Annotated in this window: 46 protein-coding genes and 1 pseudogene (1 of these 47 only partly in view); 25 read left to right on the plus strand and 22 right to left on the minus strand. The window is 69.6% G+C overall.

Annotated elements, in window-relative coordinates:
* Positions 1 to 841: the 3' portion of a hypothetical protein gene (locus tag KBX63_RS23790; RefSeq protein WP_210914386.1), read on the plus strand. It extends 188 nt beyond the left edge of the window; only the last 841 of its 1,029 coding nucleotides appear in the window; the start codon falls outside the window, past its left edge; the stop codon is at positions 839 to 841.
* Between the two features lie 414 nt (positions 842 to 1,255).
* Here the strand turns inward: KBX63_RS23790 and KBX63_RS23795 are convergent.
* The 4 genes and pseudogenes from KBX63_RS23795 to KBX63_RS23810 all read right to left on the minus strand — a co-directional run bounded on the left by KBX63_RS23795 (position 1,256) and on the right by KBX63_RS23810 (position 5,624).
* Positions 1,256 to 2,489, minus strand: a pseudogene (locus KBX63_RS23795) (IS3 family transposase).
* Between the two features lie 363 nt (positions 2,490 to 2,852).
* Positions 2,853 to 3,428 (minus strand): NTP transferase domain-containing protein, encoded by a 576-nt coding sequence (locus KBX63_RS23800; protein WP_210914569.1) that lies wholly within the window; start codon positions 3,426 to 3,428, stop codon positions 2,853 to 2,855.
* Positions 3,429 to 3,997: 569 nt separating this feature from the next.
* Entirely contained in the window at positions 3,998 to 4,657 is a 660-nt protein-coding gene (locus KBX63_RS23805; RefSeq protein ID WP_210914390.1) for an isochorismatase family protein, read from the minus strand.
* Positions 4,658 to 4,661: 4 nt separating this feature from the next.
* A complete protein-coding gene (locus KBX63_RS23810) occupies positions 4,662 to 5,624 on the minus strand; it encodes an ABC transporter substrate-binding protein (RefSeq protein WP_210914392.1) in 963 nt (320 codons plus the stop codon).
* Positions 5,625 to 5,905: 281 nt separating this feature from the next.
* Between KBX63_RS23810 and KBX63_RS23815 the strand changes: the two genes are divergently transcribed.
* The 7 genes from KBX63_RS23815 to KBX63_RS23845 all read left to right on the plus strand — a co-directional run bounded on the left by KBX63_RS23815 (position 5,906) and on the right by KBX63_RS23845 (position 13,494).
* Positions 5,906 to 6,655, plus strand: a complete 750-nt coding sequence (locus tag KBX63_RS23815) for an isochorismatase family protein (RefSeq protein ID WP_210914397.1) — start codon at positions 5,906 to 5,908, stop codon at positions 6,653 to 6,655.
* A gap of 331 nt (positions 6,656 to 6,986) precedes the next feature.
* Positions 6,987 to 7,637: a CoxG family protein gene (locus KBX63_RS23820; RefSeq protein WP_210914398.1), complete on the plus strand. Its 651-nt coding sequence runs from the start codon at positions 6,987 to 6,989 to the stop codon at positions 7,635 to 7,637.
* Entirely contained in the window at positions 7,634 to 8,467 is an 834-nt protein-coding gene (locus KBX63_RS23825) for a xanthine dehydrogenase family protein subunit M (RefSeq protein WP_210914403.1), read from the plus strand. Before KBX63_RS23820 ends, KBX63_RS23825 begins: the two co-directional genes overlap by 4 nt.
* Positions 8,464 to 10,800: a xanthine dehydrogenase family protein molybdopterin-binding subunit gene (locus KBX63_RS23830; protein WP_210914408.1), complete on the plus strand. Its 2,337-nt coding sequence runs from the start codon at positions 8,464 to 8,466 to the stop codon at positions 10,798 to 10,800. The genes KBX63_RS23825 and KBX63_RS23830 overlap by 4 nt, the downstream gene beginning before the upstream one ends.
* Positions 10,797 to 11,258 carry a (2Fe-2S)-binding protein gene (locus KBX63_RS23835; RefSeq protein WP_210914416.1) on the plus strand — a complete coding sequence of 154 codons (462 nt, stop codon included), beginning with the start codon at positions 10,797 to 10,799 and terminating at the stop codon, positions 11,256 to 11,258. The genes KBX63_RS23830 and KBX63_RS23835 overlap by 4 nt, the downstream gene beginning before the upstream one ends.
* The gene (locus tag KBX63_RS23840) at positions 11,255 to 12,052 is read left to right on the plus strand and encodes an alpha/beta fold hydrolase (protein WP_210914417.1); all 798 of its coding nucleotides are present in this window, start codon (positions 11,255 to 11,257) and stop codon (positions 12,050 to 12,052) included. The genes KBX63_RS23835 and KBX63_RS23840 overlap by 4 nt, the downstream gene beginning before the upstream one ends.
* A complete protein-coding gene (locus KBX63_RS23845; protein ID WP_210914426.1) occupies positions 12,049 to 13,494 on the plus strand; it encodes a UbiD family decarboxylase in 1,446 nt (481 codons plus the stop codon). The genes KBX63_RS23840 and KBX63_RS23845 overlap by 4 nt, the downstream gene beginning before the upstream one ends.
* Positions 13,495 to 13,554: 60 nt before the next feature.
* On the opposite strand, the gene KBX63_RS23850 is transcribed toward KBX63_RS23845, so the two are convergent.
* Positions 13,555 to 14,766, minus strand: coding sequence for an MFS transporter (locus tag KBX63_RS23850; RefSeq protein ID WP_210914430.1), 1,212 nt, complete (start codon positions 14,764 to 14,766; stop codon positions 13,555 to 13,557).
* Complete coding sequence (locus tag KBX63_RS23855) at positions 14,763 to 15,572, minus strand: IclR family transcriptional regulator (protein WP_210914435.1); 810 nt, start codon at positions 15,570 to 15,572, stop codon at positions 14,763 to 14,765. Before KBX63_RS23855 ends, KBX63_RS23850 begins: the two co-directional genes overlap by 4 nt.
* A 267-nt stretch (positions 15,573 to 15,839) precedes the next feature.
* Here KBX63_RS23855 and KBX63_RS23860 point away from each other — a divergent pair, with 267 nt between their 5' ends.
* The 3 genes from KBX63_RS23860 to KBX63_RS23870 are packed head-to-tail and all read left to right on the plus strand — an operon-like array spanning position 15,840 to position 18,240.
* A complete protein-coding gene (locus tag KBX63_RS23860; protein WP_210914437.1) occupies positions 15,840 to 16,634 on the plus strand; it encodes an ABC transporter ATP-binding protein in 795 nt (264 codons plus the stop codon).
* The gene (locus tag KBX63_RS35440) at positions 16,631 to 17,410 is read left to right on the plus strand and encodes an ABC transporter permease (RefSeq protein WP_210914438.1); all 780 of its coding nucleotides are present in this window, start codon (positions 16,631 to 16,633) and stop codon (positions 17,408 to 17,410) included. Before KBX63_RS23860 ends, KBX63_RS35440 begins: the two co-directional genes overlap by 4 nt.
* The gene (locus KBX63_RS23870) at positions 17,410 to 18,240 is read left to right on the plus strand and encodes an ABC transporter permease (RefSeq protein ID WP_210914439.1); all 831 of its coding nucleotides are present in this window, start codon (positions 17,410 to 17,412) and stop codon (positions 18,238 to 18,240) included. Before KBX63_RS35440 ends, KBX63_RS23870 begins: the two co-directional genes overlap by 1 nt.
* 113 nt (positions 18,241 to 18,353) lie before the next feature.
* Here the strand turns inward: KBX63_RS23870 and KBX63_RS23875 are convergent, their stop codons facing one another.
* Genes KBX63_RS23875 through KBX63_RS23910 form a run of 8 tightly spaced genes read right to left on the minus strand, consistent with a single transcriptional unit; the run spans position 18,354 to position 25,936 of the window.
* Complete coding sequence (locus KBX63_RS23875) at positions 18,354 to 19,796, minus strand: pyruvate carboxylase subunit B (protein WP_210914442.1); 1,443 nt, start codon at positions 19,794 to 19,796, stop codon at positions 18,354 to 18,356.
* Positions 19,793 to 21,151, minus strand: a complete 1,359-nt coding sequence (locus tag KBX63_RS23880; protein ID WP_210914444.1) for an acetyl/propionyl/methylcrotonyl-CoA carboxylase subunit alpha — start codon at positions 21,149 to 21,151, stop codon at positions 19,793 to 19,795. Before KBX63_RS23880 ends, KBX63_RS23875 begins: the two co-directional genes overlap by 4 nt.
* A gap of 5 nt (positions 21,152 to 21,156) precedes the next feature.
* On the minus strand, positions 21,157 to 21,687 hold the full coding sequence (locus KBX63_RS23885) for a biotin/lipoyl-containing protein (protein ID WP_247662983.1): 531 nt from the start codon (positions 21,685 to 21,687) through the stop codon (positions 21,157 to 21,159).
* Between the two features lies 1 nt (position 21,688).
* The gene (locus KBX63_RS23890; RefSeq protein WP_210914452.1) at positions 21,689 to 22,360 is read right to left on the minus strand and encodes a 3-oxoacid CoA-transferase subunit B; all 672 of its coding nucleotides are present in this window, start codon (positions 22,358 to 22,360) and stop codon (positions 21,689 to 21,691) included.
* Position 22,361: 1 nt separating this feature from the next.
* Positions 22,362 to 23,051 carry a CoA transferase subunit A gene (locus KBX63_RS23895; protein WP_210914456.1) on the minus strand — a complete coding sequence of 230 codons (690 nt, stop codon included), beginning with the start codon at positions 23,049 to 23,051 and terminating at the stop codon, positions 22,362 to 22,364.
* Positions 23,048 to 23,869 (minus strand): amidohydrolase family protein, encoded by an 822-nt coding sequence (locus KBX63_RS23900; protein ID WP_210914457.1) that lies wholly within the window; start codon positions 23,867 to 23,869, stop codon positions 23,048 to 23,050. The genes KBX63_RS23895 and KBX63_RS23900 overlap by 4 nt, the downstream gene beginning before the upstream one ends.
* A gap of 19 nt (positions 23,870 to 23,888) precedes the next feature.
* On the minus strand, positions 23,889 to 25,043 hold the full coding sequence (locus KBX63_RS23905; RefSeq protein ID WP_210914460.1) for an amidase: 1,155 nt from the start codon (positions 25,041 to 25,043) through the stop codon (positions 23,889 to 23,891).
* Positions 25,044 to 25,090: 47 nt separating this feature from the next.
* Complete coding sequence (locus tag KBX63_RS23910; protein ID WP_210914464.1) at positions 25,091 to 25,936, minus strand: ABC transporter substrate-binding protein; 846 nt, start codon at positions 25,934 to 25,936, stop codon at positions 25,091 to 25,093.
* A 229-nt stretch (positions 25,937 to 26,165) separates the two neighbouring features.
* Here KBX63_RS23910 and KBX63_RS23915 point away from each other — a divergent pair, with 229 nt between their 5' ends.
* A complete protein-coding gene (locus KBX63_RS23915) occupies positions 26,166 to 27,374 on the plus strand; it encodes an XdhC family protein (protein WP_210914466.1) in 1,209 nt (402 codons plus the stop codon).
* An 842-nt stretch (positions 27,375 to 28,216) separates the two neighbouring features.
* On the opposite strand, the gene KBX63_RS23920 is transcribed toward KBX63_RS23915, so the two are convergent.
* The 4 genes from KBX63_RS23920 to KBX63_RS23935 all read right to left on the minus strand — a co-directional run bounded on the left by KBX63_RS23920 (position 28,217) and on the right by KBX63_RS23935 (position 36,144).
* Positions 28,217 to 31,354, minus strand: a complete 3,138-nt coding sequence (locus KBX63_RS23920; RefSeq protein ID WP_210914469.1) for a hypothetical protein — start codon at positions 31,352 to 31,354, stop codon at positions 28,217 to 28,219.
* The gene (locus tag KBX63_RS23925; RefSeq protein ID WP_210914470.1) at positions 31,351 to 32,172 is read right to left on the minus strand and encodes a triacylglycerol lipase; all 822 of its coding nucleotides are present in this window, start codon (positions 32,170 to 32,172) and stop codon (positions 31,351 to 31,353) included. Before KBX63_RS23925 ends, KBX63_RS23920 begins: the two co-directional genes overlap by 4 nt.
* 168 nt (positions 32,173 to 32,340) lie before the next feature.
* A complete protein-coding gene (locus KBX63_RS23930) occupies positions 32,341 to 35,382 on the minus strand; it encodes a tetratricopeptide repeat protein (protein WP_210914474.1) in 3,042 nt (1,013 codons plus the stop codon).
* 549 nt (positions 35,383 to 35,931) lie between these two features.
* Positions 35,932 to 36,144, minus strand: a complete 213-nt coding sequence (locus tag KBX63_RS23935; protein WP_210914477.1) for a hypothetical protein — start codon at positions 36,142 to 36,144, stop codon at positions 35,932 to 35,934.
* Between the two features lie 13 nt (positions 36,145 to 36,157).
* Here KBX63_RS23935 and KBX63_RS23940 point away from each other — a divergent pair, with 13 nt between their 5' ends.
* The 4 genes from KBX63_RS23940 (at position 36,158) to KBX63_RS23955 (ending at position 38,827) form a co-directional block, all read left to right on the plus strand.
* Entirely contained in the window at positions 36,158 to 36,451 is a 294-nt protein-coding gene (locus KBX63_RS23940) for a hypothetical protein (RefSeq protein WP_210914480.1), read from the plus strand.
* Positions 36,452 to 37,144: 693 nt separating this feature from the next.
* Complete coding sequence (locus KBX63_RS23945) at positions 37,145 to 38,170, plus strand: DUF4041 domain-containing protein (RefSeq protein ID WP_307871809.1); 1,026 nt, start codon at positions 37,145 to 37,147, stop codon at positions 38,168 to 38,170.
* Between the two features lie 41 nt (positions 38,171 to 38,211).
* Positions 38,212 to 38,574 (plus strand): hypothetical protein, encoded by a 363-nt coding sequence (locus KBX63_RS23950; RefSeq protein ID WP_210914481.1) that lies wholly within the window; start codon positions 38,212 to 38,214, stop codon positions 38,572 to 38,574.
* The gene (locus KBX63_RS23955; protein ID WP_210914482.1) at positions 38,561 to 38,827 is read left to right on the plus strand and encodes a hypothetical protein; all 267 of its coding nucleotides are present in this window, start codon (positions 38,561 to 38,563) and stop codon (positions 38,825 to 38,827) included. Before KBX63_RS23950 ends, KBX63_RS23955 begins: the two co-directional genes overlap by 14 nt.
* 213 nt (positions 38,828 to 39,040) lie before the next feature.
* On the opposite strand, the gene KBX63_RS23960 is transcribed toward KBX63_RS23955, so the two are convergent.
* Entirely contained in the window at positions 39,041 to 40,666 is a 1,626-nt protein-coding gene (locus tag KBX63_RS23960) for a hypothetical protein (protein WP_210914484.1), read from the minus strand.
* A 953-nt stretch (positions 40,667 to 41,619) separates the two neighbouring features.
* Here KBX63_RS23960 and KBX63_RS23965 point away from each other — a divergent pair.
* The 7 genes from KBX63_RS23965 to pglX all read left to right on the plus strand — a co-directional run bounded on the left by KBX63_RS23965 (position 41,620) and on the right by pglX (position 53,946).
* Positions 41,620 to 42,621 carry a hypothetical protein gene (locus tag KBX63_RS23965; protein ID WP_210914486.1) on the plus strand — a complete coding sequence of 334 codons (1,002 nt, stop codon included), beginning with the start codon at positions 41,620 to 41,622 and terminating at the stop codon, positions 42,619 to 42,621.
* Positions 42,618 to 43,175, plus strand: coding sequence for a hypothetical protein (locus tag KBX63_RS23970; RefSeq protein ID WP_210914487.1), 558 nt, complete (start codon positions 42,618 to 42,620; stop codon positions 43,173 to 43,175). The genes KBX63_RS23965 and KBX63_RS23970 overlap by 4 nt, the downstream gene beginning before the upstream one ends.
* Positions 43,106 to 43,699, plus strand: coding sequence for a hypothetical protein (locus KBX63_RS23975; protein WP_210914489.1), 594 nt, complete (start codon positions 43,106 to 43,108; stop codon positions 43,697 to 43,699). The genes KBX63_RS23970 and KBX63_RS23975 overlap by 70 nt, the downstream gene beginning before the upstream one ends.
* A gap of 383 nt (positions 43,700 to 44,082) precedes the next feature.
* On the plus strand, positions 44,083 to 48,213 hold the full coding sequence (pglW, locus tag KBX63_RS23980; RefSeq protein ID WP_210914493.1) for a BREX system serine/threonine kinase PglW: 4,131 nt from the start codon (positions 44,083 to 44,085) through the stop codon (positions 48,211 to 48,213).
* Between the two features lie 80 nt (positions 48,214 to 48,293).
* On the plus strand, positions 48,294 to 48,713 hold the full coding sequence (locus KBX63_RS36800) for a hypothetical protein (RefSeq protein WP_374102258.1): 420 nt from the start codon (positions 48,294 to 48,296) through the stop codon (positions 48,711 to 48,713).
* On the plus strand, positions 48,596 to 50,449 hold the full coding sequence (locus KBX63_RS36805) for a prolyl oligopeptidase family protein (RefSeq protein WP_374102259.1): 1,854 nt from the start codon (positions 48,596 to 48,598) through the stop codon (positions 50,447 to 50,449). Before KBX63_RS36800 ends, KBX63_RS36805 begins: the two co-directional genes overlap by 118 nt.
* Positions 50,446 to 53,946, plus strand: coding sequence for a BREX-2 system adenine-specific DNA-methyltransferase PglX (gene pglX / locus KBX63_RS23990; RefSeq protein WP_210914499.1), 3,501 nt, complete (start codon positions 50,446 to 50,448; stop codon positions 53,944 to 53,946). The genes KBX63_RS36805 and pglX overlap by 4 nt, the downstream gene beginning before the upstream one ends.
* A gap of 497 nt (positions 53,947 to 54,443) precedes the next feature.
* Here the strand turns inward: pglX and KBX63_RS23995 are convergent, their stop codons facing one another.
* Together KBX63_RS23995 and KBX63_RS24000 are read right to left on the minus strand one after the other, a co-directional pair.
* On the minus strand, positions 54,444 to 54,644 hold the full coding sequence (locus KBX63_RS23995; protein ID WP_210914503.1) for a DUF397 domain-containing protein: 201 nt from the start codon (positions 54,642 to 54,644) through the stop codon (positions 54,444 to 54,446).
* Positions 54,637 to 55,515: a helix-turn-helix transcriptional regulator gene (locus tag KBX63_RS24000; RefSeq protein WP_210914574.1), complete on the minus strand. Its 879-nt coding sequence runs from the start codon at positions 55,513 to 55,515 to the stop codon at positions 54,637 to 54,639. The genes KBX63_RS23995 and KBX63_RS24000 overlap by 8 nt, the downstream gene beginning before the upstream one ends.
* Positions 55,516 to 55,882: 367 nt before the next feature.
* Between KBX63_RS24000 and KBX63_RS24005 the strand changes: the two genes are divergently transcribed.
* Together KBX63_RS24005 and KBX63_RS24010 are read left to right on the plus strand one after the other, a co-directional pair.
* Complete coding sequence (locus KBX63_RS24005) at positions 55,883 to 56,197, plus strand: DivIVA domain-containing protein (protein WP_210914504.1); 315 nt, start codon at positions 55,883 to 55,885, stop codon at positions 56,195 to 56,197.
* Positions 56,194 to 56,448 (plus strand): hypothetical protein, encoded by a 255-nt coding sequence (locus KBX63_RS24010; RefSeq protein WP_210914507.1) that lies wholly within the window; start codon positions 56,194 to 56,196, stop codon positions 56,446 to 56,448. The genes KBX63_RS24005 and KBX63_RS24010 overlap by 4 nt, the downstream gene beginning before the upstream one ends.
* Positions 56,449 to 56,456: 8 nt before the next feature.
* On the opposite strand, the gene KBX63_RS24015 is transcribed toward KBX63_RS24010, so the two are convergent.
* Positions 56,457 to 57,443 (minus strand): hypothetical protein, encoded by a 987-nt coding sequence (locus tag KBX63_RS24015; protein WP_247662963.1) that lies wholly within the window; start codon positions 57,441 to 57,443, stop codon positions 56,457 to 56,459.
* Positions 57,444 to 57,671 lie beyond the last annotated feature (228 nt).

Genomic DNA, 57,671 nt, shown 5'->3' on the forward strand with positions numbered 1-57,671 from the left:
TCATTTGCCGCCGGGCACGGTCATCGACCGGCGGATGCTGGTCGTGAACAAGTCCCCAAAGCGGCTGCGCGTGGAGATCTACCCGGGCGCCGCAACGCTCGACAAGGGAGAGTTCCACTACGGGGCCGGGCGCGCGGCGAATGAGTTGACGTCCTGGATCTCGGTAGACCGCAGCCAGGTGGACCTGGAGCCCGGCGGTGAGGCAAAGGTCAAGGTGACCATCACGGTCCCGCCGAACGCCTCGGCTGGCGAACGTTACGCCGTAATCTGGGCCTCGGTCCACTCAAGCCCGAATCCCACCGCCAACGTCGACAAAATCAACCGCGTCGGCATCCGGGCCTATCTCGACATCGGCCCAGGTGGCGAGCCTCGGTCCGACTTCAGTATCGGGAAGGTGCTCCCGGCGCGCGACAAGCAGGGCCAGCCCTCGGTCGCCGTTGACGTACACAACACGGGCGGCCGGGCCCTGGACATGACCGGCTCGGTAAGCCTCTCCGACGGGCCCGCCGGGATGCGCGCCGGCCCGTTCGAGGTGGCACGGGGGACTACTCTGGCGCCCGGCGAGCCCGGCTCGGTCTCCGTGGCGTTTCCCAAGGAACTGCCGAACGGTCCGTGGAAGATCGAGGTGAACCTCGAAAGTGGGATGGTGAAGCACACCGCAACCGGAAAGATCAGCTTTCCGGACCCCGGTCAGGTGGGCAAGCCCAGCATCGTGTTCGCCCGCCTGGGCGTGCCCTGGACGACGGCGGGCGCGTCGATGGGGGTGGGCCTGGTTATCATCGTCGGGCTCGCCCTGGTAGCCCGACACTCCCGCAAGAAGACGGCAACGCTGTCGGAGTGAACGGGGCTCCGGCCGCTCCGCACCGCCACCTGCGGCAAACCGCCCCTCACCTGCGTTCCAGGTGGCTGAGCGGCTCGCTCGGAAGGGCCGGCAAGTAGTCCCCGATGACTCTGTCGTGACGCCCACCCAAGCGATGGGTCGTCAGTCGGCAACCGACTCGTCGGCATCCTCCACGGCTGCCTCAAAACCACCACCCACTACAACCAGACAACCGCCTGGTCACACCGCACACAACCCGCCGCAGCTTGACACCTCAGCTCCTGGGGTGCCTGACAGCCCTGCGGCACACCTTCCCGCAGGCCCGATTTGACGGCCTCACTCGACGTCAGCGGGCGACCACCCCCGATTTTCACGCACGGCCCGTCATTGGTCAGCGATGGGGAGTGTCAAGCCCCGGGTTTGATGGAGAGTTGGTTAGCTGGTTTTCAGGGGTGCGGTGAGCGGGTGGGTCATCGCGTGTAGTGCCTCGTGTTCGGCGGGTGGGACGTGTCCGAGCTCGCCGTGCAGCCGGCGGTTGTTGTACCAGTCGATGTACTCGACGGTGGCCATCTCCAGGTCGTCGAGCCCGCGCCACGGGCCTCGGTTGCGGACGAGTTCGGCCTTGTACAGGGAGTTGAACGCCTCGGCCATCGCGTTGTCGTACGAGTCGCCCTTGGAACCGACCGAGGCGACGGCGCCGGCCTCGGCCAGCCGCTGGCTGTAGCGAATCGCTCGACCTGGACTCCCCTGTCCGAGTGATGGACCAGTCCGCCCAGGTCAGCGCCTTGATTCTCGCGGCGCCAGATCGCCATCTTCAACGCGTCGAGTGCCAGATCCGTGTAGAGCGACGTCGACACCTGCCAGCCGACGATCATGCGTGAGTACACGTCGAGGATGAACGCGGCGTACACCCAGCCCACACTCGTGCGCACGTAGGTCAGGTCAGCGACCCACAGCTGATTCGGGCCGGCCGCCGTGAAGTCCCGTTTGACCAGGTCAGCGGGTCGGCTGGTCTCGGCAGCCGGCCGGGTCGTGCGCGGCGACTTGTCACGCAGCAGCCCGCGCAGCCCGGACTCGCGCATCAGCCGCTCGACCGTGCACCGAGCCACCGGCACCCCTTGGCGGTGCAGCTCGTGCCAGACCTTGCGGGCGCCGTAGACGCCGTAGTTGGCCGCGTGGATCCGCTCGATCACCGCGGTCAGCTCCTCATCCCGCCGTGAGCGGGCGCTGGCGGGGCGGGTCTTGGCGGCGTAGTAGGTCGACGGTGCGATCTGCGCTGGCGTATCTTCGAGCGCCTGCAGGACCGGCTGGACACCGTGTTCGGCCTTCTGGGAGTCGACGAAGTCGACCTTCATCGCGACGGACGGTCCAGCTCCGCCGCGAAGAAACTCGCCGCGGACTTCAGGATCTGGTTGGCCCGCCGCAGCTCACGCACTTCCCGTTCCAGTGCGGCGAGGCGTTCGGCGTCGCTGCTGGTGGTGCCCGGACGGTCACCGGCGTCGGTCTCGGCCTTCTTCACCCAGGTGCGCAACGCCTCGGGATGGACTCCGAGCTGGCCCGCGATCCGGCGGATCGCTCCGACCGCGCTGGCCGGATCCCGCCGGGCCTCGACCGCCAACCGGGTCGCACGCTCACGCAACTCATCGTTGTACTTCTTCGGTGCGGGCATCGCTGATGTTCCTCCCAGGTTTCGATGTCTCCATCAAACCCGGTGCGGAACAGAGCGTTGCCCTCTGTGTCAGCCTTGGGGAAGCCAGGTTAGCCTGCTGAAACTTTGACCCGTGAGGGCGTGCAAGGAGAATCATCTCCGTGACATCGGACCATCCGGACCTGACCCTGACGTGGTGGCCAAGCCCCGGTCCAGGACGTACACCGATGCCCGACGTTGAGTTGCCAGGGACACCCGGTCCGCCGGCATCCCTACTGCCGCCGAGGGTTGTTGGGTCCCGCCATCAGGCGGGCCACTGCACGTCAAGCCATGCTGTCGCCGGTCACCATCCGGGCGGGGCGAACGCGGCGGGCGGATGTGCGGTCAGGGTTCGCGGGTGTCCGCAGGTATGTCGATGTCGCCATCGTCGGCCACGTCGAGGCACGGCACGACCTGCACCTCGGCTGCGTGCCGCCGTAGGTACGGGCGCGCACCGACGTCGCCGACGGCCGTTTGGGCGATGCCAGGCCAGTGCGAGCGGCCGAGCAGCACGGGGTGACCTCGCCGCTCGTCATAGCCAGCCATGGCGAGCGCCTCCGCGTCGGCGAGCGAGCCGACGCGTCGGACCGCGGCCGCCGTCACGCCCGGCATGTCGACGAGCATGACGACCGCGGCGCTCGCATCGGTTGCGGTGAGTGCCGCAAACCCGGCCCGCAATGACGAGCCCATGCCGATCTCCCAGTCGGGGTTGTCCACGGCAACCGCTCCGCCCAGGTCGGCGACCGCCCGGATGTCGGCCGCCGCCGCCCCGAGCACCACCACCACTGGCGTACAGCCTGCCGCGACGGCTACCCCGATCGCCCTTTCGACCAGCAGCCGGCCCTGGTGGCGAACCAGCGCCTTGGGCATGCCAAAACGGCGGCCGGCCCCCGCCGCGAGGACCAACCCGGCGACGCGCATTGGCATACCGACAACGCTATCGCCACGGCCACTGCTTTCGCTAGGTAGCCTCGGGTGGCTGAGCCGCGCCATAGTGGGGTATCGCCGCACGTCGCCGAAGCACTCCTAACTGCCCTCTGACTGCGCAGGCGGCGAGGAAGCTTGTCATGGACCTCGAGGACGCCCCAGTTGCCGGGTGCGGTTCGTGTGGGACCGGGACGGAAGTTCCGGGCATGCACGTCGTTTTGAGCGGCGTCGGATGCCGCGAATGAAGTCGGTCATGGAACGGTGGGTGCAGCCGTGTCGGCGCGAACTGCTGGACCGCAGCTTGATCTGGAACCGGCGGCACCTGCTCCACGCCCTGCGCGAGTTCGAACAGTTCTACAACGGGCACCGCCTGCACCAGGGCATTTGCGACCGCGCGCGCTTTACCCGTTGCCTCCGCCGGTCGCCGATCCGGACAGGTTGGCTCGCCGCGATATACGAAGACGCCAACGCCTCGGCGGCATCCTCAACGAGTACCGGCATGCCGCGTGTAATGCATGGACGAGGTCTTCGGCAAGAGGCAGCGGCGCTGGTCCTTCCCCCTGCTAGGTACGGGACGGTTGCCCGCTCCGGAGTTCCAGTGACTTGATGATTTGCCCGGAGGGGGCCACGTCGGCGTACTTGGTCCGCATGTCGAAGAGGTTGGCCAGGTGTGGGGCCTCGTCCCGGTCGGCACAGCAGTCCTCTGCCACGACGACGCGGTAGCCGTACTGCATCCCGTCGACGACGGTCGCCCGTACGCAGCCGCTGGTGGTGCAGCCGGTGACGATCAGCGAGTCGACGCGCGCGGCCGCCAGCATCGAGTGCAGGGACGTGCCGAAGAACGCGGACGCGTACTGCTTGAGGATGACGACCTCGGCATCCGACGGGGCCACCCGCGGGTCGACCTGCACGGCTGGCGTGTTCCGCCGGAGGGCATCCAGCCGGGGATACTTGAGCGGCCACACCCCGGCGTCGGCGAGGTCCGGCCGGTAGCCCACCACCGTGTACCAGACCGGCACGTCCGCGGTCCGTGCCGCGGCAAGAAGCTCTACGGTGGCCTCGATCGCCGCGGACATGTCACCGCCGATGGGGCTGGCCGGATCGGTGAAGCCGAGCTGGAAATCCACTACGAGCAGCGCCGGACGCTCGCCCAGTCCGATCTCCTGCCCGAGGTCCTGGCTCGCGTAGAGGGCCTCGGCCCTCGTGTAGTCGAGGTGCATCATCGGCTCACTTTGCCTGGTACGCCAGCTTGCTTACGTCCACGTCGCCGTTGAACAGGCCCAGCTCTTTCATCGCGTCCAGCCACCGCTTGACGTCGTCGGGGCGCACGGACGGGTCGTAGAGCGGCAGCTCGAACGACTTGGCGACTTCCTGCGGCAGCTTCGTGTACTTCTGCAGGACCTGGCGCGCCTCCGCGTCGTGCTCATTGATGTACGTGGTGGCGTCCTGGAGGCACCTCTGGTACGCCTGCACGGCGCTGGAGTGCGACTCGGCCCACTCGCGGTTGGCGCCCCACCAGATCACGCTGATCTCGTCGCCGAGAGACGAGAACGGGGTGCCGATGTTCCGGCCGCCCTTCGCCTTGATGGCCGCGTTGAACGGCCGTACGGTCTCCACCGCGTCGACCCGTCCGGCCGCCAGCTGGTCGGCCTGGCTCGGGCCGTCCACCTGGACGATCTGAACGGAGCTCGGGTCGACGCCCGCTTGCTTGAGCAGCCGCAGGGTGGCGTAGTGCAGGGTGCCGACCTCGGTGAGCACTCCGATCTTCTTGCCGGCGAGGTCGCTCACGTTGCGGATCGGGGACTTGTCCTGCACGAACAGGTAGCTGTTCGCGTTGTCCTTCGTGTCGGTCGAGGAGCCGGCGATCTCCGTGACGGGGATGCCCTGCGCGGTCGCGGTGATGGCCTGGACCGGCGTGGTGAAGATGATGTCGAAGTTCTTGCCGACGGCCGGCGGCAGCGTGCCGACGTTCTCGATCTTGGTGAAGTTAATCTTCAGGTTCTGCTTGTCGCACAGGTTCTTCTCGACCGCGACCCACAGCGGCAGAGCGCTGCTGTTCGAATTGCTGGCAACCCGCAGCGTGGTCTTGCTCCCGCTGCTGCCGGAGCCGCCGTCGGTCGATCCTCCGCAACCCGCGGCCATAAGGGTGAACGCGGCCGTCCCCGCCAAGAACCAGCTCTTCGATCGCACGGGCCCCTCTTTCGATCGTGTGCGGCGGACGCCTCGGGTGGAGGGGTGCCGGTCGCTAATTGACCTCTCTGCGAGGCATGGTGTCCATTTCGCAGGACAGTAGCCACCTCCATGGCGGCCGTCAACGCGTCACGCCGGTCGAGTGTCTGGACCTTGACTGCCGCCGGTGGATCGCCCTATTGTCCCGCTGACAAAACATCCTGTCCTCGTCGCGAGTCAACTATCGCGCCGTGCGGCGCGTGGTCTTTCGTGGACGCGTGGGTGAGACGAAGGGGCTTCGCATGCGCCCGTGGGATCGCTTCCTGACCGACAGTGACCGGGACATCTTCGACCGCTCGGGCTTCGGCGGCTCGGTCGGCTTCGGCGCCCGCCCGGTTCTTCTCGTCGTCGACATCAACTACAACTTCTGCGGTGAGTACCGGCTGCCACTGCGGGAGTCGGTCGACCGCTGGCCCAGCAGTTGCGGGCCGCAGGCGTGGGATGCTGTGGAGCGGACGAAGACCCTGCTCGCGGCGGCGCGCGCGGCGGCCGTGCCGGTCTTTTTCAGTAGCGGCTTCCGCGAGGGGTCGACCTTCTTCGACCGGGGCCGCTGGAACGACAAGAGTCCGCGGTCCCGCGAGCAACAGGCCAATCCGCGCGGCAACGACATCGTCGACGCCTTGGCCCCGCTGTCGCACGAGATCGTGGTGCGCAAGGGGCGGCCCAGCGCCTTCTTCGGCACGATGCTCGCCTCGTACCTCGTGGACCTCGGGGCCGACACGCTGGTCGTTTGCGGTACCACCACGAGCGGGTGCGTACGGGCGACGGTCACCGACGCCTTCTCGCTCAACTACCGGGTGGTCGTGGTCGAGGAGTGCACGTTCGACCGCGGCGAGGCGTCGCACGCGATGTCGCTGTTCGACCTGCACCAGAAGTACGCGGACGTGCGGTCGCTCGCCGACACGGCGGCTCACTTCGCCGGGCTCCCGCGCGACCTGTACGCGAACACGTTGCTCGGCGGCGAGATGGCCGCCGGGTCCGACCGCAACTGAGTGGGCTTAGCGCCCGGCGGAGGACGCCCGGGCCGCCCGCGCCGCCTGGGTCTCCTCAGCGGTCTCCGGCGGTTCTGGCGTCGGTGAGGCCGGGATGTCGCTGCTCGAGTGCTCCTCGACCGATCGGACACCGCCAGGTCCGGCTCTGGGTGGTTGGAATTCATGGCTTTTTAGTACCCGGCTGGCGGCCGTCCGCTCACTGCGTACGGGTGAGTCGGCGCAGTGCCTTCCAGCGGCCTTGACGGATCCGTCGATGAAACCTAGTGTCCTGTCTACAGGACACCACGTCTCGCTTGGCGGTCTACTAATGAAAATCGGTTCAACTTTCACCGTGCCCGTGGACAGCGAACGGGTCTTCGAACTCTTCCTGGACCAGGCCACGATGGCGGCCTGTATCCCAGGCTGCGAAGAGCTGGTACGGGTCGACGAGCGGCACTACTCCGGGCGCCTGGTCAACGAGATCGCGCACGTGCGCTTCAACGCCTCCTTCTCGGCGGAGATCGTCGAGCTCGACCCGCCGCGCGAGGTCCGGGCCGTGCTCAAGGGCGAGGACCGCCGGCTGGGCAGCTCCCTCAGGCTCGACGCCGTCCTCGGCGTGCTTCCCAACGGCAACGGCTCCGAGGTCAGCTACCGCATGGAGATGGCGCTCTGGGGCAAGCTCGGCCGGATGGGCGAGTCCATCTTCCGGCGGCGCACCGCGGAGGTGGAGAAGCAGTTCGTCGAGAAGTTCACCCAGATCTGCACCGGCGTCCCGATCGACGAGGTCAGGGCCGGCGGTATGGCGAAGGCGGCACCGTCCACCGGCGCCGCTCCAGCCGCCGCCTCGGCCGCCGAGGCCGGTGGTGTCGCGCAGCCGGTGGCCGTGGTGGAGACGCCGCTCGCCAAGCAGCAGGTGCCGGTGAAGAAGCCCGCGCTGGTCGGTGCGGTACTGGCGTTCGTGGCCTGGCTGCTCGGCCGGCGCAGCACGAGGAGTGGCAAATGAAGCCGCCACTGCACCAGCCGACCTCGGTGGCCGAGGCGTGCGAGCTTCTCGACACCCTCGAGGAGACGATGGTCTACGGCGGCGGTACGGCGATCCAGATCCTCATCAAGCAGGGGGTGCTGTTCGCCGGCAACCTCGTCGACCTCTCCCGGGTTCCCGGACTCGCCGAGATCGAGGAGACGGCCGAGGGCCTTCGGGTGGGGCCGATGACCACGCTCCGGCGGATGGAGACCAGCGAGGTCGTCCGTCGCCGGGTGCCGCTGGCCGCGCAGACCTACGGCCACGTCGCCAACCCGCGGGTCCGCAACACCGCGAGCGTCGGCGGCAACATCGCCCACGGCGACTACCGGCTCGACCCACCGACGGCGCTGCTCGTGCTCGGCGCCCGCGTCGAGCTGACCTCGGTCCGCGGTACCCGTGCCGTGCCCATCCGCGACTTCTTCGTCGACTTTCAGGTCACCGCTGTGGAGCCGGGGGAGCTGATCACCGCGCTGCACATCCCGGCTGCTCCGGCCGGGAACTCGTCGACCTTCGTGAAGATGAGCAGCCTAGGCGAGAATGACTGGCCCGCCGCGTCCGTGGCCGCCCAGGTGGACGTGGAGCGACGGACGCTCCGGCTGGGGCTCGGCGCGCTGGCCCACGTGCCCCGGTACGTCGAGGTCCCGCTCGACGGTCGCGGCGTCGACGCGGCGGTCGCCGCGGCCACGGCCGCCGTCGAGCCGGAGCTCGACCCGATTCCCGACGTCCGCGGCAGCGCCGACTACAAGCGGAAGCTCGGCCTGGTCGCAACCGAGGACGCCGTCCGGCGCGCATGGGAGGAAGCCCGATGACGCAGACGACCCCCGAGCCCGGCGTCGACACGGGCGTCGGCTCCCGCCGGTCCCGCGTCGGCGCCGCCGGCAAGGTCCGTGGCCAGCTCCGGCACGTCGCCGACCGGCCGCACGGCGGCTGCGCGCACGTCGCGGTGCACCGGAGCACCCGCCCGCATGCCCGGATCACGAGCGTGGACGTCTCCGAGGCCGCCGCCCTCGACGGCGTCGAGGCCGTGGTCACCGGCGCCGCCCTGTACAAGGTCCTCGGTGACCGGATGTTCACCGGTCCGGCATTCTCCGACCAGCCGCCCCTCGCCGTCGACCGGGTCCGCTACGTCGGCGAGCCGGTCGTCGCGGTCCTGGCCCGTGACGTCGCCACGGCCCGCGAGGCCGCAGAGCTCGTGTACGTCGAATACGAGGACCTCGAGCCGATCTACGACGTCGCGGACGCCCTCGCGGAGCGGGCCTTCGTGCACGACGCGCTGCGGCCGTCGGTCGTCTTCGGAGACCTGCGGCACCTGTCGGGCAAAACCGAGACCAACATCGCCTACGAGTACAACCTGAAGCTCGGCGACCCGGAGAGCGCCGCGACCCAGGGCACCTCGGTCGGCTTCGAGTTCTGGGCGCCGCCGGTGCACCACGTGGCGATCGAACTGCCGGCGACCATCGGCTGGGTGGACGCCGACCGGCTCGAGTTGTACTCGACGACGCAGACGCCGTCCTACGTGCGCCAGTCGGTGGCCGACATGCTCGGCCTGCCGCTCAGTCACGTGCGCATCCGTGTGGCGCCGCTCGGTGGCAGCTTCGGGGCCAAGATGTACGACCGGCTCGAACCCCTCATCGCGGCGCTGGCCTGGCTCTACCGACGCGAGGTGCGGATGGTCGCCTCCCGCGAGGAGGCCTTCCTGCTGACCACCCGCCACGGGGCCGGCGTCATCAGCAGCATGTCGGCGGACGCGGACGGCAACCTCACCTCGGCTACTGCCGACGTCCGCTACGACACCGGCGCGTACGCCGACGTCGGCCCGCGCATCACCGCGAAGTCGGGGATGATCGCCGCCGGCCCCTACAAGATCCCGAACGTCGCCATCCGGTCCCGGTGCATCTACACCAACAAGCCGTCGGCCGGACCGTTTCGCGGCTTCGGCGTCCCCCAGGTCACCTGGTCGCACGAGACGCTGATCGACGAGCTCGCCCGCGCGCGCGGTGAGGACCCGGCCGCGTTCCGGCGCCGCAACCTGCTGCGCGAGGGCGACGAGAGCTACATGGGCACCGTCATGCACAGCGCCGACTTCGTCGGCTGCCTGGACGCGGTGACCGAGGCGATCGGCTGGGACACGCCGCTCGACCGTGGCTCGGGGCGCTGGCGGCGCGGGCGCGGTGTCGCAGTCGGCATCAAGGCCGTTCTCACGCCCACCGTCGCCAACGCCGTGCTGCAGCTGAACCAGGACGGGTCGGCCACCCTGATGATCAGTACGGTCGACATGGGCCAGGGCAGCGACACGATCATGCCGCAGATCGTGGCCGAGGTGCTGAGCATGGACGCGGAGCGGATCCGGGTCGTCGCAGTCGACACCGACGTCACGCCATACGACACCATCACCGCCGGCAGCCGCTCGACCTACCACACCGGCAACGCGGTGCGGGGTGTCGCCGAGCGGATGCGCGAGCGCCTGCTCGACCTCGCCGCCAAGCGTGCGGGCGGCTCCAGCAAGGACCTGAAGCTGACCGCCGACGGTGTGCTCAACACGGCGAGCGGCGAGGTCTACCGCGTCTCCGAACTCATCCACGAGCACTTCGGAGCGCGGGGAGCGACGATGACCGAGGAGTTCAACTACACGACCAGCTGGCAGCCGTACGACAAGGAGACCGGTCGGTCGGCGAAGGCGACCGAGCACTGGTTCGCCGGCGCCGTCGCCGTGCAGTTGCTGGTGGACCGCTGGACCGGACGGGCACGCGTCGAGCACCTCGCCGTGGCCGGTGACGTCGGGCGCGCCATCAACCCGGCCCTTGTGGAGCAACAGCTCGCCGGATCGGCGATCATGGGCCTTGGCCACGCGCTCTTCGACGAGCTGGTCTTCGACCAGGGCCAGATGCTGAACGGGACGCTGCTGGACTACCAGCTCCCGTCGGTCAAGGACCTGCCCGGCAAGCTCACCCCCATCATCATCGAGAGTCCGCACGCCAGCGGGCCGTTCGGGGCGAAGGGCGTCGGCGAGACCGGGATCATCCCGATCGCGCCGGCCGTCGCCAACGCGGTGCGGGACGCCGTGGGGGTCCGCATCACCCGCCTGCCGCTCTCCCCGGAGCGGGTGCTGCAGGCGATGGACGAGGCAGGAGTCGAGAAGTGAAGCTCATCCAGCTGACGGTCAACGGTCGCCGGTACGACCTACCCGTCGACGACGACGAACTCCTGCTCGACGTTCTGCGCGACAAGATCGGCGCCTACAGCGTCCGCGAGGGCTGCGGCGTCGGCGCGTGCGGCGCCTGCACCGTCCTCGTCGGCGGTATCAGCGTGAGCAGCTGCCTGGCGCGGGCGGTGCGGTACGACGGGGCCGAGCTGACGACCGCGGACGGGCTGCCGGAGGACGACGCGGTGGTGACCGCGTTCGTCGAGTCGCGGGCCATGCAATGCGGGTACTGCATCCCCGGGTTCGTCCTCATGGCGCACGAGTTGCTGGCGGAGAACCCGCAGCCGGACCGCGAGCAGATCGTCGCCCACCTGGAGGGCAACATCTGCCGGTGCGGCACGTACCAGGAGATCTGCCGGGCCGTGGAGGTCGCGGCGGAACGGAGGGAGCGGGCATGAAGGTCGAGACCGAGCGTGGCACGTTCGAGGTGCATCGGACCGGAGATACCGGGCCGGTGGTCCTGCTGCTGCACCCGTTGGCGCTGTCGGGTCGGTTCTGGAACCCGATCGCGGCCGTCCTGAGCGAGCGGGCGCAGGTGTTCGCACTCGACGCCCGCGGGCACGGCGCCACGGCCTGGGACGGCAAGCCGCTCACCATCCACGACATGGCCGAGGACGCCGCGGCGGTGCTGTGGAGGCTGACCGGAGGCGCGCCGGCCCGGTTGGGCGGCATGTCCATGGGCGGCTGCACTGCGATCGCCCTCGCCGAGCGCCACCCCGAGCTGGTCGACCGGCTATTGCTGGCGGACACCACCGCCTGCTACGGCCCCGACCGGGAGGCCAACTGGGCCGAGCGGGCGAGGAACGTGGAAAGCAAGCCCCGGCAGGAGCTGATTGACTTCCAGGTCACTCGCTGGTTCAGTGATGCCTTCCGGGAGAAGAACCCGGACGAAGTGCAGCGGCTCGTAGACATCTTCCTGGCTACCGACTCCGCCGCCCACGCCGCCGCGTCCCGGGCGATGGGCGGCTTCGACGGCACCGCCGAGCTGGGGCGGATCACCGCGGAGACGCTCGTCGTCGTCGGCGAGGGGGACTACGCCACGCCGCCGGATATGGCCGCGGTGCTCGCCGACAGGATCCCGCGGACGGCGCTGGAGGTGCTCCCCGGGGCGCGCCACATGTCGCTGCTCGAGCGCCCGGACTGCTGGCGTACCCTGGCCGCGCACCTGATGGACGGGAGCCTTCCGCGATGACCGACGAACCGCTACTCAGCCTGCGTACGTTCATCGAGGACGTGGAGCGGATCGGCGAGCTGCGGCATGTCCACGGTGCACACTGGGACCTTGAGCTCGGCGGCATCGCCGAGCTGAGCTACCGCCGGCCGAAGCCGCAGGCGCTGCTCTTCGACGACATCGTCGACTACCCGTCCGGCCACCGGCTGCTGGTCGGCAGCACGGGCACGTCGAGGCGCTTCGGCCGTACCCTGCGGCTGGGTGACGACCTCGACGACGTCGGCCTGGTCGAGGCGTTGCGGGGCAAGCCGTCGAAGTGGGCGGCGACCGCTCGCGACTTCCCGGTGGAGGTGGTGGAGCGGGCGCCGTTCCACGACAACGTGCTGGAGGGGGACGACGCCAACCTGCTGGCGTTTCCCGTACCGCGGTGGCACGGCCACGACGGCGGCCGGTTCATCGGTACCGGCTGCCTGGTGGTGACCAGCGACCCGGAGACCGGCATCCACAATGGTGGGTGCTACCGGATGCAGGTCCAGGACGACGGTCGGGCCACGACGATCGCCGCCGTACCGGGTAAACACGGGGCGCAGAACATCGAGCGGTGGTTCGCCCGAGAGGGCCGGGCCCCGGTCACCGTCAGCTTCGGTCACGACCCCCTCCTGCTCGCGCTCGGCGGCACCGAGGTGCCCGGCGGCATCTCCGAACTGGAGTACGCCGGCGCGGTGCTCGGCCAGCGGGTCCCCGTCGTCCTCGGGGAGGAGGCCGGACTGCCTATCCCGGCCGGCGCCGAGATCGTGATCGAGGGCTGGCTCACGCCCGAGGAGAGCCGGGTGGAGGGCCCGTTCGGCGAGTGGACCGGCTACTACGCCGGCTCGCCGCGCCCGACGCCGAACCTGCGGGTGAACCGGATCTACTACCGGGACAACCCGATCCTGCTCGGTGCCCCGCCCGGCAAGCCCCCGCACGACTACAGCTACATGCGCACCGTGATGAAGTCCGCGATGATCCAGGACGAGCTGGTCTCCATGGGAGTACCGGGCGTGAAGTCGGCCTGGGCGCACGAGGCCGGCGGCGGCCGGCTGTTCATCGCCGTGGCCATCGAGCAGCGCTACGCCGGCCATGCCCGGCAGGTGGGTTACCTGGCGGCGCAGTGCCCGGCGGCGGCCTACATGAACCGCTACGTCGTGGTCGTGGACGACGACATCGACGTCACCGACCTCGGCGAGGTGGTCTGGGCGATGTCCACCCGGAGCGATCCGGCGACCGACATCGAGATCATGAACAAGACCTGGGGCAGCAAGCTCGACCCCATGCTGGAGCCGGACCAGACGCCGTACAACAGCCGTGCGGTCATCGACGCCTGCCGCCCCTGGCACCGGCTGAAGTCGTTCCCGCGCGTCGCGGAGAGCGACCCGGCCTACCTGCGCGAGGTGCAGCAGCGCTGGGGGCAGTTCCTCGACTGACTACCCCATCCCCCGCCGGCCGCCACACCACCTGGTCTGGCGGCCGGCGCGCATCAGGGGTCAGCCGGACGGGGTCGAGGCCACGTGCCGGGACCGGCCGATGGTCGCCACCACGCTGAGCGGTACGCCGATGGCCGCCGGCAGGACGAACAGCAGCGGGTTCGCCGGACCCGCCAGCAGGAGGCCGCCGACGTAGGTGCCGGCGGCGTTGCCGATGAAGAGCATGGCCGCGAACGCGGACACCACCAGCGCCCGCGACTCCGGCGCCACGTCGGTGGCCCACGCCTGCAGGCTCGTGTGCATCAGCGCCCACGCGGCGCCGAGCAGCGCGCAGGCCACGAAGGCGGCGACCGCGCTGCGGCTGATCGCAAGCAGGGTGAACGCCGCAATCAGGCAGGCGCCGCCGGCGCCGATGATCGCCCCTGGGGAGCGCCGTCGCGCCAGCCGCTTCACGCCGGCCGCGCTGGCCACCACGCCGATGCCGTAGACCGCGACCACCAGCCCCGACATCGACGGGCTCGCCCCCTGGGTCTGCAGCACGGTTGGCACGAAGACGAGGAAGCCCAGCACGGTGAAGCCTTCCAGCCAGGACATGCTCAGTACCACCAGCGCGCCGCGGTTGCGGGCGAGCACGGGGAGCCGGCCGAACAGCGGCTGACGGGGGCCGCGCCGAGGCTCGGGCAGCCGCGAGAGCAGCATCGCCAGAACGCCGGCCACCACGGCCGTGACGGCGAACGCGCTGCGCCAACCGAGGTGTTCGGCGACGACGGCGGCGGCGACGGTGCCGATCGTGAGGCCCAGGGCGGTGCCGGTGGCGAGGTCGGCGAGGGCAGGCTGACGGCGGTGCATCGGGAGCGTGTCACCGATGTAGATCAGGGCTCCGGGGACGGCCGCGGCGAAGGTGGCGCCGGCGATCGTCCGGGCCGCCAGCAGGGCGGGCAGTCCGGGCGCCACGACGGAGAACGCCCCGGACAGGCAGGCGAGGGCGAGCGCCAGGCGCATGGTCCGCACCCGCCCCAGGCGTTCGGAGACCATCGCCCAGACCAGCTGCATGATCCCGTACGCGAAGAAGTAGGAGGTCGCGACGAGTGCGACGGCGTCAACGGACCGGTGCAGGTCCCGCGCGATCAGCAGAATGATCGGGGCGATCGAGGCCCGGTCCAGCGCGCTGGTGAACGAGGTCAGCTGCAGCAGTCGCAGGTTCCCCCGGCTGACAGGCTCGCTCGCCACGACGCCCGGCGCCAGGTGGTACCGCGTCGACGTCCGTCTCACGCGGGGGTCGTCTCGAGGTCGTCCTCCACGTCGTCCGCCAGGGCGGGCCGCGTGCCGCCGATCCGCTGCATGAGGCGCTCGGTGCCGTCGCGCAGCCGGGTGCCGAACTCCCCGACCGTGTTCTCGTTCAGCTCGCTGGAGAAGGCGAGGGTGGTGATCACGAGGTTGACCCGCCCACGCCCGTCGAACACGGGGGTGGCCACCGCTCCCTGGGCGAGGTCGTACTCGCGGAGGCTCTGGCTGTAGCCGATCCGTCGGACCCTGGCGAAGACCTTCTTCAGCTCGTCGAGGTCGGTCACCGTATGCTCGGTGAACTTCTGCAGCGAGTGCCGCCGCACCCGCCCCTCGAACCGGTCAAACGGCGCCCACGCCTCGAAGGCCTCCATGATCGCAGGTGCGGAGAACGGGAACCGATCCCCGATGCCGACGGTGACCCGGACACCGGTCCGGCGTTCACCCTTGGCGGTGACGATGTAGCCGCCGGAGCCGTCACGCTCCGCGGCGAAGACGACGAGTCCCAGCTCACGGCTCAGTTCGTTGAGGACGTCCTGGACGACCACCGCGCTGAGCGTCGTGTTGACCCCGGTCAGCGAGAGCAGTCGCGGTCCGAGGGTCCATCCGGCACGGTCGCCCATGTTGGCCGCCCAGCCCATGGACTGGAGGGTGCCGAGGATGTTGTAGCACGTGCTCCGGTTGAGCTCCAGTTCGCTGACGAGCCGGCCGGGGGAGACCGCGGCCGGCCACTCGGCCGCCAGCAACTCCAGGATGCGGACCGACGATGCGACCGCAGGTACCTCGCTGGGCATGCGACCTCCTGACGTGGGTTCGAAGCCCGTAGCCCATTCCAGGGGAGAGGAACTTTTGTCCCCTATAGCAGACGAGGCATCTGTACCGAGAGTAAGAACTTTGTGGCGTGGCTGCAACGGGTTGACTGCGGCATGACCCGTCTCTAGTCTCCTAGGTGAGACGTGAGGTATACCATACAGGTCAATCGGACCCGCGCTGATCACTGTTTAGGGCCGTTGCGGCGCACGTCAGAGCTTAGACCGGACCGAGGGAGGGCCATGGCCGCGATGTCGACAGTTCAGAAGAGCGGCGTCGCCGCACTGGAGTGCCAGGACCTGCGGGTGACCCTGGTCGGAGCCGCGGGGGCGGTGGACATCCTCCAGGGCGTGGACCTGGCCGTCCAGTCTGGCGAGTTCGTGTCGATCCTCGGCGCCTCCGGCTCCGGGAAGACAACACTGCTGCGGGTGCTCGGCGGCCTCCAGGGCATCGCGGGGGGCGAGGTCAGGTGCAACGGCACCGCGGTGTCCGGTCCGCCGGACGGCGTGGTCACGGTGTTCCAGGACTACTCCAACTCCCTCCTGCCATGGCGCAGCGTCCGCCGCAACGTGGCGCTGGGCATCGAGTCGAGCTGCTCCAAGCAGGAGTGCCGGGAGCGGGTGGAGGCAGCCCTGGCCATGGTGAACCTCCAGGCGAGCGCCGACGAGTACCCCTGGCGGCTGTCCGGCGGTATGCAGCAGCGGGTCCAGATCGCTCGGGCGCTGGCGATGCGCCCCTCGGTGCTGCTCATGGACGAGCCGTTCGGCGCGCTCGACGCCATGACCAAAGCGTCCCTTCAGGACCAGTTACAGAGAGTCCAGGAGGTGACCGACACCACGGTCGTCTTCGTGACCCACGACGTCGAGGAAGCGGTGTACCTCAGCGACCGGGTGGTAGTGCTCGCGGGCAAGCCGGCCTCGGTCGGGCTGTCGCTCGACGTGGACCTGGGCCGTCCGCGCGACCAGATCACCACCAAGGAACGGCCGGACTACCTCCAGCTGCGCCACCAGGTGTACGCCGCGCTCGGGCACGAGCTCCCGCGGTGACGCGCGCGCTCCTGCGCCGGGTCAACGTCCTCGGCCTGCTCACCCTCCTCGGCTTCTTCGTACTTTGGGAGCTGCTCGTCCGTACGGGCATCCTGCGCTTCGAGTACCTCCCGGCCCCCAGCGGAGTGCTGACGGCCGGCGCGGATCTGGTCAGCAGCGGTGAGCTACCGACCAACCTCGGGCACACCCTGGAGGCCACCGTCGCCGGCTGGCTGCTCGCCACCGTCGTCGGCGTCCTGCTCGGCACGCTGATAGCGCTGGTACGCCCGGTATGGGTGTACTCGATGGCCAGCATCGACGCGCTCCGCTCGCTGCCGATCGTCGCCTTCGTACCCGTCGCGGTGCTCCTGCTCGGCTTCACGATGCAGATGGAGATCGTCGTCGCCTTCTACGCCGCACTGTGGCCGGTGCTGCTCAACACCCTCGCCGGGCTGCGCGCGGTGCACCCGCGGCTGATCGAGGTGGGGCGGGTGCTGCGGGTCGACGGGGTACGCGAGTTGTGGAAGCTCCGGTTGCCGGCCGCCACGCCGTACATCGTCACCGGCATGCGGCTGGGCCTGGCCGTCTCCCTGGTGCTGATCCTCGTCGCGGAGATGGTCGGTAACCCGTCCGGGGTCGGCTTCGCCCTCATCTCCGCGTCCCAGTCGCTCCAGCCGGAAGTGATGTTTGCCTACATCGTCACCGTCAGCCTGTCGGGCATCGTGCTCAACGCCCTGCTCGTCGGGCTGGTCACCATCGTCTTTCCTGGACAGATGGCCGCCGCAGGGGAGAAGTGATGAGCGCCGACGCGGCCACCACACCGCTCACGCCCAAGGAGTCCGCCGGTACCACGGCTGCGCGAGCCAAGCGCCGCCGGAGCGGCGCCACGATACGCGGCCTGCTGCCGCTGGTTCTGGGGCTCGTGCTCTGGCAGGTGCTGGCGCCCGCGCAGTCGCCGTACTTCCCGGCGCCCATTGAGTGGGGCCGCGCCCTGTTGCCACTGGTCAAGGACGGTTCGCTGCTGACGGCCATCGGCTGGTCCTTCCTCACCTTCGTCCTGGGCCTGCTGCTGGCAACCGTGGTGGGGACGGCCATCGGCGCCCTCATCGGCGCCAACCGCACCGCCGACCGCGCCCTCGGGCCGACCCTGGAGAGCCTGCGGGTGCTCCCCGCAGCCGCGCTCGTACCGCTCGCGACCCTGGTCCTCGGCTACTCGATGCAGATGAAGCTCCTCGTCGTCGTCCTACCGGCGATCTGGCCCATCCTGCTGAGCGTGCGTACCGCGCGCCGGTCGTTGAGCCCCGTGCTCATGGACATGTCGCGCACCCTCGGGCTCGGCCGGGGCGAGCGGGTACGCAAGATCCTCATTCCCGCGCTCACGCCCTCGATGCTGCTCGGCATCCGGATCGCCGCGCCGCTCGCGCTGATCATCACGCTCCTCGTCGAGATCGTGACGCGGATCAACGGGCTTGGCGGGTTGCTCGGGTTCGCCCAGGCGAGCTTCCTCTCCGCCCAGGTCTACGGGCTACTGGTGATCGCCGGTGCCCTCGGCTTCCTCGTCAACTGGGCGGTGACCCACGCCGAGCACGCCGTCTCGATGCGGATGACCGGCCGGGCGGCGGACTGACGCTGTTGTTGATCTCGGACACTCGGCGGTGCCATGGCGGGCCCGCCAAGTGTCCGAGATCGCGGAAAAGGGGGCGGGGACCGATCGGTCCCCGCCCCCTTTTCCGCGTCGGATCAGCGCGGCACGGTCAGGCGGACGTGCTTCACGCCGGGGATCTTGCCCGCCTCGCGGACCAGCTGAGCGATCGACCCCGCGTCGGCCATGGAGAGGTTGTTACCCGCCCTCTTCCGCTGCGAGGCCCGCATCTCCTCCAGTACCTCGGGCATGAACAGGGTCGCCAGGAGCAGGTCCTCGTCGGTGTGGAAGGGGCCGTGCTGCTTGCGTACCCGCTCGAGGATCGGCTCGGCCAGCTCGCTGGGCCGCCCGGTCACCGCATCCTCGCCCCGCGCGACCCGGTCGAGCAGGTTCTGGTCGACCGGCGCCGGGGTGCGGCCCCAGTAGCCGAGGAGGTAGTTGCGGATCTCGTCCGGGACCACCTCGTAGCGGCCGTGCACCACGTTGAGCAGCGCCTGGGTACCGATGAACTGGGAGAACGGGGTCTGCACGTTCGGGTACCCGAACTCGGCGCGGACGCGCGGCATCTCCTCCATCACCGCCGCGAGCCGGTCGCTCATGCCCACCTGGACGAGCTGTTCGCGGAAGTTGGCGAGCATGCCGCCCGGCATCTGGTGTACGTAGTAGCCGGGGTCGTACTCAGCGATCGTGCCGGTCGGCTTGCGCAGCCGGGCCGCCAGGTCGCGGAAGTACGCGGCGATCTCGGCGGTCGCCTCCTCGTCGACGCCGGTCTCATACCCCTGCCGGTGCAGGCTCCGCTTCATCGCATCGTCGGCCGGCAGCGACGGGCCGTTGGCCAGCGGGGCCGTGCAGGTCCAGATCGCCGATGCCCCGTGTTCGATGGCGGCGATGTTGGCCGCCGGTCCCATGCCGGTGATGCAGTGCGAGTGGCAGTAGATCGGGACGTCGCCGCACGCCTGCCGCAGCGCTGGGAACAGCGTGGCGGCCCGCTCCGGCGTGAGAAGACCACCGGCGTCCTTCACGATCAGCGCGTCGACGCCCAGCGCGATGAACTCGGCGGCCGCGTTGGCGAAGAACTCGTCGGTGTGCACGGGGCTGATGGTGAACTGAATGGAACCCTCGGTGCGGCAGCCGGCCTCCCGGGCCGCCCGGATCCCGACCTCCGTCGTGCGCACGTCGTTCATCCCGGCGGTGATCCACATGTGTTCGATCCCGGCCCGCGCGGCCGTCTTGTTGAACAACTCCACGACCTCGTCCGGGTACACCCGGGAGATGCTGAAGAAGTAGGCCATGCCCATCATCCGCAGCGGCGTGTGCCGGACGTGTTGGCGCACCCGCCGGATCCGCTCCCACGGGTTCTCACCCAGGAACCGGACGCAGACGTCCATGTTGACCGTCGCCATGAACTCCAGCGAGTGGTATCCGGCGCGGTCCATGGCGGGCAGGATCGGCAGCATCATGTCCGTCGTCATGCGGGTCGCCCACAGCGACTGGTTGCCGTCCCGCAGTGTGGTGTCGATGAGTCCCGCGCGCTTGCTCACGGTCGGCGAGCCCCTTTCCAGTTACCGTCCACCCAGGTGGTGTGCAGGTTCGAGAAGATGAAGTCCGGCTGGGCGACGAGCCACGAGTGGAACGGCAGCGTCGTCGGGACGCCGTCCACCGCGAACTCGGCCAGGCAGCGTCGGGACCGCTCGAGTGCCTGCTCGCGGGTGTCGCCCCAGACGATCAGCTTGGCCAGCAGCGAGTCGTAGTACGGGGGCACCGCCTGCCCCTGCTCCATGTGGGTGTCCAACCGCACCCACGGGCCGGCCGGGGGACGCCAGCGCCGCACCGTCCCGGCGGCGGGCAGGAAGCCGTTTCCGGGGTCCTCGCAGTTGACCCGGAACTCGATGACGTGACCGCTCATCGTCACCTCGTCCTGGCTCACCGGCAGCGGCTCGCCGGACGCGACCAGCAGTTGGAGCCGCACCAGGTCCAGCCCGGTCAGCAGCTCGCTCACCGGGTGCTCGACCTGCAGGCGGGTGTTCATCTCGATGAAGTAGTGCTCGCCAGTGTCCAGGTCGAAAAGGAACTCCACTGTGCCGGCCCCCTCGTAGCCCATGCCACGGGCCAGGCGGCAGGCGGAGTCGGTGATCGCCTTGCGCGCCGCGTCGTCCAGGACGGGCGACGGCGCCTCCTCGACCAGCTTCTGGTACCGACGCTGCGTCGTGCAGTCGCGCTCGAACAGGTGGATTACGTTCCCGTACCGGTCGCCAACGATCTGCACCTCGATGTGCCGGCCGCGCTCGATGTACCGCTCGACGTACAGCGTCGGGTTGCCGAACGCGGCGTCGGCCTCGGCGGCCGACTGGGCGAGCGCGCCGGCGAGGTCGGCGGAATCGTCGACCCGCCGCAGTCCTCGGCCGCCGCCGCCGGCCGAGGCCTTGACCAGCAGCGGCAGGCCGATCTGTTTGAGCACCGCGCCGGCCGAGGCCGCGCTGCCGTCCAGCGTGCCGCCGGGGACCACGGGGATCCCGAGCCGCTCGGCCGTCTCCCGGGCCGGGAGCTTGTCGCCCAGCCCGCGCATGGTGTCGCCGCGCGGGCCGATGAACTGGATGCCGTTGCGGGCGCACTCGTCGGCGAACTCGGCGTTCTCGGCCAGAAACCCGTAGCCCGGATGGAGCGCGTCGCAGCCCGTGTGCAGGGCGGTAACCAGCAGAGCGTCGGCGTTCAGGTAGCTGTGCTTGGCCTGAACGGGTCCGATGCAGACGGCCTTGTCGGCCAACTGCGTGGCGAGGGTGTCGCGGTCGGCCTCGGAGAACACGGCGACCGTCTCGATCCCGACGTCCCGGCACGCCCGGATGATCCGGACGGCGATTTCCCCGCGGTTGGCGACGAGTACGCGGCGGATGGCCATGCCGGTCAGGCGCCCGCAGCCGGAGACAGGTACATGATCACCTGCTGGTACTCGACGAGCGTCGCGTCCTCGACGCAGATCTCCGCGATCGTGCCGGCCACGACGCTCGGTACGGTGGTGAACATCTTCATCACCTCGAGCGTCCCCACCGGGTCGCCGACTGCGACCGCGGAGCCGACCTCCACAGAGGGCGGCTTGTCCGGGGCCGGGCGGCGGTAGAACACCCCCACCGCGGGGGAGTGGACCGGGACCAGGCCGGTACGGTCCACCGCCGGCGCACTGCCGTCCGCAGTGGAGGCCTCCGACGGCGCGGAGGCCGCCGAGGCCGTCATCGGAGCCGGAGCCGGAGCGCTGGCGGCCGCCGGAGCCGGGGCCGCCGGACGGGCCGGGGCCGCGCCGTCGACCTGCTCGTTGCGGGACACCAGCAGGTCGACGTCGCCGACCACCAGGCGCAGCTCCCGCAGGTCGGAGTCGGCAAAGGCGCGGACGATCTGGGCCAGCTCCGCCGTCGAGATGGTCCGCAGCTCGGGAGGCATGTCAGGCACGTGCGTGTTCTCCCCTCGGGGTCTCTGCAGCGGTCGCCGCCACCAGCTCGGCGTCCGTGCGCTCCTGCACCTCGTTGAAGCTGACCCCCTCGGCCAGCTCGATCACCTCGAAGCGCCCGTCGCCCCTCGGCTCCAGGACGGCGAGGTCGGTGTAGACGCGCCCGACCACGCCGCGGGCGGTCAGCGGGTAGCTGCACGTCCGCAGCAGCCGCGGCTCGCCGCCCTTGCCGACGTGCTCCATCGCCACCCACACCCGGCGGGCACCGGCCGCGAGGTCGGCCGCGCCCCCAAGCGCGCCGGTGCTCTTGTGGGGCAGCCGCCAGTTGGCGACGTCGCCGTTGGCGCCGACCTGGAACGCGCCCAGCACGGCCAGGTCGAGGTGGCCGCCGCGGATGAGGCCGAAGGACATCAGCGAATCGAAGAAGCACCCGCCCGGCACGATCGTGGCCGGCCGCTTACCGGCGTCGACGAGGTCCGGGTCCTCCTGCCCCGGCGGCGGCGGCCCGCCCATGCCGAGGATGCCGTTCTCGCTCTGCACCAGCGTCTCGGGGTGGGCGATGAACTGCGCGCACAGCGTGGGGATACCGATGCCGAGGTTGACCGACCAACCCCGTCCGATGTCGGCGGCCACCCGGCGCGAGATGTCGATGCGTTCCCGCGGCATGTCAGCCCTCCGCCGTCTTCGTGGGTAGCTCGACGACCGCGTCGACGAGCACGCTGGGGATCGTCACGGCCTGCGGGTCGACCTCGCCGACCGGTACCACGCGCTCGACCTGAGCCACCGTGTACCGCGCGGCCATGGCCATGACCGGGTTGAAGTTGATGCCGGCGTAGCGGCAGACGATGTTGCCCCGGGTGTCGCCGATCGCGCCCTTGATCAGCGCTGCGTCGGCGGGGAGCGCCGGGACGAGCAGCCACCGCCGGCCGTTGAACTCCATCGCCTGGTACGCGGCGCCGAACTCCATGTCGAGTCCGGTGGGGGTGAGTACCCCGCCGAGCCCGGCGCCGGCCGCCCGGATCCGCTCTGCGAGCGTGCCCTGGGGCACCAGTTGCAGCTCGACGTCGCCGGCCTCGACGGCCGCGAGTACCTGGGGAGCGGTGTGGCCGACGGGGAAGGAGCAGATGACCCGCTCGATGCCGCCGGGGTAGAGGAAGCTACCGAAGTCGCTGTTGTTGGCGATCATCGTCAGGTGGCGCAGCTGCCGCAGCGCTAAGGCCTCGCGGAGCGCCACCGGGGTGCCGGCCCCGCCGAACCCGCCGACCATGACGGTGGAGTGGTCGGCGATGGGGGCGAGCGCCTGCTCGACCGACATGACCTTGCTCAGCATCGTCCCGTCGTCGGCCACGGCTGTCACGCGTCCCACCCCAGCAGGCGCTGGGCGTTGGTGAGGAGCACCTTCTCGCGTACCTCGTCCTTGATCGGCAGCTGTTGGAACTCGGCCATCCACCGGTCCGGGTTGAGCCACGGGTAGTCCGACCCGAAGAGCACACGGTCGGAGATGACGCTGTTCAGGTACTTGACGACCTCGTCCGGGATGTACTTGGGCGCCCAGCCCGAGAGGTCCACCCAGACGTTCGCCTTGTGCCGGGCGATGGCGAGTAGGTCGAGGTGCCACGGCCAGGCGAAGTGCGCGGCGATGATGTTCAGGTCCGGGAAGTCGGCGGCGACGTCGTCCACGTCGGGCAGCGGGTGCCCGTACTTGAGTTTCAGCCCGCGGCCACCCAGGGAGCCGGCGCCGATTCCGGTGGTACCGGTGTGCACCAGCAGCGGCCAGTTGTGTGCCTGGCAGAACTCCCAGAGCGGGTAGAAACGCGGGTCGGCCAGGTGGAACTGCTGGGTGATCGGCTGGAGCTTCAGGCCGCGAAGGCCGAGCGCTGCGCACCGCTCGAGCTCCTCGAGCGCGGCCGCGCCCTTGTTCGGGTCGACCGAGGCGAACCCGATCAGCCGGCCGCCCGACTTCGCCGCCAGCTCGGCGATCGCGCCGTTGTCGATCCGCTGCCCGGTGGTGGTCTCCTTGTCCACGTCGAAGATGACCGCGCCCATGTCGCGGCTGGTGTAGTACTCCAACAGGTCGGCGGAGCTACCGCTTGATCCGAAGACCTGCTGGGCGTCCTTGCGGGCGGTGTCGGCCTCGGTCGTGTGCAGGTGGACGTGGACGTCGATGGCGCGCATGGCCAAGTCTCTCCAGTTGTTAGGGGGCGTCATTCCACAGAGGGAGCAGCGAGAGGTCCTCGCCGGGGCGGGTGATCAGTCCCAGCCCGACCGGCGCCGTCCCGGCGGTGCATGCCGGCACGGACAGCTGCGGGGCGCCCCAGAGGCCGGCCGGAGCCATGAGCCGGAAGAGGCGTACGCGTTGCCGGTCCAGCTCCGCGAGGGGCGCCGAGAGGGAGGGCGCCGGGCCCGGCGCTGCCGGCAGGCACAGCACCTCTCCGGGTTCGACGGCACCGTCGAGCAGGGCGGCGATGGCGTCCCGGTCGGCACAGGCCCGGTCGTAGTCGGCCCGCGTGGTCTGCGCGCAGGCCAGCAGCCGGGCGCGGACGCCGGTGCCCAGCTCGTCCGCGTGCTGCTGTGCCCAGCCGCCGTGCAGCTGCCAGGTCTCGTAGCTCTGCATCACGCCCCGAATCCGGGCACACTCGGCCAGGTCGATGCCGAAGCGCCGATCGGGGGCCACCCGGCCGGGGAAGCGTGACCGCAGCGTGGCGCGCAGGGCATCGGCGATCCCGTCGTCGGCGATCTCCAGGCCCTCGACGAGGGGCACAAAGACCGGCGGACGGGGCGGTTCAGCCGGCGGCGGCCCGAGGAGCACCTGGCCGACGCGCAGCATCATGGGCGCGTCGCGCGCCAACCAGCCGACCGTGTCGAAAGACGGGGCGAGGGCGGTGACCCCGGCCACCGGGATCCGGCCCCAACTGGGCCGGAAGCCGAACACGCCGCAGTAGGAGGCCGGTATCCGGACGGATCCGCCGGTATCCGTACCCAGCGCGAAGTCGCACTCGCCGGCGGCCACCGCAGACGCCGAGCCGGAGGACGAGCCGCCGGGGATGCGGCCAACAGCGGCCGGATTGCGGGGAGTGCCGTAGTGCGGGTTGGTGCCGTTGAGGCTGAACGCAAGCTCGTCGCTGATGGCCTTGCCGACCAGCGATGCGCCCGCGGCGAGCAGCGCGTCGACGACGGGCGCGGACTCGCGGGGCGTCGGGTGCGAGGACGCCCATGCGGGGCTGCCAGCCGTCGTCGGGATGCCAGCCACGTCGATGACATCCTTGACGACGAACCGGAGCCCCGCGAGCGGCCCGGAAGGAGCGCCGGGGAGGTCGGCCGCCCGGAGGATGGCCGGCACCGTCGACATCGCCCCGCTCACTCCTTCCGTCCGGGTACTCACGGCTTTCGTGCTTCTCAGCCGGCGAGGACGAGGTTCTTGACGTCGACGTCGCCCTTGAAGCCGCCGACCTCCTTCATGGCGTCCTCCCAGAGCTTCAGGTCGTCCGGCCGGACCTCTGCCGTGTAGGTCGGCAGGTCCGTGCCGTTCACGATGTCGTCGGGCAGCTTGGTCTGCTGCTTCAGGACCTGCTTGGCCTCGTCCGTGTTGCTGCCGATGAAGTCGGCGGACTTCTTGAGGCCCTGCTGGAAGCAGCTGATGGCCTTGCTCTGGCTGGACGCCCACTTCTCGTCCGCCGCCCAGAAGATGCCGGAGACCGTCGACGCGACCGCGGCCTGCGGGTCGACGATGCTCTTGCCATGCTTCAGGACGCTGGTCGAGAACGGCGCGAGAGTCTCCATCGCGTCGACGCGGCCGGAGCGTAGCTGGTCGGCCATGGCGGGCCCGTCGACCTGGACGATCTGCACGCTGTCGTAGGGGACGCCGGCGCGCTTGAGCCACAGCTTGGTGCCGAGGTGCGTGCTGCCGGTGATCGTCTGGACGCCGAGCTTCTTCCCGCGCAGGTCGGCCACAGTGTTGATGCCCGAGCCCTCCTTGGCGACCAGGAAGGTCTGCGGGTTCTCCCGCGAGTTCAGGGTCGCCCCGGCCACCTCGACCACGGGCAGCCCCTGGGAGGCGGCGCTGATGAGCACCGGCGGAACGGTGAGCGCCAGGTCGAAGGACCTGCCGAGCGCGGCCGGCAGCGTGGTGATGTTCTGGACCACGGTGTACTTGGCGTCGATCCCGCAGTCCTTGAAGTAGCCGCGCTGAATCCCCAACCAGACCGGCAGGGCCGCCGCATTGGTGTTGCCAGCGATGCGCATTGTGACCTGGCCCGAGGAGTCGGAGGACCCCTTGCCGGAGTTCGACCCGCAGGCTGTTGCCCCTAGTGCGATTAGGGCAAGCGATGCAATCAGACCCTTGCGGACACGCATTCGGTCCTCCCTAGATGCCCTCAGGTTGAGACATGACGTCCGGTATAGAGGACACTAAGGTGGGACTTCTGTGAGGTCAAGCACGGTTAACCGGATCGTGACAGTTGGGTGATCGAGTATGCGTGAAGTACTGGATGAACTAGAGCGTTGGTGGAAGGCCGGGAAGCCGGTCGGCCTTGCCACTGTTGTGGCGACATGGCATTCCGCGCCACGCCCGGCGGGCGCCACCATGCTGGTCGGCCCGGACGGCACCGCGGTGGGCAGCGTCTCGGGCGGCTGCGTGGAGGGCGCGGTTTACGAGGTGGCTCAGGAGGCCATGGAGGCCGGGGTGCCGGCGCTGGAGCGCTATGGGGTGAGCGACGGAGACGCGTTCGCCGTCGGGCTGACCTGCGGCGGAATCCTCGACGTGTACGTGGAGCGCATCGACCCGGCTGGCTTCCCAGAGTTCGGCGAGGTGGCCGGGGCTATCCGGGCGGGCATCCCGGTCGCGGTGGTCACCTGCGTGTCCGCCGGCAGAGACGGCGACTCCGGCGGAGACGGCGGCGAAAGTGCTCCCGCCAGCCGGCTCGGGCGGCGACTCGTCGTCTGGGGCGACCGCACCGCGGGCTCACTCGGCACCGACCGGCTGGACGCAGCGGCGACCGACGACGCCCGCGGCCTGCTGGCGGCCGGCCGCACCGGCATGCTGCGCTACGGGTACGACGGGCAGCGTCGCGGGGATGAACTCCTGCTCTTCGTGTCCACCCACGCGACGCCGCCCAGGATGATCGTCTTTGGCGCGATCGACTTCGCCGCGGCGGTCTCCCGGATCGGCACCTTCCTCGGCTACCGAGTCACGGTCTGCGACGCCCGGCCGGTGTTTGCCACCACACGCCGCTTCCCCGAGGCGCACGAAGTCGTGGTCGGGTGGCCCCACAACTACCTACGGGCGGAGGTCGAAGCCGGCCGGGTGGACGAACGGACGGTGGTCTGCGTGCTGACCCACGACCCGAAGTTCGATGTACCGGTGCTGGAGGTGGCGCTGCGGCTGCCACTCGCCTACATCGGTGCCATGGGATCCCGACGCACCCACAACGACCGGCTGGCCCGTCTACGCGAGGTCGGGCTGACCGAGGACGAGTTGGCGCGGCTCGCCTCCCCGCTTGGCCTGGATCTGGGCGCCCGCACCCCGGAGGAGACCGCGGTCAGCATCGCCGCTGAGATCATCGCCGGCCGGTGGGGTGGCAGCGGGAGCAGACTGACCACGCTTGACGGGCCGATCCACCACCTGACGGGGGCTTGTACCACTGAAGACCGATTTGCTGATCAAGGGAAAGACGCCAATTGACGACCGAGACCACCGTCGCATCCACGGCCGCCCCAGCGATGATGGGGGAGCGGGGTGGGAGCAGCGGGGCGCGCTGAACGGCGCTGAAGTGCACCGAATGGCGCGGAACTGCACCCAACGGTATCGAGCAGGTTGGGAGCAGGGGCGGCGGCTGGCCGCCCGCCGTCTTTGCCTCAGCGCGCAATCGGCGGCGCTAGCACGACAACCGCGGGCCGGAGGATCAGCTTGAGGTTCGGGTTGAACAATGCGGGTGGACACGTGCCCTAGGCGACGTGCCCTCAACCTTGTAGGTGCCGGCGGAGCGGTAAATGGGGCGGCGCACGGCGCGCTGCGCTGCTCCTAGCTGGCCTCTGGCACCTCCGCCGACGTCCCATCAGCGAGTCACCGCGGCACCGCAATGCGGATTATGTGCGCTGGCGCAGCGCCGCGGACTTCGCAGGCGAAAAGCCCTCGAGGCGAGGCCAGCGTGGAGATGCTGGTCGACCCGCCGGGGCACGTGCGGCTGCCGATCAACGAAGCCGAGATCGCCTGACTGCGCAGCGTTCATAAACCACTCCCGGGCCGAGCGGTCCGCCTGGTCACGTACGACGCGGGATGGCGATACGTGGCCGCGCTGCCGGCCTCCGGGTGCATAAGCGCGATCCGGGAACGTGCTTACCAGGCCCTTCTCGGTCGGTGAGCTCTTCGGGAAGACCGAAGGTGTCAGCCGGGCTGCTTAGGTCAGCTCTCGTCGTCGGCGCCGAGAAGCCCCTCCAACCCGCCTGCTGTCGTCTCAGCGTTGACGAAAAGGAGTGACCGAGTGCTTCCGTGTGACGCGGAGCCTTAACTCTGGGCGTCACTAGCTAAAGGTCGCGGAGATAGGCCTCGGCCTGTGTGTCCTCGTCGTGTGCTTCGTCCACGTAGCCGTCCGCTAGTTGCCGCAGGACACCCTGTAGCCTAGGGAAGTCCTGAGCGCGATCGATCAGGTCGCGGTAGTGTGTGGCGAGCGTCCTTTCTTGTATTCCGCCGTCGGTAAGTGCACGCATGGTCATGCCGCGCCGGTTGTAGAGCGCGGTCGCGATTCCGCGTTCGAGGTCCTTGCTGCGAATCTTCTCGATCAGTTCGCCGATTACCTCCAGCGATGCGGGAATCGCGTGCACAAGGACTCCCGCGATGCGCCGATCACCGAACGCTCGCACGCCCGCCGCCGCGAACTGTTCCCGTGCTTCGTGCGTCCATTTCAGCAGCGCCGCCAGTTGGACCGAGCCGTCGGGGGCCGAACCGGGGCACCGGCGGGGTGCCCTGACCGCGTACCACGCGGCGATCTTCGATGCGCGAGTCGGGCCTTGCAGGATGGTTATCGCGATGGTCGCGAAGACCGCCGGATCTTCCTCCATCAGCTCCGCGGTAACCGGCAGCCGGGGGTTCAAGCCGCCGAGTTCGGCGCTGAAACCGAGTTCGATGTTCATGACCCGGTGACGGTCGAGGACGTCGAGATGCCGCGCCAAAAGGTCGATCACGCTCTGCAGATCGTGCCGCGACACGAGATGAGACTCCACGGCGTCGGTGCCGGCAGCGATGAGTCCCTCTGCGGCGATGATGGCCTGCTGGGCAACCTCGGCGGTGTCAGCGTTGTTTCCGTACAGGGCAATGAGCTCCAGCGCGGCGGTGAACCGGTGGACGCCGCACAGACCGGCCGCGACCTCGGCGACGAGGTCGGAGTCGAGGGCAAGACTGGGAAAGCCGCGCCAGTAGGCGTCCGCAGTAAGAGTGTCCAGGGTGGGCAACTGTTCGAGTGCCCAGCGTTCATCCCGGGACGCGAGCAGGATCGCTGCCCTGCGGGCGGCATCTCCAGCGTCGGCGAGTAGATCGCCCCGCCGGGCTGGTGGGCCGTTGCGGATCTGGGTGGCAAAGTATTCGAAGGCGAGATGGTGACGTTCGCCGGTGAGCCAGGACAGCAGCGAGCCTTCGTCGGGCTGGCGTGGCAGGACTTCGCCGATGAGCTCGCCGTGTCCGGTTTCGTCCGCGAGGGCAAGCAGGGCCGCGAAGCCGTCGGCCTCGGACACGATCTCCGCGACCGCCGCGGTCCGGGCCTGATACAGCCCGAGGCCGGTGATGCGGTCGCCGCGACCGCGGCGCGGCCACGATTCGACGAACAGCCAATGGTGGCGGTCGGCGGCGTGGTCCGGTCGGAACAGTCCGGCGATGCGAGCCACCTCGTCGACCTGCTCCTGTGGCAGTGCCCAGCCTTCGTCGGCGTGCCCCTGGTGCAACGCCGCCAGATCCGTGAGGGCTTCGAACAGCTGCCGGCGCGGCATCCGGTCGGGGACCGGCAGGTCAGCGAGAGCCTGCAGGAAAGCCGCGCCTTCCTCGGCCGGCATCGCGTCGATAGACGGCACCAGCTTCGCGCATCGCACCGGATCCGTGCCGGCGTCGTCGATGGCGAGCGCGGCGACGTCGCGGAACGCCTGGTACACCTCGTTCGGTGGGTCCGTTTCCGGCAGCGGCCATTGCCGGACCTGTGGTTGCGGGTGAGCGGTCCGGATGACGCCGCCGTGGGGCAGGAGGTCCCGGAGCAGCTGCCGGCCGACGGTGGGATGGTCCTGCAGGATCCGCCGCAGCGCCCGCTGCCGGTGCCTGCGCGACGCTCGTGTCTGAGGGAACCGGCAGTCGAACACTCCGGCCAGCGACTCCGACGGCCGGTTCGACAGCCGTCCACCGGGGTCCACGGTGGCCAGCCGGGCTAGCGCGTCCACCGCCTCGTCGAAGTTTTCGACGGCTCGGGCCAGCAGTTCCAGAGCCCACAGGAATGCCGGGTAGTCACTTTCCGAGCCGAACATCGCCGCCTGCCACTCCGGTGCGTGCGAGAGCGCGTCCAGGAAGGTGCCCGGCGCGGCCTCGGCGATCGTCCCGATCACGTCGGTCAGCGATCTCCACCTCGCTGGTGACCTACTGGCAAGCACCTCATGGACGACCGCATCGGCGATCACGGAGCCGCGCCGCGCCGTTTGGCCGTACCGCAGGTCGTCGCCGTGCACGGCCAGCATGAGCAGGGTGCGTGTCACGCCACGGCGCAGGACCGGCGAGGCTGGTTCGCCGTCGCGCAGCACCCGCACCGCAAGGTCCGCGAATGATTCCAGGTCCTGAGCCGTGAAACTGGTGCGCAACAGCAGGAAGGCGTCCTCCGGTTCCTGCAGGTACCAGTGAATGCCGAGCCGGCCGAACAACGGCCGGTCGGGGTCGGTGAGTAGATGACCTGCCGTGTCCTCCAGCAGGTCGTGGGCCACACCCGCGAATCCGGCTAGCATCTGCGAGTCCCTAGCGGTGAACTCGCCGAGCAGGCTCAGCCGCCGGCATACTCGGTCCGGGGTCACCGCCCAGCTGGCCTCCGGGTACTGCGGGAAGCGCGACAGCGCCCGGCGTAGCTGTTCGAGGCCGCGGCGAGCGAGCGCGCCGAGCCGAACCTCCTGGCTCTGATCGGTGCGCGAGGCGGTCAGCATTCGCGCGACGGCGATCCCGTCGACGGCGGGAACGGTCAGGTCGGGTCGAACGGCCCCCCGACCAAACAGGACGATCTTGTGGGAGCCGGTCAACGGCAGACTTGACGGTTCGGTGCCGGCCGCCAGCATCAGGATCGGCGGGTTCGCGGCGTCGCCGTCGATGGTGAGCGTGGTCGCGCCGCCGACGAAGAACGCCCGCTTCGCGAGCGGGCTGCCGACCAGCGCGGCGGCCAGGAACGCTTTGAACTCCATCACGGCCAAGTCACCGCTGACCGAGATGATGGCCTCGTCGCTCGTCAGGGCCGCTCGTAGGGCATCGGCTGCGGCCTGCCGCCCGGCCAGCACCATGTCGCTGCTCAGTTCGGGTTCGGTGGCCGGCAACCAGACGGTGGACCACCAGACATCCGTGGCCTGGACGGTGGCGGATTCGCCGGCGACATTGATCTGGATGTTGCCGTCACCGATCTGGAACCCGGAACTGCCGGAGATGGTCACGTTCACCGGTCGATCCGGTTGATCTGGGTGTTGCTGTTGCCGATCTGAAACCCGGAGCTATCCGCAATGGTGATGGTGCTCTGTTCTACGGGCGGGGGTACGGGTGCCGATGGCGCCGGTGCGGAGAAGTCGGTGACCAGATGTCGCCGGATGGTCTCCGCCGTGACGCTACCCGGCCAGGCCGGGTCGAGGATCGAAGAGTGGTCTCCGGGCAGCACCCCCGCATCGGGGAAGGTGGCCTGGGCCGAGACCCGGCGCACGACGTTGTCGCTGTCGCCCGCGTAGACATGGACCGGGATGGGGCAGGTCCGGTCACTGACCGCAGTCGCGTTGGTGATCTGGTTCAGTACCGTACGTTTCGAGGCGGCGACGTCGGTGCGGAACTGCTGCAGCGACTCGGTCTGCGGACGAAAGCCGAACCCTGCCACATTCCGGAAAAGGCGCAGGTAATCACTGCCTTCGTGCGGGCACGCGAGCATCACGATCGAGCGGATCCGGGCAAGGTCACGCCCGCGCCCGTCGTTGACCTTCCAGGCGAGATACCGTTGAAGGATCAAGCCGCCCTGGCTGTGGGTCACCACGGCCCAGGGTCCATCGTCCGGCACGCGGGCCTGCACGAAGGAATCCAGGGCCTGGGCGATGTCGTCGTGGTCGGGGATCCGGCGGGGAAGAAACGGGATGCCGAGTTTGGGCGACGGGTACCCGTACCGGGCCCACTGGATCCCTGACAGGTCGGCGTCCGCCCTCAGGACCTGCTCGAGCCGATCCCAGGTCGTCGGCGACGACCAGAGCCCATGGATCAGTACGACGTGCCCCTCGACCATCACTGCCCTCCCCGAGTAGCCGTACTAGCCTACGGCAGGGCATTCCGAAAGCGACGTCGTGGCCCGCTACGCGGCAGCCCCGTCTCGAGGATCTGCGCCCAGCCGATCGCCGAGTCGGATTGACCGTACTGGCCGGCGGGGACACCGCAAGCCGGTGCGGTCGCTGGGTCAGTCGCGTCCCGGTGGCAGGAAGGGATCGTCGTGGGCGACATCGTCGGCGTTCCACCGGTAGCGGACGGTCAGCAGGTGGCGGACCGCTGCGAGGTCGATCGGCTGCCGGAGGGTGAGTTTCCAGATCGAGCGGGCGCTCGCCGCCACGCTCACGTCTAGGGTGTGGCGCAGCGCGTCGGAGGTGAAGAATCGGGGCGGCAGCGGGTCGTTGTCGGGCTCCGGGCCGAGGAAGAAGTCGCGGGCACCGGCGAAGTCGTCGACCAGGTGCGGGGCGCGGTGGGTCATCCGGACGTTCTTGGCGAGGTTGTGGGTCGCGAACAGGATGTGCCAGTCGCGCCAGCCCTGCTCGCGTAACGCGGCGACGGTAGCGGCGAAGGCCGGGTCGCGTCGCAGGCCGGTCAGGGTGGGCAGCATCCGGGCGGGCAGGTCCTCGTACTTGGAGCGGATCCCGGCGTGGCTGTCGGCCTCGGTGTATCCGGGCCCGGGTGTCTGCGGAAAATCCAGGCCCGGCCCGGGTTTCGGGAACGCCGTGACGTCGGCGGGCAGCAGCTGCCGATCGGTCAGGGCGGGGTCGATGTCACGGTCGCATCCGAGATCGCCGTGCACACTGTCGTAGGCGTAGGCGAAGCAGATCATGGAGATCAGGCCGTCGTGGCCAGCCTTGGTAATCAGGTTGTCCCATCGGGCGTTGGACAGGGTGGAGACGGTGAGGATCACGGTGGTCACGGCGGTCAGGGTCTGCTGTGCGACGACTTGGGCCGCTTCCCGCCGATTCCCGGTGACCGCGGCCAGCATGCACCGGAACCGGGTCTCACCCGGCACGGACCCGTTTTCCTCGATGGTGGCGGCGGCGCCGGGCGGGCCGGCGGCCACGTGGACGGTCACCCGGGTGGGCAGCAGCGCTGGGTCCGCCGCGGCGAGGTAGGCGAGGATGATCTGCAGTGCTGCGGCCAGCCGCTCGCCGACCACGACGTCCGCGGCGCTGTTGGCGAACTCGATGGTCCAGTCGACGCCCAGGCACGCGAACCGAATCCGGCGGAGTCCGGTGGTGTCGGCGAACGGTGCGATCCCGAGGCGGTCGGCGATGCGGGTGGCGTGCCGGGTGACGTCCCAGCCGTCCCACCAGGGTGGGCGGGCACTGGTCAGTGCCGCGGTGGCCATGTCGAACAGCCCCCGGATGCGGGGGTCGGTGACGGCGTGGCCGACCAGGTTCGTGACGGCGGGCTCGAGTTTGTCGGCCAGGGCCTTGATGGTGACCAGCTCGAGCGCGGCGTCGCTGACCCACGGGTAGCGGTCGACCTCGCCGGCGCGTTCGGCCATCAGGGTGTGGGCGGTCAGTGCCCGGTGGTTGAGCCGGGTGGCGCTGGCCCAGTTGCCCTGCTGGTATTCGGCTGCCGCTGCTTTGAACAGGCCCTGGGGGAACAGGTCGGGGTCGTCGCGGCGGGTCAGGCCGGCGGCCAGCAGGCCGTAGTACTTGGCCGCCGCGTACAGGTGCAGCTGCTGGTACGCCTCGGCGGTGGCCAGGGTGGCGTGGACCAGCCGGGCCCCGGAATCGCCGCGGATCAGGCGCGCCAGGGCACGGTGCAACAGCCGTAGGGCGTCCAAGACGCGGCCGGCGGCGAAGAACGTGTTCGACCGTTCGAGGGCTTGGTCGGCGGCTGCGTCGTCGCCCACCGTGTCGGCCAGCAGGCCGTCAAATACGTCCGCGATCGTCGCGTAGCGCCGGTCGTCCATCAGCAGCGGCATGTTGAGCGTCAGGAACCTGTTGACCGGCTCGATCGGGTACATCGGCGCGTCGGGCAGTGTCTCGGCCAGATGAGCGAACGCGTCCAGCACGCCGGGCAGGTCCACCGCGGGAATCTGTGCCGGAGTGAGCCCGTAGTCGGCGATCTCCTGCATCCGCTCGTCAACGGTGAGGTCGGTGGTGGCCCCGCCGAGCCGGTAGTCGCGACCGCCGGGACCGGCCCGGGTCAGGTCGGGCTGCATCTTGAGCGCGGCGAGCGTTTCCAGCAGCGAGCAGCGCTCACCGGGATAGGTTTCGGCGGCGAGCAGTTCAGTGACATGAGTGGTGAGCTGCGCGTTCCAGGACATGATCCGGTCGGCGGAGTGGCCGGTCTCGTCGCGGGCGAACGCGGCACAGGTGAGCAGCAGCAGCACCGTGGCATCCGCGATCAGGTGCACGTCGCGGCTCACGGCGGCGTCGGTGATCTCCGCCGTGGTGAGCTCGTCGACCGGGCGCATCGATCCCAGCCCGAGGTGGTGGGCGATGATCACCTGATGGCGGGTGGCGTGCCGCAACGAGGCCGGCACGTCGTCGGCCATCAGGGGCGCGAGTTTCTCCAACCAGAACGGGATGTCCTCGCGGCCCTCCCGTTGCTGGTAGGCGTAGCGCAGGCAGACCGTCAGGTCGACGTGGTCGCCCCAGCTCCAGGCCGCCGTCGGGCTCTGGCGCCATCGGGCCAGGTCGGCCTCGTACCAGTCCGGCCGGTCCGGCGGCGGTGGCAGCGTCCGGCCTGGCAGGTGCAGGTACTGCTCGGCGATCCAGAACGTCGCGTGGTGGGCCAGCAGCTCGGAGATGCCGGCGCCGTCGAAGATCTCAAGATGGACATCGTGGGCATTCCGGACCTGTTCTTGCAGTTCGTGGCGACGAGCGACGGGGATGTTCACCTCGCAGTACGCGAGAATGAACGTCACGGCCATACCGGACGCCATGATCTTTCCGACATCCCCGCGGATCTTGGTGCCGATGTCATCCTGCTGCAGGGTGCAGGTGAAACCGACCCCGTCGTTGTCGGACATGCCAATCTTCCGGCCCAGCGGCTGTGTCTGCCCGGCCAGATCGGTGCGGTACGTCTCGAAGTCCCGGCCCTGGTCACCGCCGGAGGCGACCGGCCCGGTCGCGATCAGCACGTTACGGGTCACCGTCGCCCGGGCGAGCATCCGCGTCATCGTCTCGAACTCGAACTGTCCGTTGCGGGCAGCGAGCTGGCTCAACGCGAACCGGATCTCCGCCTTCGCCTGCTCGACCACACTCGCCATCGCCGACCTTCCCCGTCTCCTGCACCCACCGATGTACCCGGCGGCAGAGCCGGGCCAGCATAGTCGCCGGGTCCGACATCACCCGGGCAGCGACGGCGCCTGGTCACGACGGTGCGACGTCGAGTCGTGCGAGCTGGGCTGCTCATCCTCGTCGCTTCGTTCCCGTCGGCCGGACGGAGGTAGGTCACCTGGGAAGTCTGCTGAGGCGCTCCGGATGTCAGCTACGACATCCTGCTTGCCGCCCTCCAACAGGGCGATCATCGCGTGTTCTCCGACGTCACGGGCGCCCGGCGGTCCCTTCTCCGCCAGGATGACGAAAAGCCTGTACGCAGAGAATCCCGCGGCACTGCCATGAACCGATGACACGGCGAAGCGACTGCCCAGGCGAGGCCATACCCGGCCGGTGGGTGCGCTCGAGTGCCGGTGGGCGTCGGTGGACTGTCCGGAGCCGGGTGCCTGGAGCTGATGGTCAAGGCTGAGACGCTGTACGACGCGGCGAACTGCGACGCGCGCTGTCGGGAAGTCGACAGCCGCAGGCCGGTTCCGCCGCTACGTTGCCCGGATGATCCGCCGCCTCCTCCCCGTCGCCGCCGCGCTTGTTTTGGCCGTGGCGCTAACGGGTTGTTCCAGCGACACCGAGCCCGCCGCAGCACCACCCTCCAGCGCCCCCACGCTCACCACAGCGGCGCCGACCGCAATCAGCGCCGTACCATCGGCAAGCTCCAGCCCATCGCCCAGCGCGTTGCCGTCGTACAGACCCACCCTCCCCACTGTTATGACCGACGATGGTGGCAACTGCATTCGGGCGGGCCGCTGCGGCTATTACGTGGCAGGGGCAAGCTGCAAGGGCATCGAGTGGTGCAAGAAGGCTCATCTTGTCGAGCCGGGCGACTGGGCGACAGAGGGTGGAACGGACCTGACGGGGTGCATGTGGGAGCTGTCAACGCCACCGGAGTACGGCCACACCGACGGCGGCTACGCGACCAGTTACATGCAGGTAACGGTGCCGAAGGGTGCCATCTTCAGCACCCATGACTGCGAGAGCGACTGGGAGTGGGTGCACCCCTGATGTTGCGGGGTGGCACGCCGACAAGCCCCGCGGGCGCGGGCCGCGGGGGTCGGGGATCAGGGAGCGCGGTGGGAGCAGCCGGGTGTCCTGAACGGCGTTGAACTGCATCCAACCGCACGCAACGACGCTCAACGGCACCCGCGCCCACCTGTTGTTCTGCTTTTGCGCAGGTCAGGATCGGTGCGGCGTCCTGCTTCACCGCGGAGTGTTCCGCGATTTCCGCAGTAGTCGATAGCTCTCGATCTTCGCTGGAGGGGAAGTGTGCGCAGGTCGCGGCAGTAAGGAGCGCCTGGTTGGCCTGGCCTTGCATGTGGGACCAGATTGGGCGCAGGGTGGCGAAGTGGTCACCGCGCCCGAAGTGCTCACCGACACCGGGCAGGGTCGAGGCCTCTGGCCTGCGGTGATACAGGCGAGCGGTTCGGTGTGACCTCCCAGAGAAGACCGAAGAGGTCGTGCTCTGTTGCTTCCCGTCTGGTCAGAGTTGGCTGTGGTCGACGAGCCTTCGGCGGGCTGAAGTGGTCAGGCGAAGTCGCTTTGGTCCTTACTCGATCGGACGTCGACACTTGCGCACGGAGTCTGGTATAGGCGATCGCTGGCCTGGCCACGGCTACCGGTCGTGGCCCTGTTCATTGCATCGATACCGCGTCGTTGGATCTAGATCGCCGGTTGCTGGAGGTTCGTCAGCAGGTCGTGGTGACCGAGGAGACGGCGCTGCTGCAGGAGGCCGGCGTCTACGAGTATCGGCATCCCCTGTCGGATGCGGTCGCCTACCAGGCCGCTCTGGCTGGGCTGCAGGGCCAGATCAAGAGCATGACCAAGCGGGAAGGCGGAGCGGTCCTGGCCGCCACTGGCTGGACGGTGAACGGTTCCGCGGCCGAGGGGCGGGTGATGCTGCGGGACTTCTCCAGGCTGATGCTGCGGGCCTACAACGCCGAGGCGGACAACCTGGTCCGCGGCCTGAGGCCCTACAAGCTCGACTCGGCCGTCGAGCGGCTGGGCAAGGTGGCGGCGACCATCGCCAAGCTGGGCAAGACGATGCAGATCCGCATCTCTGAGGACTATCACCGGCTGCGGGTTCGCGAATTGGAGCTTACGGCTGACTACCAAGCGAAGGTCGCCGAGGAGAAGGAGCGTGAGCGGGAGGAGAAGGCGCGGCTGCGGGAGGAGCGACGGGTCCAGCAGGAGATCGAACGCGAGCGCGCCCGTCTAGACAAGGAGCGCCAGCACTACGCCAACGCCCTCGCCGCGCTGCAAGCCAAGGGCGACGTCGACGGGGCCGCCCAGATGCAGGAGCGGCTGGCGCGGATTGACACCGCGATCGAGGACGTGGACTACCGGGCCGCCAACGTGCGCGCCGGCTACGTGTACGTCATCTCGAACCTGGGGGCGTTCGGCGAGAAGATGGTGAAGGTCGGCTTGACCCGGCGCCTTGACCCGCTCGACAGGGTGAAGGAACTCAGCGACGCCTCCGTACCTTTCAACTTCGACGTGCACGCCCTGTTCTTCTCCGAGGACGCCGTCGGCATCGAAGCCAAGATGCACGCCCGCCTGGCCGACCGCCGAGTCAACCTCATCAACCAGCGACGTGAGTTCTTCTATGCCACTCCCCATGAGGCTAAAGAACACCTGCTCGAGCTGGCCGGCAGTCTGCTGCAGTACGAAGAGACTCCCGAGGCGCTCGAATACCGGCAGAGCCTGACCCAGGCCAAGGGCCGATGATGGCGACGATCGAGGGTCCACACCGGAGCTGAGGAGCTACCTTGACGACCACCCGCACCCGCCGCCTCGCCGTCGCGGCGGCCGCGATGCTCGCCCTCGCCAGCTGCGGCGACGCCTCGGCGCCTACCCCGGCACCGACCAGCACGCCGCCGAGCCCCACGCCGCCTGCGACCACCCTGGCCGCGCCGACGACCAGTCCGACGCCGGACACGGCGGCCGCCGAGGACAGCCCCGCTGATGCGGCTCTGGCGTTCGGGAAGTCCGCTCCCATCGCGGATCTCGCGACCGCCACCGCCTACGGATTTCGGCAGCCGGTCGCCGCCAGCGCCCCCCGCCCCAATGGGCAGCCGGGGCTGACCTGGGCCGCCGCCGACGTGAAGGGTTTGCGCGGTGAAGAACCTTGACGACGGGTACGACGGTATTACCGTCACCAACGACCGGTGGAAGCTCGTCTACGCCGACGACACCGAGATGGGCGCGTCGAACATCACCTACAATCAGTTCCCGCAGCCGGAGTACCCCACAGGGGAGAAGGACCTGCCGGACGGGAAGTGCGTGCGCGGCTGGATCACCTTCCGGGCGCTGAAGGACAAGCGGCCGGCCTACGTGGCGTACGAGCCGGAGAACCAGCCGGGAGCGCGTTGGGCCGTGGAGTAGCACCACCACGCAACGAAAGGCCGGCCACCCCGGAACGAGGGTGGCCCGCCTTTCACGTTGCGTGTTTTTGATGTTCCCCGGGTTGGGTGGAGTCGGTTTGGTTGGCTCGTCAGGCTCATCGCTCACAGGCACCAGTCGGTTCGACGGGGGACATGCCCGCCGACCAGCTGCCGGCGGCTTCGCGCCGATTAGGGGAGCAGGCGTTGCGGAATCTCACACAACAGTTGCGTCTTCATCTGGATGACCGGTATCACTGATCATTGCACCCTGACTGAGTCCATTGCTACATCGGGCCGCTGTGACCCTCTTCCGCTCGGCGTGTATCAGGGCATCGAGACATTCCGGGCTGACAAGTGCGGCATCGAACGTCTCGGTCCACCCGTTCGGCAGCTGCTGGATCGTCAGGTACGGCTCGTGACCCTCCGCGCGCAGGCGCCGAATGATCGCCTGCTCGACCGCGAGGGCGTCGTCCCCGGTCGTTACGGGATACTGCGAATGCAGTTCGAATCCGTACCGGCGGTGCTGCGTGATCCGGTCGTTGTTGCGCTGCTCGGCGCCGGCGACACCAATCTTCACCGCACTCAGCTTGCGGTGGACGACGACGTACACCCGGGCCGGCTCTCCGCGCTGGAAGCCGTACCGCGCGCAGTACCGGCATCCGCCACCGGATCGGACCTTCGCCAGTGTGGGACGGCTTTCCTGCCCGCAGACGGTGTGCCGGCAGAGCCATGGCGTCATCGATGTCTGGTACGGATCCAACGGTTCGAAGCCCGCCTCACGCATCGACGCTGCCGCTTTGTGGGGGTCTTCCCGGCGGGCTACGGCCGCGCGCAGGTCGGCGCAGCGTCGGCATCCGGATTGCCCGGCGAGGATCGATCGGTACGTGGGTGAGGTGGTTCGGCCGCAGCCGGTACACACGCAACGCCACGGGTACTTGATTCCCTGGTACGACTCCTGTGGCTCGAGACCGAGCGCGCGCATCTTCGCTTCCGCTTCGGTGGAATCGTGCCGTTGCGCCTTGCCGCGGGCTTTGCTGACGCAGTACCGGCAAGCCGGAGGCCTCGCCTTCTGCAGTCGCGGGTACACGATCGCGTCGCAGCGGGCGCATCGCGCCTTGTACGGCTCACCCGTACCGGGGTACGGCGCCAGCGGTTCCAGGCCGGCGTCTCGCATTCTGGCTATGGCTTGGTGGGCGTCACCGCGCAGCGAGGCGTTCGCTTTGCGGCGGCCGCATGGCCTGCAGCCGCCCTGCCCGTGTCTGATGCTAGTTAACCGCGGTTCTCCGACGGTTCCGCAGGTCAGGCATCGAGAGCGCCACTTGGTATCGAGGCCGTGGAAAGGCTCAAGCGGTTCCATGCCGGCTTCCCGCATCTCGCGTTTCGCGTCCTCAGCGGTGACCGGGGCGCCCTTGCGGCAGAACAGGCAGCCGCCGTGACCGGTGCGCACGTGGCTGTACCAGGGGGTCACCTCGCGGCCGCATGGCACATGCCGGCATCGCCACGGCTTGCTGGTGCCCGGATACGGCTCGAGCGGTTCCAAGCCGGCGGCGCGCATAATCTCCTCGGCAGCCCGTGGGTCCGTGTATCGGCCCGCGCAGTGCACGCACCCGTTCTGGCCCTTCGCGATATTGCTGTACCGGGGTGTGACCTCGCGCAGGCAGCGGGTGTGGGTGCACCGCCACGGTTTGCTGGATCCGGGATAAGGCTCGAGCGGCTCCAGGCCGGCGGCGCGCATGACAGCGGCTGCCGCTTGCGGGTCAACGGTCCGGCGCCGGTCAGGTCTGGTGACTGATGGCACGGGCGTCCCCGCGGCATGGAGTTCGAACAGCGGCATCGTCACCGGCCACAACATAGATGCACCCACCGACAACCTGTATAGGCGGACTGTCGCAAGACGTCCGTTGACCTCTCCACCTAGCCTCGCTGGTGCCAACCACTGGGCCGGCAGCTCACCATCGGTCGGCGGTCGGCGGCCCGGTGCGAGCCCGGTTTGGGGGAGCAGGTTGGGAGCAGCGGGGTGCACTGAACAGCCTTGAACTGCGTCCAACGGCATCGAACGGCGCTCAATTGCACCCACCCCTGCCTGCGGCTCCACGTTGCCGCAGGTCAGAGTCGGTGCAGCGTCCTGTTTCACACCGAAGAGGTCACTGGTTCGATCCCAGTATCGCCCACCATGGATGAATGCAGGTCAGGAGCCCGTCGCCGGAGATGCCGGTAACGGGCTTCTCGCCGTTTGCCCCCATACATTGGGAGCAGATTGGGAGCACGCTGTTGCCGCCCTCGAACCAGGCTTGGCTATGGGTGCTCGCCGCTCGCCACCCGACCCGCGCTGTGGACCAGGTCCTCGTCCCCACCGACGGGGACGCCACCGCCAGCCACCGCTCATGACACCGCACCCTCACGACAACACCACCGACCGGGCGCCCGGGGTCGTCAACCGACGCGGTCGACAGTGCCTGCGGTAAGCACCGGCGGGTCACCCCGGTCGGCACCGTCATCGTCGACCACTGTGGTGTCCCACGGTCGGCCAGGGGCGCTCGCGTCGCGACATCGGGGACTGTCGGTGGGGCGGGTTAGGCTGTTGGCGAGCAGAAGACCCCGCAGCCACGGGCGCACGGGGACGACGGGCTACGGGGCCGTTTCTTGATTCGCACCCAGGAACATACCCGGTAAAGGTTGCCGGCGGCAGACGATGGCGCCGCCGAGCGGCCTTTGTTCACCCACGCCCTCTTCATCGCCGTACCTGCGGGGTCCCACCATGGCCGGGTTCCCGGCGTAAGAAGGAGGACGTCGATGTCCCTGGAAGACCAGCTCGAAGAGGGCCGCAAGAATCTCGAAGTCACGCTGGAGGAGTTGCGCGAGGCGCGCCGGCGCCGCGGGTTGCTCAGCGCGGCGCTGCTTGACGCGTTCCCTGGTGCCCGCACCTACATCAACGGTTCCGTCGCGCACGGCGACGCGAACACGCCGCTGACCGACGTCGACCTCGGCGTCGTGGTTGACGTGGCCGGGTACGGGCCGGACGGCACCGGGCCGCTGCCGCTGATGGAGCAGGGCCGTGACGCGATCCGGGAGCACCTCAAGGACGAGTTCGACAACCTCACGGTCACCGTCGAGGGCCAGAAGCGCTCCGTGCTGGTGCGGTTCGGCGCGCCGGTCACCGCGGGCGAGAAGGACTTCACCGCCGACGTGATCGTGGCCCTGGACCACCCGGACGAGGGGTTGTGGATCCCGAACACCACGATCGCGGCCGGTTGGGACCGGGCGCACCCCGAGAAGCACACCGAGCTGGTCCTGCAGGCCAATGAGGACACGGGCAACGTGTTCGCCCGCGCGGTGCGGCTGCTCAAGCACTGGCGTGCTCACCACGGCAAGCCGCTGTGCTCGTGGAACATCAAGGCACTCGCCCTGGGGTGTATTGCGGACGAGGAGCGGCCTCTGCTGGAGGCGCTGCGCCTCTTCTTCATCCACGCCGCAGACGAGATGGCCGCAGGGCTCACCGAGGACCCGGCAGGCGTCGCCGGGAAGATCAAGCTGCCGTCGGGGATGACCCGAGAGGGTGCGGCCTGGCGCCTGGGGCTGGCGCGGGACAAGGTGGCCGAGGCCATCGAACACGAGCAGGCCGGCCGGCCTGCCCTCGCCCGGCATGCCCTGCACACCGTGCTGCCGCACGTGGTCGCCGACAGCGACCAGGGCGCGCAGGTGGCCGAGCAGGCGCTGCTGACCACGGGCGCGTCGGCCGCCAGCCTGATCGTCCCCGGGCCGGAGACTTCCGCGCGGGCGTGGTCGCCCCGGTGACCGACTGGTACGGCCGGCGAGCGTCGTGGTGGGCCCCGCTGGAAGCTGCCGCCCGGCGTCGGCTGGGGCCCACCCTGTCCCACCAGCACATCCTCGACCCGGCCTGCTACACCGGGCAGTGTGAAATCGTCGTCTACCGCATCGAGGCACTCGAGGTGATCGGCGACCCGGACCCGGTCGAGGTGACCATCCGCTTCCACAAGCTGCCGCCGTACGACACGTACGGGTTGTCCCCGGAGGACTACCCCCGGGTCTTCGCCAAGCCGGGTGCCACCTCCAAGCACCGCATGCCCGACGGGGCGTTGTGCATGTGGATGCCGCTGGACCCGCCGCAGCGGCGGTGGACCCACGACAAGGGGCTGCTCGAACTCGTCGAGCTGACCCGCCGGCACCTGTTCCTCGAGGACTACTGGCGCCGAACCGGGGTGTGGCTACTCGAAGACGCCCCCCACGGGCTGCCCCAATCCGAAGGAGGTGGCAGGACATGGTCTACGCCCAAGCAGCGGAAACCGGCTGGACGGCCGCGCAGACGGCAATCGTCATCGTCGCTGTGATCGCGATCCTCGGCGGTGTCGTCTCCGCCTCGATCACCTACACGCTCAACCAGCGCGCCGCCCGCCGGGAACGGCAGGCCAAGGCGTTCGCCGAGGCCCTCAATGCGGTCGAGGACTACGCCGAGATGCCATACCGGATCCGACGCCGCCGCGACACTCCTGAGGCCCGCTACGACCTCACCGACGAGGTCAGCAAGATCCAGTCCCGGCTGGCGTACCACCAAGCTCTCCTGCAGATCGAGGCGTCCGAGGTCGCCGCCAGCTACGTCGCGCTCGTCCGTGCCACCAAGATCCAAGCCGGCGGCCAGATGCAGCAGGCATGGCAGCAGCCCCTGCTCACCACCGACGCTGAGATGAACCTGCAGGTCCGCTACCCGCGAGACCAGATCGACGCCGCCCGAGGGGCCTGCATCGAGACCATGCGAGCCGCCCTGCGACGGCACCGGACCCGCCACGCTCCCACCCTTCCAACTGCCAACAGTGACCGACCGAAGGTTGCTCCTCTGGGCGACAATCAGCGTTAGCGAGTCAGCGAGCGCGAGGGAGCGATCGGTCCGAGCGCGCGGAAGCCGGCTCCTGATGGTCGCCACCTATGGCAGTTGCAACGACCAGTGGAGCACACATCGAGCATTCGGTCATCGCCCGGCAACGCCCGGTTCCCGCCGCTGCCCAACCGTCGCCGGAGCTGGCCCAACCTGCCCACGACTCGCCGAGCTGTTTTCGAGGTGTATGGCAGCGATCCGCCGGGATCCCAGGCGGGAGGACGGTCCGGGGATCTTTGTGTGTAGGGCGGTGGTCGCCTCAGTTCGGGTGACGGTGGGCGTGGGTGGTGCGTCGCTCGCTGTAACAGCTGCTCGGAGAGCAGGTAAGGTGCCAGAGTTCAGACGGAGGTCAAGGGAGCCAGTGCATGCGTGAGGATTCGCCGCGCTGGGAGCAGATCAACGCGAGCTCCTACACCTGGGAACAGGACGGGCTGCGTGAGCTTGCCAGCTACCTGCCCGACGCCGACCCGTACCACGTCTGGGCGAACGTCGAGTTCGTCGGCGCCGACGGCTCGATCAACGAGGTCGACGCCCTGGTGCTGACCCCCAGCGGGCTCTACGTGCTGGAGCTGAAGCACTGGCAGGGCGAGATCCGCGGCGACGGAACCCAGTGGATGCGCCGGGCACCCAACTCCCGGCTCATCCCGGAGGACAACCCGTACATCCTGGCCAACCGGAAGGCCAAGCGCCTGGCGAGCCTGATCCGCTACTACGCCCGCCAGAACGGCCGCGAGGGGCAGGCGCCCTACGTCGGCGCAGCGGTGTTCATGCATGCCCGCGCGATGCGGGCGAGCCTGGACGCCATCGGCGGCCAGCACGTCTACGGGCTGGAGGGGCACGATTCGGGGCTGCCCGGCCTGAAGGAGCTGCTCCGGACTCCGCCCCGTAACCCGGCGCACCGGGTGGACGAGGCGCGCGGGCGGCAGATCGTCGACCTGGTGCGTGGCGCCAAGATCCGGCCGTCGGTGGCCGACCGCAAGGTCGGCCAACTGCTGCTGCACCCGAAGCCGTTCGCCGAGGGGCTCGGCTGGCAGGACTTCCTCGCCGGGCACGCGCTGGACACCTCGCTGGTGCGTCGGGTGCGGTTCTACCTGACCAGCCGGGCCGCCGAGCACGAGGTGCCGGCGATCCGCAAGGCGGCGGAGCGGGAGTTCCGCCTGCTGCAGGGCATCCACCACCCGGGGGTGGCCCGGGCGCACGACCTGGTCGAGCACGCCTGGGGCCCGGCGGTCATCTTCGACCACCAGCCGGACTGGGTACGCCTCGACCAGTGGCTGCTGCGCCGGGGTGACTCGCTGACCCTGGCCCAGCGGCTGCACCTGGTGCAGGACCTCGCCGAGATTATCGACTACGCGCACTCCCGCCGGCTGGCCCACCGCGCGTTGTCGCCACGCGCGGTCTACGTCGGTGACCCGGACGGACCGCGCCCGACGCTGGTGGTGACCGACTGGCAGACCGGCGGGCGACTGGCGGGCACCACTCAGCTCACCCGGCTCGGCCCGTCGAGCGATCCGGCCAGCCTGGAGCTGTTCTTCGACGACGAGGTCCGCCGTTACCAGGCGCCGGAGGCCGAGAACGCCACCCGCCTGCCCGGTCACCAGCTCGACGTCTTCTCCCTCGGCGCGCTGGCGTACCGGATCTTCGCCGGGACGGCGCCGGCCGCCACGCCCGAGGAACTGGTCAGCGCGGTCCGGGACAGCGGTCTGCACGTGGACGCGGCGGTCGACGGCATGCCGCACACCCTGGTTACCCTGGTCTACGACGCGACCCGTGGCGATCCGGCGCACCGGCTGCCCAGCGTTTCCCGGTTTCACCAGGATCTGGAGAAGGTCTGGGACGAACTGACCGCTCCGGAGCCGGAACCGGTGGCCGATCCGCTCTCCGCCCACCGGGGTGACCTGCTCGACGGTGGCCTGGAGGTGACGGACCGGCTCGGCTCGGGTGCCACGGCGGTCGCCCTGCTGGTCACCCGGGACGGGGAGTCCCGCGAGCTGGTGTTGAAGGTGGCCCGCGACGAGCAGCACGAGGAACGGCTGACCGCGGAGGCGCGTACCCTCGCGAGGTTGAAGCACCCCCAGGTGGCCGCGCTGGTCGACGGCCCGGTGCGGGTCGGCGGCCGGACCGCCCTGCTGATGGAGAGCGCCGGGCCGCGGACCCTCGCAGAGGAGCTGCGCGGCGGCCGGCTCGCCCTGGACCTGCTGGAGCGGTACGGGCGGGACCTGCTCGACATCGTCAACTACCTGGACAGCCAGGGTGTCTGGCACCGGGACCTGAAGCCGGCCAACCTGGCGGCCCGGCCGAGGCCGAAGGACAAGCAGCCGCACCTGTGCGTCTTCGACTTCTCGCTGTCGTCGGCGCCCGCCGACCAGCTCGGCGCAGGCACGGTCGGCTACCTCGATCCGTTCCTCGGCCCCCCGCGCCGGCTGCGCTTCGACGCCGCGGCCGAGCGGTTCGCGGCGGCCGTCGTCCTCTACGAGATGGCGACGGGCGTGCTGCCCCGGTGGGGCGACAACGCCAACCCGGCCGCGATCAGCGACGAGGTGACCCTCGATCCGGCGGCGTTCGACCCGGCGGTCGCCGACCGGCTGGTGGAGTTCTTCGGCCGGACGCTGGCCCGCGACGCGGCGGCCCGGTTCGACACGGTCGACGAGATGACCGACGCCTGGCGGGCCATCTTCCAGCAGGTCCCGCAGCCGGCCGTGACTCCGGTCGGCCCGGTCCCGGCGATGGTGGGCCTGACCCGCGAGTCGCCGCTGGAGGCCACCGAACTGACCGCCCGGGCCCGCTCGGCGCTGGAACGGCTCGGCCTGCACACCGTCGGCGAGCTGCTGGATGCGGAGCCGTCGGCGCTGACCCGTGCCAAGGGGGTGCCGGACGCCACCCGCAAGGAGATTCTCGCCCAGGCGCGGGCGCTGCGCGCCGTGCTGCCCGCCGGCAGCGAGCCGGCGGTCACCGAGGAGCAGTCGCTGGCACAGGGCGTGGAGGCGCTCTGCGCGACCCTGCTGCCGGCCGCCTCGTCCCGCAACCACCGGACGATGGCCGTGCTGCTCGGGCAGGCGCTCACCGACGACGGCACGTTCCTGTGCTGGCCGGCGCAGAGCGAGGCGGCCCGGGCCACCGGCCGGACCCAACCGCAGATCTCCAAGCTGCTCAACGCCCAGGCCAGGACCTGGCTGGGCAATCCGGCGCTGGAGGCCGTGCGCAACGAGATCGTGGCGCTGCTCGACGCCCGTGGCGCGGTGATGTCCGCCGAGGAGCTGGCCCAGGCGCTGATCGCCGCCCGCGGCTCCTACACGCCCGCGCCGAAGCGGCTGCCGCAGGCGATCGGGCTGGTCCGCACCGCCGTCGAGGCCGAGTTGAGCACGGGTGGGAACGCCCGGGTGGCCATCCACCGGTTCCGCACCTCCGGCACCGTCCTGGTCGGTCGGGAGCCGGACGACCCAGCGTCCGACGTCACCGCCGCCGACTTCCTCGGGTACGTGGTGGAGCTGGGCGGCCGGGCCGCCGAGCTGGCCGCCGCCGACCCGCTGCCGACCCGGCAACGCGCCGTCGACGAGCTGCGCCGGCTGCCCGTGCCGGCCGGGATGCCAGTCGTGGCCGATCTGCGGCTGTTGCAGCTCGCGGCGGCCGGGAGCAACGACCGGGTCGACGTCAACGCGCAGGGGCAGCTCTACCCGGTGGAGATGCCGGCGGAGCGGGCGCTGCGGTTGTCGGTGGGCGGCCTGATCGGCCAGCGGCTCAGCGAACAGCAAATCCGCGACCGGGTGCACAGCCGCTTCCCCCGGGCGGAGCGGGTGCCCGGCCGTCCCAAGCTGACCGACCTGCTCGCGACCGCCGAGGTACCGCTGACCTGGCACCCGCTCGACCGGGTGTACGGGCCGGCGAGCACGGCGGCCTCGGTGACCGGCACCCGGATGGCGAGCACCCACGCGCCGCTGCTCGGGCTCACCGCCGTCGATGAGGTGGGCGACAAGCTCGGCTCGGCCATCGAGCGGCGGGCCTTCCTGGCGGTGCTGGCCCCGCTGCGTCGGCTCGGCCCGGCCCGGCGGGCGCTGCTGGCCCGGCTGCCACTGACCGAAGTGGACGTCACGGCGATACTGCTGGACCGGCTGCGCTCGCTGGGCTTCCCCTGGGAGGCGATCGTGGCGGCCGACAACGGCTCGCCGCTGGACGCCGACTTCCGCAGCCTGGTGGACCTGGTCCGGCACCAGGTCGTGCCGGCGGTCAGCGAGGCGATCGCCGCCGCCGACGGAGCGGTGCTGATCACCGAGGCGGCACCACTGGCCCGGTACGGGCAGCTCGGCCTGCTCCAGGAGCTGGCCGACCCGACCCGGCCTCGGCCGGCGGCCCGGCTGCTGCTGGTGCCGGCGCGGCGCCCCGACCCGGCGGTGCTGGACGGGGTGCAGTTGCCGCTGACCTCACCGGCGAGTCAGTCGCTGTGGCTCGCCAATGACTGGATCGAATCGGCCGACAGGTCGAACGCCGGGATCAGGTGATCAGTCGACGGTGCCGGCCGGGCGGGTCAGGTCGGGCAGGCGACCGCTCTTGAGCCGCTTCCTGGGTAGCTTGAGTCGCCATGCCGACACCTGGACGTGGATGCGGGCCGCTCATCGGGATAGTGGCGAAGGTGGCCACGCTGATCGATGAGGGTGATGACCCGTACCTCTGGCTGGAGGACCTGGACGGCGCGGACGCCGCCGGCTGGGTGGCGGACCGCAACGCGGAGACTGTCGCCGCGTTGACGGGCGGCGAGGCGTTCGCCGCTTTGCGAGCCGAGATCCGGCAGGTGCTCGATGCCGATGACCGCATTCCCTACCCGGGCTGGCGCGGCGACGGATTCTGCTACAACTTCTGGACGACGCGACGCATCCGCGAGGGATGTGGCGGCGGACAACCCTCGACCAGTATCGCCGGGCCGAGCCGGAGTGGGACGTGCTGCTCGACCTCGACGCGTTGGCCGCCGAGGAGGGCGAGAACTGGGTCTGGCAGAAGGTGACGGTGCTGCGCCTCGGTTACGAGCGCTGCCTGATCAGCCTGTCCCGGGGTGGCGCCGACGCGGTCGTGGTGCGCGAGTTCGACCTGGGCCGCCGCGCCTTCGTCGAGGACGGCTTCAGGCTTCCCGAGGCGAAGAGCCACGTCTGCTGGATCGACGCCGACCACATCTTCGTCGGCACGGACTTCGGGCCCGGTTCGCTCACCTCGTCCGGGTACCCACGCATTGCCAAGCGGTGGCGGCGAGGCACGCCGCTGTCCGCGGCCGATGTCGTTTACGAGGGGCGCGCGGACGATGTCGGCGTCTACGCCTCGCGCGATTCGACGCCCGGCTTCGAGCGCGACTTCGTGGGCCGCAGCCTGGACTTCTATCGCAGTGAGAACCACCTGCTGACCGGGGCAGGCGAGCTGACCCGGCTTGAAGTGCCGGAGGACGCCCACTGGGACGTGCATCGGGAATGGTTGGTGATCCGGCCGCGCTCGCGGTGGGCGGTCGGCGGGGTGACGCATCCGCCGGGGGCGCTGCTGGCGACCCGGTTCGACGAGTTCCTCGCCGGCGGGCGGGAGCTGACGGTGCTGTTCCGGCCCGACTACCGCACCGCACTGAGCTACCACTTCTGGACCCGGAACCACCTGATCCTGGCCACCCTCGCCGACGTGCAGAGCCGGCTGGAGGTGCTGACGCCCGGTGAGACGGGGTGGCGGCGGGAGCCGCTCGCCGGGGTGCCGGAGCTCGAGCACAGCGGGATCGTGGTCACCGACCCGCACCACAGCGACGCCTACCTGCTCGCGTCGGAAGGGTTCCTACAACCGGCGACGCTCCGGCTCGGACAGGTCGGCGGCGCGGTCGAGACCCTCAAGCGGGAGCCGGCGTTCTTCGACGCAGACGGCCTGGTGGTACGCCAGTTCTTCGCCAACTCGGCCGACGGTACGCGGGTGCTGTACTTCGTGGTGGGGGACCCGAACGGGGCCGGCGGGCCGACGCTGCTCACCGGGTACGGCGGGTATGAGGTCTCCCAGACCCCGCACTACAGCGGGGCCATCGGCCGGGGGTGGCTGGCCCGGGGCGGCACGTACGTGGTGGCGAACATTCGGGGCGGCGGGGAGTGCGGCCCCGAGTGGCACCACGCCGCGATGCGGGAGAACCGGCCCAGGGCGTACGAGGACTTCGCGGCGGTGGCGGCCGACCTGGTGACGCGGGGGATCACCACGCCGGCGCGGCTCGGCATCGAGGGCGGCAGCAACGGCGGGCTGCTGATGGGGGTGATGCTGACCCGCTACCCGGAGCTGGTCGGCGCGGTCGTCGCCCACGTGCCGGTGCTGGACATGCGGCGATACCACCAGCTGCTGGCCGGCGCCTCCTGGATCGCCGAGTACGGCGACCCGGACCGGGAGGCCGACTGGGCCTACCTGCGCGAGTACTCGCCGTACCACAACGTCCGAGGCGGCCGGCCGTACCCGCCGGTCCTGTTCGTCACCTCGACCGGCGACGACCGGGTGCATCCGGGGCATGCCCGCAAGATGGCGGCCCGGCTGCGCGAGCACGGCCACGACGTGTCGTACTACGAGAACGTCGAAGGTGGCCACGGCGCGGCGGCCAACAATGAGCAGCGGGCCTTCGTCTGGGCGCTGACGCTGAACTTCCTGTGGCGGAAGCTGGCCGGGCCGGACCGAGCCCTGCCGCGCCAGGTCTCGCCGGGCGACGCGGCCGAGCGGGTCGGCCGTAGAATCTGGCGGTGATCGAGCTGAAGGCGCTGCAAGCGCAGGTCAAGACCCTGGTGGAGGATCTGCGCGGGCAGGTCGCGGAGGCACCGGGCCTGCGGGCGGAGCTGCTGCAGGAGCACACCCAGGCGAAGGCGGCTGAGCGGGTCGGCGGGAGCTTCGAGACCTGGCTCGACGACGTGCTCGACCAGGCGGCGGTGGCCTGGGTGCTGGGCTGCGTATTCGTCCGGTTCTGCGAGGACAACGAGCTGGTCGAGAAGCTCTGGATCGGCGGCGCCGACCCGGCCGCGCCGGCCGAGCGGGCGGTGCAGCACCGGCAGGCGTACCTGATCGCCAACCCGCGGCACAACGACCGGCACTGGCTGCGGGAGGCGTTCGGCTACCTGCGTGGGCTCAAGGCCACCGGCAAGATCTTCGACGAGCACAACCCCGCGTGGCGGTTCGACATCTCCGGCCCGGCGGCCGAGGAGCTGAGCGACTTCTTCCGGCGCGGGGCCGGGCAGGAGTCGCTGCGCCGCGACGACCTGAACACCCGCTTTCTGGGCGACCTCTACCAGGACCTGTCGACGCACGCGAAGAAGACGTACGCGCTGTTGCAGACGCCGGAGTTCGTGGAGGAGTTCATCCTCGACCGGATCTTCGAGCCGGCGGTCAAGGAGTTCGGCCTCCCCGCGACCAGCGTGATCGACCCGACCTGCGGCTCCGGGCACTTCCTGCTCGGTGCGTTCCACCGGCTGGTCCGCAAGTGGCAGGACCGGGAGCCGGCCACCGACATCAAGGTGCTCGCCGAACAGGCCCTCGGCCAGGTCACCGGCGTCGACATCAACCCCTTCGCAGTGGCGATCGCCCGCTTCCGGCTGCTGATCGCCGCGATGAAGGTGTGCGGGCTGACCAAGCTGGAACGGACTCCGAAGTGGCCGATCCGGGTGGCGACCGGCGACTCGCTGCTGCCCTGGGACGAGTACCGCTCACGCGCTCAGGGCGACCTGTTTGCCGCGTCCGAGGGGCGGGAGGTCTTCGCGTACGAGAGCGAGGACGCCGACCTGCTCAAGGACTACCTGGCCGAGAACCAGTACACGGTGGTGGTCGGCAACCCGCCCTACATCACCGTCTCCGACAGCGCCCGCAACCAGCTCTACCGAGGGCTGTACGACGCCTGCTCCGGCAAGTACGCCCTGACCGTGCCCTTTGCGCAGCGCTTCTTCGGGCTAGCCAAGCGAGGCGACCACGACGGCGATGGTGCAGGGCGCGTCGGTCAGATTACGGGCAACGCCTTCATGAAGCGTGAGTTCGGGAAAAAGTTGATCAATGACTACTTCGCGGGTAACGTTGAGTTGACCGAGGTGATTAACACGGCCGGTGCTTATATACCCGGCCACGGCACGCCCACTGTGATCCTGGTCGGCCGGAACCGATTGGTCAGCTCCCGCTACAGTGGCCCGATCCGTGCCCTCCTCGGCGTCCGCGGCGAACCGTCGACTCCGGCTTATCCCGAGAACGGTCGGGTCTGGTCCGCTATCAAGGCGCAGATCGACGACCCCGGGTCGGAGTCGGACTGGGTCAGCGCCGCCGACCTCGTGCGAGGGCAACTCGCCAGTCATCCTTGGAGCCTCAGCGGCGGCGGCGCCTCCGGCCTGATGGATTCGATCAACGACATTGGCGTAAGGGCTTTGTCCGCGGTAATCGAACAGATTGGCGTTGTGGCCGTAACTCTTGAGGACGACCTGTACTTTCTGCCGCCACGCGTGATCAGCAGGCTACGACTGCCCGCATGGGACCTAGGTATTGGAGACCAACTTCGGGACTACAGAGTCCAGGGTGGCGACCAGGCCGTGTGGCCCTACGATCCGTCTTTCGTTGCATGCAATCTTGAACCCAAGGCGGCCTTGGCTAGATTCCTATGGCCGAATCGACGTGGTTTGCAGCGCAGGATTTGGTTCAGAAAGCCAATCGAAGATATCCCCGGTGTTGCTTGGTATGGCTTTGGTTTTCTCGCGCGTGAGAAGCTGCGGATTCCACTGTCGATCGCGTTTGCTGAGGTGGCGACGCATAACCATTTCGTGCTAGACCGGGGCGGAAAAGTATTCAAGCAGACGGCACCGGTGATCAAGTTGCCGGAGGGTGCGTCGGAAGAAGACCATATCCAGCTGTTGGGAGTCCTGAACAGTTCGACAGCCTGCTTCTGGCTCAAGCAGTCGTGCTTTCCAAAGGGTGGTAGTGGGATTGGACGAGGTATTCAGCCCGAAGACTGGATGGAGCGGTTTGCATTTAATGCATCGAACGTTGAGCGGTTACCGCTGCCTGGGGCGTACCCGTTGGGGCGGGCTCGGGAGTTGGATGGGCTGGCGCAGCGGCTGTCGAGCCTGACCCCGGCGGCGGTCGCCGCGTCGGGGGTGCCTACGAGGCGGCGGCTCGCGGAGGCTGAGGCGGAGTACCACTCGGTGCGGGCGCGGATGATTGCCCTTCAGGAGGAGTTGGACTGGGAGGTCTACCGGCTCTACGGGCTGATCGACGAGGACCTGACCTGCGCCAACCCGCCGGAGTTGGCGCTGGGGGAGCGGGCCTTCGAGATCGTCCTGCACACCAGCGGGGCGCAGACCGAGTGGTTCAACCGGCACGGGTCCAAGCCGATCGACCGGCCGCAGCCGCACTGGCCGGCGGAGTACCGATCCCTGGTCGAGCGCCGGATCGCCGTCATCGGGTCCAACCGGCACATCGGGCTGATCGAGCGGCCGGAGTGCAAGCGGCGCTGGTCCACCGACGGGTGGGAGAAGATGCAGTCGGCCGCGTTGCGGGACTGGCTGCTCGACCGGTTGGAGGCGCCGGAGTTGTGGGGCGGGCAGCCGACGCCGCTGTCGGTGGCGCAGCTCGCCGACCGGGTCGGCCACGACCAGGACCTCCGGGCGGTGCTGGACTTGTGGGTCGGACACGACAGCTACGACCTGACCCGGACGCTGGGCCAGTTGGTTGCCGACGAGCATGTGCCGTACCTGCCGGCGCAGCGGTACAAGCCGTCCGGGCTGCGCAAGCGGGCGCAGTGGGAGCGGACCTGGGCGTTGCAGCGCCGGGAGGACGCGGGGGAGAAGGTCGAGATTGAGGTGCCGCCGAAGTACAGCTCGGCGGACTTCGCCCGGCCGTCGTACTGGCGGTCGCGCGGCAAGCTCGACGTGCCGAAGGAGCGGTTCATCTCCTACCCGCAGGCGGGGCGGGACAGCGACGGCAGTGAACTGCTCGGCTGGGCCGGGTGGGATCACTTGGCGCAGGCGCAGGCGCTCGCCACCGTCTACCTCGATCGGAAGACACAGGAGGCGTGGACGGCGCACCGGTTGCTGCCGCTGCTCGCCGGGCTGGTCGAGATCGAGCCGTGGCTGCACCAGTGGCCCTCTGACGAGCGCCCCGGCTACCTCGGGTCGCCTGCAGACTTCTTCACCAACTTCATCGAGACCGAGCTGTCACAGCTCAGCTCCGACCGGTCGGCGCTGACCCTGCTCCGCGGCGTACCCGAGCTGCCGTAGTCGACGCTGGAGCCAGGGCGCAAGCGATCGCCAGGTCGATTCGCCTGGGTCGCACATATGTCGTGCTGCGGGGGGCCAGGGCCAGACCTGTAGCTCGCGCTGATTGGTGGCCAGAGTCAGGTGCGGGGCCAGCAGAGGCGGCAGGCGGCCTTGCCTCGGTCCTGAGCGGCGGCGGCGCTGATGGTCTCGACCTCGTTGATGTTGCGGCCCTTCTTCTCCGCCTGCCGCACGCCCTGACGGTAGCCGGGACAGTTGGTATCCCGATGGAAGGTCCGCCCCCCGGTGGTGACCACGCCAACTGTCCCACCCGACGGCCACCGATTCTCGAGTTGCACCGGCACGGCTTGGGCATCCTTCTTACCCTTGTGCCTGTGTCTGCCGTTGCGTCGATCGCTCAGCCCCATGGGTCGATTCTTGCGGCCGATGGGGGCGGCGTCGAGCCCTCGACCGGAGGCCAGCAAGCGCCGCCTCCGTGGATGGAGGCGGCGCGATGACGATCAGCCGCTGAGCGTCGCGCCCTTGACGCCTTGGACGAAGGTGGCCCAGGCCCTCGGGTCGAAGGTCAGCGCCGGGCCGGACGGGTCCTTGCTGTCCCGCAGCCCCACGATGCCGGGGATGTTGTCGGCGACCTCGACGCAGTTGCCGCCGTTGTTGCTGCGGCTCGACTTGCGCCACACGGCACCGGTCAGGTCAGGCACGGGAGTACTCCTCTGCGACTTGCTGGATCAGACTCTTGGATCGTGACTCGTTGAGGGCGCGGCCCGTCATGTCGGTCCAAATGGTGTTGTAGGCGGCGGTCTCGTGCGGCTTGTCGAGGTAGATGGCTCCGGTCGCGGCCTCGAGGTAGGCCACCGGCGGTTCCACCTCCTTGCCGCTGCTGTCGCGGGGGAACTCCAGAATCGAGAAGGCACCGGCCATCGCCCCGGCGTGCAGCCCGGCAGAAAAAGTCAGCACCTGGACGGTTACGTTCGGTAGCTCCGCGGCCTTCAGGATCTGGTGAAGCTGCTCGGCCATGATCGTGGCGCTGCCGACCGGACGGCGCAACACCGCCTCGTTGATTATTACGCTGAGTTGTGGAGCGGCGAACCTGGTGAGAAGCCCCTGTCGCTCGACTCGGAGTTGGACGGCGCGCTGCTGCTCATCGTTGTCGCCGGCGTCGATTGAGCCGCCGGGGGTCCTGAAGACCTGCTCGGCGTAGGCACGGGTCTGGAGCAGGCCGGGGACAAGCTCGGCTTCGTACTGCCGGATGCCGGACGCCGCCGCTTCGAGGCCGATGTAGAGCTGGAACCAGCGCGGCAGCCCGGAGCCAACGTAGTCATGCCACCAGTTTTTGTTCTCCCGCGTCGCTGCAGTCAGGGCGAGCAGTAGCTCGCTGTCCTCAGCGGATGCGCCGTAGAGATCGAGCATCTGCTGCACGTCGGCTTGTCGGAAGCGGACGTGCTCGGCGCCGTTCTCGATCCGGTGCAGCGTCGCGCGGGCTCGGTCCAAGCGATCGGCGGCCTGTTCCATCGTCAGTCCCGCCGCCTTGCGGAGCGACTCGAACTTGCGCCCGATCTGCCGCCGCAACATGGTCGAGCCCGTCACTGCTTGTGACACTCTCCGCCTCCGGCTGTGGTGATCCGTCAACACCTGCCCGTCCAATTGAAGCGCTGCGGTGTCTCACAAGCAATAGACACGTCACAGCCGGTATCTCTCTTCAGCAAAGTCGCCCCTCCAATGACGCTGTTGCGACGTTGCAATTGCGTTTGCCCAATGCTTCACTGCATCTGCGGCCACTGTGGAGTTCGCGCTGCTCAGCGGCCGTGTGTGCCCTGCTGCCGTACTGCTGCTCGAAGGCTGCGGTGGCAGGTGCCGGGGTGGGTCCGCCGGTGCGGGGCGGGCCGGCGGGCCCACCCCTTCCACAGGTCAATCTCGACGGTGAGAGGCAGGTCCTGTCATGCGCGTCTTCTTCCGGCGTGCCCAGCGTCGCCAGCGGTCGGTCAGCGGGCCGACCTGCTACCGCTCGGCGGCCTACCATCCCCTCCGCCCGTGGCAGGTGCGCGAGCGGCGGTTCCGGCCGACCCCGGTCGGTCGGCGTGGGCTCGATCCGCAGGAGGTGGGGGAGTTCCTCGACCGGGTCGCCGGTGACCTGGCCGTCGTCTACGACGCGCTCGCGCAGAGCCGGCGGGAGACCGAGCGGATCAAGGACGCGCTGCGCCGCTGGCAGTCCGAGCAGTCCCGGGCCCGCAACGAGCGGGGATACGACCGGTGAACGAGCGCTGGGTCATCCACCTGCCCGTGGTCGTCAGCGACCTGGTCGCCGCCCAGCGGCTCGCCCGGGTGGTGGCGCACTGGACGCACGTCCTGCCGCAGACCGACCCCGGGGGCACCACCGTGTCGGCCGAGGACGACCAGCACGTACGCCACTGGGTTTTCTGCGACCAGGTCATGCCCAGCGGCCGGCGGTGCCTGCTCCGGCCCGACCACGACGGCGAGTGTTCCCGGCGGTTCCGGCAGCGGTGAACGGGTGCCTACTCGCCTGGCAGGCCGGCCCGGTCGAAGCGGTCCATCAGCTTGCGCTGGTGCGCCTGGCGCAGCAGTCGGATCCGCCCCGCGAACGCCTCCTCCCGGCCGTCCCGCTGGCCAAGGGCGGCCAGCTCGGTCAGCAGCCCGACCGCCGCATCGTACTCGCGCGGTTTCTTCGTCGCGATCAGCGCATCCACCCGCTGCCACGCCTGCTCCGGCTGGGTGGCCAGCTCGGTCAGGCGTCGCTCGCGGGCAGCCGCCGCCTCCCGCTCCTGGCGGGCGCGTTCCTCGGCCTGCCGCTGCTGCGCCTGCCGCTGACGTTCCGCCCACCGCGCCCCGGCGGCCTTCCTGAGCTGCCCCGCCGTACGGCCGCCGGGCGCGGCACCTGCCGGGTCGCGGTCGGGCTTCGCGGCCCGGAACCGTCGCCGCAGCTCGGCCCGCACGGGTACGTCTCCGTCCCGCAGGACGCGCAGCAGCAGCTGGTCCTTCTCGTCGGTCGGCAGGCCCCGCAGCCAGCGGCGTACCTCGGCCGGCTCCGCGCGGGACAGCGACGCGCTCGTTTCGGCCGCGACCGCGAGCAGATCGGTGTCGATCCGCAGGAACTCCACCAAGCTCTGCAACGGTGCGGTCAGCGTGCCCAGACCCGGCGGAACCGGCGGCTCCGGCTCGTCGTCGTCGACCTCGTGTCGCCCCACCGCGAGCAGCCAGGCCAGATAGAGCAGCCGCAGGTCACCGCCGGCCAGGTCGGCCCGGGCCGGGATGATCGAGGCGAGTCGGCCCTCCCCGTCGTCGTCCCAGTTCCACTCGCCCTCCTCGTCCTCATCGGTGAGGTCGATGACCACCCGGTCGCCGGCGACCCACGCCGACGCCGACTCGGTGTCGCAGTACCGCTGTGCGGTGCCCAGATCCAGCGATCCGCGGGGGAGCCGGATCATGAGTTGGCGGGTGCGCCAGTTGGCCAGGTAGAGAAAGGCGTCGAAGCATTCCGCCACCAGCCGCCCGCGGGTCGCCCTTGAAGTCGCCCCACTGGTAGGTGTTGACGAAGCTCGTCGAGGTGATGCGGGCCCGGGTCGACAGCCTCCGCAGCTCGTCGAGCTGCTGGGCGGTCAGCGGCCGATCGACCGCCAGGAACTCGTAGTACTGATACTCACTCATCAGCCCATTCCGCCCACTGGGTCCGTTCCGGCGCCGGCGAGCACGATACCGGAGAGCCCCAGCGA

The organism is Micromonospora sp. U21 (assembly GCF_018070045.1).
Lineage (GTDB): Bacteria > Actinomycetota > Actinomycetes > Mycobacteriales > Micromonosporaceae > Micromonospora.

Excerpts from the sequence above, each read along its gene's own strand:
- KBX63_RS23800 (WP_210914569.1), bottom strand. The coding sequence starts at position 3,428 with ATGCGCGTCGCCGGGTTGGTCCTCGCGGCGGGGGCCGGCCGCCGTTTT.
- KBX63_RS23805 (WP_210914390.1), bottom strand. The coding sequence starts at position 4,657 with ATGATGCACCTCGACTACACGAGGGCCGAGGCCCTCTACGCGAGCCAG.
- KBX63_RS23815 (WP_210914397.1), top strand. The coding sequence starts at position 5,906 with ATGCGCCCGTGGGATCGCTTCCTGACCGACAGTGACCGGGACATCTTC.
- KBX63_RS23825 (WP_210914403.1), top strand. The coding sequence starts at position 7,634 with ATGAAGCCGCCACTGCACCAGCCGACCTCGGTGGCCGAGGCGTGCGAG.
- KBX63_RS23830 (WP_210914408.1), top strand. The coding sequence starts at position 8,464 with ATGACGCAGACGACCCCCGAGCCCGGCGTCGACACGGGCGTCGGCTCC.
- KBX63_RS23840 (WP_210914417.1), top strand. The coding sequence starts at position 11,255 with ATGAAGGTCGAGACCGAGCGTGGCACGTTCGAGGTGCATCGGACCGGA.
- KBX63_RS23845 (WP_210914426.1), top strand. The coding sequence starts at position 12,049 with ATGACCGACGAACCGCTACTCAGCCTGCGTACGTTCATCGAGGACGTG.
- KBX63_RS23855 (WP_210914435.1), bottom strand. The coding sequence starts at position 15,572 with ATGCCCAGCGAGGTACCTGCGGTCGCATCGTCGGTCCGCATCCTGGAG.
- KBX63_RS23860 (WP_210914437.1), top strand. The coding sequence starts at position 15,840 with ATGTCGACAGTTCAGAAGAGCGGCGTCGCCGCACTGGAGTGCCAGGAC.
- KBX63_RS23870 (WP_210914439.1), top strand. The coding sequence starts at position 17,410 with ATGAGCGCCGACGCGGCCACCACACCGCTCACGCCCAAGGAGTCCGCC.
- KBX63_RS23880 (WP_210914444.1), bottom strand. The coding sequence starts at position 21,151 with ATGGCCATCCGCCGCGTACTCGTCGCCAACCGCGGGGAAATCGCCGTC.
- KBX63_RS23885 (WP_247662983.1), bottom strand. The coding sequence starts at position 21,687 with ATGCCTCCCGAGCTGCGGACCATCTCGACGGCGGAGCTGGCCCAGATC.
- KBX63_RS23890 (WP_210914452.1), bottom strand. The coding sequence starts at position 22,360 with ATGCCGCGGGAACGCATCGACATCTCGCGCCGGGTGGCCGCCGACATC.
- KBX63_RS23900 (WP_210914457.1), bottom strand. The coding sequence starts at position 23,869 with ATGCGCGCCATCGACGTCCACGTCCACCTGCACACGACCGAGGCCGAC.
- KBX63_RS23905 (WP_210914460.1), bottom strand. The coding sequence starts at position 25,043 with ATGTCGACGGTGCCGGCCATCCTCCGGGCGGCCGACCTCCCCGGCGCT.
- KBX63_RS23910 (WP_210914464.1), bottom strand. The coding sequence starts at position 25,936 with ATGCGCATCGCTGGCAACACCAATGCGGCGGCCCTGCCGGTCTGGTTG.
- KBX63_RS23915 (WP_210914466.1), top strand. The coding sequence starts at position 26,166 with ATGCGTGAAGTACTGGATGAACTAGAGCGTTGGTGGAAGGCCGGGAAG.
- KBX63_RS23925 (WP_210914470.1), bottom strand. The coding sequence starts at position 32,172 with ATGGTCGAGGGGCACGTCGTACTGATCCATGGGCTCTGGTCGTCGCCG.
- KBX63_RS23930 (WP_210914474.1), bottom strand. The coding sequence starts at position 35,382 with ATGGCGAGTGTGGTCGAGCAGGCGAAGGCGGAGATCCGGTTCGCGTTG.
- KBX63_RS23940 (WP_210914480.1), top strand. The coding sequence starts at position 36,158 with ATGACCGACGATGGTGGCAACTGCATTCGGGCGGGCCGCTGCGGCTAT.
- KBX63_RS23965 (WP_210914486.1), top strand. The coding sequence starts at position 41,620 with ATGTCCCTGGAAGACCAGCTCGAAGAGGGCCGCAAGAATCTCGAAGTC.
- KBX63_RS23975 (WP_210914489.1), top strand. The coding sequence starts at position 43,106 with ATGGTCTACGCCCAAGCAGCGGAAACCGGCTGGACGGCCGCGCAGACG.
- pglW (WP_210914493.1), top strand. The coding sequence starts at position 44,083 with ATGCGTGAGGATTCGCCGCGCTGGGAGCAGATCAACGCGAGCTCCTAC.
- KBX63_RS36800 (WP_374102258.1), top strand. The coding sequence starts at position 48,294 with ATGCCGACACCTGGACGTGGATGCGGGCCGCTCATCGGGATAGTGGCG.
- KBX63_RS36805 (WP_374102259.1), top strand. The coding sequence starts at position 48,596 with ATGTGGCGGCGGACAACCCTCGACCAGTATCGCCGGGCCGAGCCGGAG.
- KBX63_RS24000 (WP_210914574.1), bottom strand. The coding sequence starts at position 55,515 with ATGTTGCGGCGGCAGATCGGGCGCAAGTTCGAGTCGCTCCGCAAGGCG.
- KBX63_RS24005 (WP_210914504.1), top strand. The coding sequence starts at position 55,883 with ATGCGCGTCTTCTTCCGGCGTGCCCAGCGTCGCCAGCGGTCGGTCAGC.